The sequence below is a fragment of the Yinghuangia seranimata genome (genome assembly GCF_029953285.1).
In the GTDB taxonomy this organism is placed as follows: Bacteria; Actinomycetota; Actinomycetes; order Streptomycetales; family Streptomycetaceae; genus Yinghuangia; species Yinghuangia seranimata.
Genome location: NZ_JASAOI010000090.1, coordinates 1 through 46,734 on the forward strand (window position 1 = coordinate 1; position 46,734 = coordinate 46,734).

Genomic DNA, 46,734 nt, shown 5'->3' on the forward strand with positions numbered 1-46,734 from the left:
AGGGCCAGCAGATCGCGATCGCCGAGAAGGTGCTCGCCAGCCAGGGCCCCGGCGCCTGGCCGGTGTGCTCCATCAAGGCGGGCCTGACCAAGGGCGGCGCCGCGCCGCAGGTCGACACCGGCTCCGCGAAGGCCGCCGCGCCGAAGGCGGAGGCCAAGCCGGCCGCGCCGCAGGCCAAGGTCGTCGAGGCCCCCAAGGCCGAGGTGAAGACCTGGGCGCCGCGGACCGAGGCGCCGAAGACCGAGGCGCCCGCGCCGAAGGCCGAGGCCCCCAAGGTCGAGACCAAGGCGGCGTACACGGTCGTCGTCGGCGACACGCTGTTCAAGATCGCCAAGTCGCACGGGATCTCCGGCGGCTGGGAGAAGCTGTACGACCTGAACCGCTCGGTCGTCGGCGGCAACCCGAACCTGATCTTCCCGGGTCAGAAGCTCGCGCTCGGCACCACGGTCGTGGCCCCGGCCCAGACCCCCGCCAAGCCGGCTGCGGCCCCCAAGGCCGAGACCCCGGCCCCGTCCGCCAAGGCCGAGCAGTCCTCGGTCAAGGTGAGCGAGGACAAGGGCTCCGCGAAGGGTTCGAGCACCGCCAAGGGCTCGTCCACCGCGAAGTCGTCGGACTCCAGCGCCAGCTCGTCCACCGCGTCGTCGTCCGGCTGGGTCCGCCCGGTCCCGGGTGCCGCGCACGGCTCGTACGGCAACTCCGGCTCGCTGTGGTCGCACGGCCACACCGGTGAGGACTTCACCGCCGCGTCCGGCACCTCGGTCAAGGCCGTCTCCTCCGGCGTCATCGTCGAGGCCGGCTGGGGCGGCGCGTACGGCAACAACGTCGTGATCAAGCACGCGGACGGCCACTACACCCAGTACGGCCACCTGTCCTCGATCTCCGTGTCGGTCGGCCAGAAGGTCTCCACCGGCCAGCAGATAGGCCTGTCGGGCTCGACCGGCAACTCGACCGGCCCGCACCTGCACTTCGAGGTCCGCACCGGCCCGAACTACGGCTCGGACATCGACCCGATCGCGTTCCTGCGCGCGCACGGTGTGAACGTCTGATCCACGCACACTCCGCTGTGCTGGTGGGAGCAGTGACGCGGTAGCGCCCCCCCAGCGCACCGTGACAGCGGAAGGCCCCGGACCTTATTGGTCCGGGGCCTTCCGCGTTGTCGGGCGGTCGTCAGCGCGACGGCGAAGGGGACGGCAAAGACGTCGGGGGCGACGAAGTCGGGGGCGACGAAGTCGGGGACGACGACGGCGTGGACCGCCTCGCCGACGGCGAGGGCGACGGCGACGGCGACGGCGAGGCCGAGACCTCGGTGAACGCCGACTGCGGAGCCCCCGCGCCCGACCCCGTCACCCCGCCCGGCCCGCGCGTCGGCAGGGCCTGCGCGCCGTCCGGCGTCACGCGCGTCGCGCCGATGTAGTCCGGCTTGTCGACCTTCCCGAACCGGATCACCTCGCCGGTGTACGGCGCGTGGATCATCGCGCCACCTCCGACATAGATGCCGACGTGGTGGATGCTGCGCGGATCCTTCAGGTCGTTCGCGAAGAACACCAGGTCCCCGGGCAGGAGTTCGGAGCGCACCGGGTGCCGCCCCGCGTTCCACTGGTCGTTGGCGACGCGCGGCAGTTTGATGCCGACCTTGTCGTACGCCGCCTGGGTGAGCCCAGAGCAGTCGAACCGCCCGCCGTCGGCCGCCGTGCCCTCACCGCCCCATAGATAAGGCGTGCCCAGCTTGGACTGCGCGAACTCGATCGCGCCGACCGCGAGCGCCGACGGCGGCAGCGGCGCCTTGACCGCACCGAAGCTCTGCGCCAGCGAGCGGATGTTCTTCACATAGTTGCGGGTCTCCTTGTACGGCGGCACACCCGCGTACTGCGTCACCCGGAAGGCGCCGGCGTTGTAGGCGGCGAGCATGTTGTCCGTGCGGTCGCCCGGCACCGCGGCGATCGACCGGGCCAGCGCGCAGTCGTACTTCGCCGCCGAGGGGATCGCGTCGTCCGGGTCGAACGGGTCGCGCCGCCCGTCGCCGTCGCCGTCCGTCGACCACTCCGGCCACGTGCCGGGCATGAACTGCGCGATGCCCTGCGCACCGACCGGACTGACCACCTTCGGGTCGAACCCGCTCTCCTGGTACAGCTGCGCCGCGAGCAGGGTCGGCGAGAGCTCGGGGCACAGCCGCCCCCACCGCTCGATCGCGGGCTGGTAGGCGACCGGAACCGTGCCGGGCGCCAGGACGGCGGGGGCGCTCGCGACGGACGGCGCGCTGCCGCCGGACATCGCGCCGAGGGTGATCGCAAGCAGTCCGACCAGGCCGAACGGAAGCGCGGCGGCGGCGCCCACGGCGAGCCAGGCAGTACGCATGCGCGCATTCTGCGCGCCATGATTGCTCTGCGCAATCACCCGTGATACACACAGTGAGCGAGCCGTCTCGCCGGGGTGGTGGCCCGAACGGTGCCGTCAGGCCAGAATAATCGAGAGGCACGAGGCCCCCGTTCCACCCGGCGGGGGTAATTGGAGAAGCCCGAGTCGGGGGCGGTGAACGGCATGTACCTCAGTGCAGGCAACGGCGACATCAACACGATCATCGGTGGAATCGCGCCGGACTGGGGGCCCTTCGGGTCGCTCGGCCAGGAGGCCCGCACCATGGTCCAGGTAGTGATGGCGATCGCCATCCTGCTCTGCCTCGCGATCGCCATCTGGGGCGCCGCGAAGCAGCGGATAGGGGCAACCGCCTTGCGCGACACGTTCAGTGCCGAGCAGGGCAAGGGCCTGATCATCGCCGGACTCACCGGCGTGTTCATCATCGGCTCGCTCGGCACCCTCTTCACGATCATCTACGGGATGGCGATCTAGTACCGCGATCGTGCCCGATTCGCCGACCCGAGGTGGCTCACGTGGCGTACGCCTGCCCCCGCAACTCCCCAGGTGCGACGTATGCCCGAAAAACGCCCGGCAATTCCCCCGGCAATTCGGGTGAGGTCGGCTTTTTCGGCATTTCCGGTATTTCCGGCGAATTACCGGTGATCTCCTGCCGTCCGGCGGCCACGCCCGGGGCCTCGGATGGGTGACGGCCAACCCCGCACCCGGTTCGCGTCGTGGGCCGGGGCGCTCGCCCTGGTCGCGACCGTGCTGCTGGTGCTCGGCTATGCGGGCACCCGCGAGGCGAAGCACTCCCCCGCCGGCGCCGCGGCGGTACCGCGCGGCTCCGTTCCGGTAGCGGCGGCGCAGGGCCGACCGCCCGGCGCGCCGGTGACCGGCGTCGCGGTCGGCTACCCCCGCACGCGCGCGGGCGCACAGTCGGCCGCCGCGAACTACACGACCGCGTACGGCTCGTCCGCGATGTTCCGGACCGCGTCGCGGCGGGAGTTGATCGCGGCGATCGGCGATCCGGCGGGCAGGGCCGCGCTGTCGGCCCGCGCGGACGCCGCCTTCGGCGCGCAGACCGCGGCGTTCGGCCTCGACCCGGAGGGCAACGCGCCCAACGGGCTGGCGTTCGTGTGCCGGGTCCTGCCGGTGGGCACGCGGGTCGCCGCCTATTCGCCGGACGCGGCGACCGTGGAGGTGTGGGGCGCGGGCCTGGTGGGCCTCGCCGGGGCGGGTTCGAGCAAGCCGGTCAGCGAGGCGTGGACGACCACGACCATGCGGCTCACGTGGGCCGCGGACGACTGGAAGCTCGTCGACTTCAGCCAGAAGGAGGGGCCGACCCCGGTCAGCGGGCTGCAGTCCGCCTCGGGGGCGGAGGAAATCGCCCAGGCCGTCCGGGACTTCGAGGAACTCAGCTATGCCCGCTAGCCCGCCCGCACCGATCCTCCCCTCTCTGACGCCGTCGGCGGTGCCGTCCGCGATGCCGTCCGCGGTGTCCGCGACCCCAGTGCCGTCGGGTACCGCCGGGTCCCTCGCCACCGCCGTGCCCACGCCGTCGGGCGGGGGCGGTGCCGTGCAGGCGTACTGCGACATGCTGACCGGCCCGGCCAAGACGTACTGCCAGAACGGCGACGCGGGAACGCTGCCGGGGGTGCCGGGCAACGCGGTGCAGACGGCGGGCTTCGTCGCCGATCCACTCGGCTCGATCGCCAAGGGCTGCGCGGACGCCGCGACGTGGATCATCGAGAAGCTGTCGGCCACCGTCAACGGCAGCACGTCGGTCGACTTCACCAACCCGGGCTTCCTGCGCCAGTACGCCGTCGTGTTCGCCGCGTCGACGTTCCTCACCCTGCTGCTGTGGATGCTCGCGGTGGCGAAGCGCGCGGTGCGCGGCGCGTCGATCACGACCGCGATCACCGAGGCGGTCGGCTATCTCTGGCTGGCCGTGCTGGCTTCGGCGTTCACGCCGCTCACCCTCTACCTGGCCGTGTCGCTGACGGACGGCGTCACGTCGGCGATCGCGTCCGGCACGCAGCAGGACACCGACCGGTTCCTCGGCGGCTTCGCCAAAGCGCTCGGCCCGAACAGCGGGCTGGGCGGCGGCCCCGTGATGCTCATCTTCGTCTCGCTGCTCTCGATGGCCGCCGCCGCCGTGCTGTGGTGCGAACTCCTGGTCCGCGCCGCCATGCTGTACGTCGGTGCGATGCTCGGTACGGCCGTCTATTCCGGACTGGTCGACAAGGCGATGTGGCACCATGTCCGGCGCTGGGCAGGGATCATGGTGGCGGTGCTGCTCGCGAAACCGGTGGTGGTGATCGTTTTGGGGTTGGCGACCGCGGTCTCCGCGACCGACGGTCAGCAGGACGCGTTCGGGTCCGTGCTGTCCGGCCTGGCCATCATGGTGCTGTCCATCTTCGCGACGGCGCTCATCTACCGGTTCGTGCCCAACCTCGGTGACGACATGGCGTCGTTGCACGGCAGCCGCAGGGCGATGGCCGCCGGGGGCGCGGCGATGGTGAGCGGCCCGGCGAACTTCATGAAGCAGGGCATCCGGGCGCACGCGGGCCGAGGCGGAGGGGGCGGGGGCGGCGAACAGCCGGGCCCGGCCGCCGCGGGCGCGGTGGCGTCGGGCATTTCGGCGCACGGTACGCGCGGCACCGCCGCCCGGCCCGCGGCCCCCGCTCCCGCCCCCTCCCCCACCCCGCCGCCAAGTGCCGGCAACCCGAGCAACACGCCGCACGCCAGGACCCGGAACGAGGCCTGACCCATGACCACACAGCCGATCCACCGCCGCCGGACCTTCCTCATCGGCAAGGCCAAGCCGACCGCCGTCATCGGCAAGAACCGCGAGCCGGGCGAGATCTTCCTGATCATCGCCGGCGGCGCCATCGGGCTGTTGTGGGGTCTCCTGATTCCCATACTGCTGGTGCGCCTGGTCGGTCTGGTGGGCTTCCCGCTGATCGCGTTCGCGGCGGTGTACATGCCGTACAAGCAGCGCACGTTCTACAAGTGGTTCGAGATCAACCGCAGTTACAAGCGCACGCTGAAACGCGGCTCGCGCTACCGCTCGGCGGTGATGGAGGCGGGCACGCGGCTGAACGGCGGCGCGGTGGCCGTCGGCACGCCGCCCGGTGTGGGCCGGCTGTCGTGGATGAGCGTGCCGTTCGGTCCCGACGAACTCGCGGTGCTCATGCACCTGGAGCGCCGGACGGTCACCGCGGCGATCGAGATCGAGGGCCCGGGCGTGGGGCTGCGCGACTCGGAGGACCAGGAGGCGCTGGTCGAGCGGTTCGGCACGCTGCTCAAGCATGTCGCCAACGGCGACGGGTTCGTGACGCGGCTGCAGATCCTTGCGCGGACGATGCCGGCCGACCCGGACGCGCACGCGAAGGACGTGGCCCGGCGCGGATCCGCGAACTCGCCGCGCTGGGTGCAGGACTCGTACGACCAGCTGCAGTCGATGGTGTCGACGTCGAGCGAGCAGCACCGCGCGTACCTGATCGCGTGCATGCACTACAACCGCGACCTGGCCGCCGAGTCGTCCGTGATGGGCAAGGGCGACCAGGGCCTGGGCGTGGTCATGGCGCGTGAGCTGACGGACGTGTGCGCGCGGCTCGCCGAGGCGGACATCCGGGTGCGGCAGCCGATGAACGAGGCGCGGCTGGCGTCGCTGATCCACTCGATGTACGACCCTGAGCACCAGATCGACCAGTTCGACGGCATGCAGGCGCGGTACGCGTGGCCGGCCGAGCTGGACGCCACCCACCAGAACTACATGCAGGCCAAGACCCGCGAGTCGGAGACCACGCGCCCGTGGTGCCACGCGACCGCGTGGGTCAAGGAGTGGCCGCTGACGCCGGTGGGCGTCAACTTCCTCGCCCCGCTGCTGGTGCACACCCCGGACGTGATCCGGACGGTCGCGGTCACGATGGACCTGGAGCCGACCGACATCGCGATCGAGCGGATGCTGACGGAGAAGACCAACGACGACGCCGACGCGGCGCGCGCCGCGAAGATGAACCGCGTCGTGGACCCCCGCGACCTCGCCCACACCGGGCGCGTGGACCAGCGCGGCGAGGACCTGGCCGGCGGTGCGGCGGGCGTCAACCTGGTCGGCTACATCACGGTGTCGTCCCGCGATCCGGAGCAACTGGCGCGCGACAAGCGGACGATCCGCGCGTCGGCCGGCAAGTGCTTCCTCAAACTGGAGTGGTGCGACCGCGAGCAGCACCGCGCGTTCGTGAACACCCTGCCGTTCGCCACCGGCATCAGGAGGTGACGCCGTGACCGGCATCTTTTCGCTACTGACCGAGGGTTTCTCCAGCTTCCTGTTCGGCAAGCCGGAGACGCAGCGGCTTCCGGTGCGCACCTCCACCGGGCAGGCGCAGGCGGTGTACCTGCCGACGGCGGCGCCCGGACTCGGCGACTCGGGGGTGATCATCGGCCGCGAGGTCTACTCGGGCAAGGGCTACGTGTACGACCCGTTCCAGCTGTACGGCCAGCAACTGCCCGCGCCGCACTGGCTGGTGCTGGGCGAGTCCGGCAACGGCAAGTCCGCGCTGGAGAAGACGTACGTGCTGCGCCAGCTCCGTTTCCGGGACCGCCAGGTGGTGGTCCTGGACGCGCAGGGCGAGGACGGCGTCGGCGAGTGGAGCCTCATCGCGCAGGCGCTGGGCATCAAGCCGGTGCGCCTGGACCCGACGGACCTGACCGGCGAGGCGATCCGGCTCAATCCGCTGGACCCGTCGATCACGTCGACGGGGCAGCTGGCGCTGCTGCGCACCATCATCGAGGTGGCGATGGGCCGCCCGCTGGAGGAGCGCGCGGGCTACGCGCTGAAGGCCGCGCACGCCTTCGTGGTGCGGATGGTGAAGGACCGTCAGCCGATACTCCCGGACATCGTCGACGCGCTGCGCCATCCGACGAAGGAGTCGGCGGACCTGCTCAGCCTGGACCTGAACGACGTGCGGATCTGGGGTCTGGACGTCGCGCTGGTCCTGGACCGGCTGGTCGACGGCGACCTGAAGAACATGTTCGAGGGCCCGACGACGACCGGGATCGACCTGGACGCGCCGCTGATCATCTTCGACCTGTCGCACATCGACCGGAACTCGATCGCGATGCCGATCCTGATGGCGATCGTGGGCGTGTGGCTGGAGCACACGTGGATCCGCCCGGACCGGGTCAAGCGGATCTTCCTGGTGGAAGAGGCCTGGCACATCATCAACAGCCCGTTCGTGGCGCAGCTGTTCCAGCGGCTGCTGAAGTTCGGGCGGCGGCTCGGCCTGTCGTTCGTCGCGGTGGTGCACCACCTGTCGGACGTCGTGGACGGCGCGGCGGCGAAGGAGGCCGCGGCGATCCTGAAGATGGCGTCGACCCGCACGATCTACATGCAGAAGGCGGAAGAGGCGCGCGCGACCGGCAAGGTGCTGGGGCTGCCGCGCTGGGCGGTGGAGATCATCCCGACGCTGACGCCGGGCATCGCGGTGTGGGACGTCAACGGCAACGTGCAGGTGGTCAAGCACCTGATCACCGAGACAGAGCGGCCGCTGGTGTACACGGACCGCGCGATGACGGAGGACGCGGTCGAGGAGCGGGTGCGCGCGGACGCGGCGCTGGCGGGCGATCCGGCGGCCTGACCGCGACCGGGGCGTATTCAGGGGATCGGGGAGGTCGGCCTTGGCGGAGCGGCCGCCGCAACGCGGCATACCTGACGGTGCGCTGATCGGGGTGCTGGTGCTGCTCGTCGGCGGTACGGCGGCGACGTGGCTGTCGACCGGACTGGCCGGGCTCGCGCAGCACCAGGCGTGGCCGGACGGCGTGCGGTTCGGCCGCTCCGGGCGGGCGATCCGCGAGCTCCTCGCCGATCCGGGCGATATGGCGCGGGCGTGGCCAGGGTCGCCGCCGGAGGCGCTGCCGTCGCCGACGTGGTTCTGGACGGTCTTCGGTGTGATGGTGGTGATCGCGGTCGCGCTGGCGGTGTGCGCGTTGATGCTCTGGGTGCGGCTGACGGAACGTCAGGGCCCGCCGTCGCGCGCGAAGTCCACGGTGGAGACGGAGAAGGGCGCGGAACCGGGCGGCGAGCGGCCGGGTCCGGCGGCCTGACGGGGCGCGCGGCGGGCACGCTCGGTGCCTGATCCACACCTTCGGGTGAACCCCGCCGGAAGCGGAATCGCCTGGTCCGGGGCGGGGAATGCTCTGGCTACCGTGGCCGAGTCGGCCGCCGCGTGGCCGACAGGTCACCCGCCGGTCGACTCGACCCACCAGCCTCCCGCGGGCGCGTGTCAGCCTTCGGTGCGCCCGGCGGCGTCCGGCTGGGTCTCCTCGACGCGCTCGAGCATGCGCCGCAGCCCGTCGGCGAGCGCGGCGCGCTCGCCGGACCCGAGGTCCTGCAGCAGTCCCGCCTCGAAGCGGGCGGCTTCCCGGACGACCAGGTCCCACATCTCGCGGCCGGCGTCGGTCAGCTCGATGATGACGCGCACCCGGTTGTTCTCGTCGCGGGAGCGCGTGACCAGCCCGTCGGTGACCATGCGGTCGACCCGGTGCGTGACCGCGGCCGCGGTGAGCCCGAGGCTGCGGGCCAGCTCGCCGGGGCCGAGCCGGTAGGGGCGGCCGGCGACCACGAGGGTGCGGAGCACCTCCCACTCGGCGTTGCTGATGCCGAGCGCGGTGAGCTGCCGCCCGTAGGCGACGTCCATGCGCCGGTGCAGCCGGAACAACGCCGCGACGATCGCCTCGACCTGCGGATCGATCTCGGGGAACTCGCGCTGAAAGGCCGCGAGGTGGGTCTCGAGCTCGGAGACCGGGTCGGTCGCGGGGTCCTGCTCCATGCCCGAAGCATACCCGCAGCCCTTAAGTCATTAGACAGAAAGACTTCACGTGCGTATAGTTTAGTACTGAAGTCTTCAGCCTTGAGCTTCCCTCCGAACCACCCCTCGAACCGTCGCACCGGCCACCGGCCCGGGCGGCGGTTTCGTCGGGTTGCGCGCGGGACGCCCGGTCTGACGACGGCCCGCGGGACCGGATTCGGCCGGCCCCGCCCCATGACGGTCGGGAGGTGTGTGGTGGCGACCAACAACAGCGCGCTCCGGAGGATCCAGCTCGGCAACGCCCTCAGTGCGTTCGGCAGCGGGTTCACGGTTCCGTTCCTCTTCGTGTACGTGACCCGGGTACGTGACATGTCCGCCGGTCAGGCCGGTCTCATGTTCAGCGTCCTGGCGGTCGCCGCCCTGCTGGCGCTGCCGCTGGTCGGCCCCGGCATCGACCGGCGCGGGCCGCGCCCCGTCGCGGTCGTAGGCGCCGTCACTGCGGGCGCCGGTTCGCTGACCCTCGGCCTCGCGACCACGCCCGCGACGGTGCTGGTCGGCGCGGCGCTGCTCGGCGCCGGTGTGGCCGGCATCCAGCCGGCGCTGGCCACGATGATCGTGCGCTGCACGACGGCGCCGACCCGGGCCCGCGCGTTCGCGCTGCAGTTCACGTTCAACAACCTGGGCCTGGGCATCGGCGGCCTGATCGGCGGGCTCATCGTCGACCCGGCGCACCCGGCGTCGTTCACGGTTCTGTTCGCGGTGGAGACCGTGATGTTCGTGGTCCTCGCCGCGGTCGTCGGCACCGCGCGGGTCCCGGACGCCGCCCCGGCCGCGGCCGGCGTCGCGGCGGGCACCCGGGCGGGCTGGCGGCACCTGGCGCGCAACAAGGCGATGGTGCGGCTGTCCGTGGTCAGCGCGCTGATCTTCTTCACCTGCTACGGCCAGTTCGAGTCGGGCCTCGCGGCGTTCGCGACCGAGGTCAGCCGGATCTCGCCGAGCATGCTGGGCGTCGCGCTGGCCGCGAACACCGCGGTCATCGTGCTCTGCCAGCTCGCGGTACTGAAGGTCGTCGCGCGGCGGCGGCGCAGCTCGGTGATCGCCGCGACCGGCGTGGTGTGGCTGCTGGCGTGGATCGTCACGGCGGTGTCGGGGCTGCTGCACGGCAACGGCGCGGCGGCCGCGGTCACGATCATCACGACGTACGCGCTGATGGGCGTCGGCGAGAGCCTGCTCGCGCCGACCCTCGGCCCGATGGTCGCGGACCTCGCGCCCGGCCACCTGCTGGGGCAGTACAACGCGGCGCAGTCGCTGGTGAAGCAGCTCGCCATGGCGGCCGGCCCGGCGTTCGCCGGCGTGCTGGTCGGCGCGGGCGCGTACGGCCCGTACCTGGCCGCCCTGATGGGCTGCTCGGTCCTGATCACGGTGCTCGGCGTCCGACTCGGGCGCGGGCTCAGCCCGGTGCAGAACGGCGTGCTCGTGGCCGTCTCGGTCCCCGTCGCGACGGCCACGACGGAGTCCGTCCAGGAGCCCGTCGACGCGGCCCCGGAGGAGCCCGTCGCAGCGCCCGACGAGGCGCCCGCGAGGCAGCCCGCCGACCGGCCCCGTCAGGACGCCCCGCAGGAGCGGGTCCCGGCGCTGGCCGGCTGATCCGGCACGGTCGCCGCCGGGGGCGCGCCCAGTGAGGCGTTGCCCCCGGCAGGCGCCGCCCGCCGAACGGCCCGTCCCGCCTCACAGGAGGAACTCGCACCACACCGTCTTGCCGGTGTTGGTCAGCCGCGAGCCCCACGCGCTCGCGATGGTCGCGACGATCGCCACGCCGCGGCCGTTCTCGTCGTCGGCGGCCGCGCGGCGGCGCCGGGGCACGTGGTCGTCGGCGTCCGACACCTCGACGATCAGCCGCCGGTCGGTGCGCCGCAGGCGCAGCCGCATCGGTGCCGCGCCGTGCGTCAGCGCGTTGGCGACGAACTCGCTGACCGCGAGCACCCCGGACTCCCGCAGTTCCTCCCCGACCTGCCAGCTGGCCAGCACCCCCGAGGTGAACGCCCGCGCGCGGGCCGCGACTTCGTGGCCGCCGAGGAGGTCGAGGGAGGCGGTGCGGAACTGCGTCGCGGCGCGGCCCTCGTGCCGCGGCAGCTGGACGACCAACAGCGCGACGTCGTCGTCGTGTTCGACCGGCAGCCGCATGTGCTCGATCAGCCGGTCGCGCACGGCCTCGGGCGGCCCGACCGCCTCGTCCAACGCCCCGGCGAGGTCGTCGATCCCCCGGTCGATGTCCTCACCGCGTCGCTCGACGAGACCGTCGGTGTAGAAGGCCACGGTCGACCCCGGCTCCAGCGGCACGCTGCCGGACACGTGCGGCCAGCTGCCGCCGGTGCCCAGCGGCGGCCCGAGCGCGTCGTCGAGCCGGTGCACCTGGCCCGCCGGGTCGCGCACGAGCGGCGGCAGGTGGCCGGCGGTCGAGTAGGTCAGCACGCCCTCGCTCGGGTCGTGGACCGCGTACACGCAGGTGGCGATCTGCGTGGCGTCGATCTCCATCGCGAGCCCGTCGAGCAGTTGCAGCACCTCGTGGGGCGGCAGGTCGAGGCGGGCGTACGCACGTACCGCGGTGCGCAGTTGGCCCATCACGGCGGCGGCCCGCACGCCGCGCCCCATCACGTCGCCGATGACCAGCGCGGTGCGGCCGGCGCCGAGCGTGATGACGTCGTACCAGTCGCCGCCGACCGCGGCGTCCGCGCCGCCGGGCAGGTAGCGGGCCGACACCCGCAGGTCGTCCGGGTGTTCGAGGCGCTGCGGCAGCAGGCTGCGCTGGAGCGTGACGGCCGCCTGCCGGTGCCGCCGCTCGCTCTCCCGCAGCCGGTCGGTGGCCTGCACCTGGTCGGTGACGTCGACGGCGAACACCAGGACGCCGCGCACCGCGCGGCCTCCCTCGCCGCCGTCTCCGCGCACCGGGGTGCACACGAACGTGTAGTAGCCGTGCCGTCGTTCGCTCTCCGGCATACCGGGATACGCGGCGCCCTGGTGGTCCACGCGGCGGGCGCGCACGGTGCGTCCGCGCCCGGTCCGGTAGACCTGGTCCATCAGCGTCAGCAGCCCGTGGTCCGCGAGTTCGGGCATGATGTCGCGGGCCGGGAGACCGATCCGACGCGTTCCGAAGACCTCGCGGTAGGCCTCGTTGACGTAGGCGAGCTCGTGTGCCGGGCCGCGGGTGACCGCGATGAGCGCGGGTGCGTGGGCCAGCACTTCCCGCAACGAGAAGGTGTCGATGCGGTCCTGCATCCGCGCCGCGGGCACGGATCGCCGTCGGTCACCGGACAGCCTGGCGCCCCACCGAGTGATGTTCAACCGCCTGCTTCCTGATGAGTTCTTCACACTATGTGCCGTGAGGTTTACCTCTAGTGACATCACCAGTGTGGGCGAAAGTCGGCCACAGGGGAATCGCGACCGCGCGGCGGACCCCCCGTTCGGGGGACGGATCGGTACGCGCCCGCAATGTCCGCGACATGTTCGTGACGCCGGTCACACGATGATGACGCGGCGCGGCCTCATGCCCACGCACCGTGGGCACCGGACCGGCTGACGGGCCACCACGCTGACACAGCGTCAGCACGACACGTTTCCTCCACAACCGTTGCGTCGGATTCCGGTTCTGCGGTAGAGGCACCTCGGGTACGCTCGGCGAACTGGCAATGACTGAGCGGTCCGAGCAGGACACGAACACGAACATTTGCCTTCGGGGGAAGTACATGGGCGTTTCGCGTACGTATTCGAACGAACTGACCCGGGATCGGGAGAGCGCGGGAAGGCCGGCCGGCGGGTCGCATCCCGCGGGCATACCCGGTGCGCGCCGGCCGCAGCGCGGCCGCGCGCCGCTCGGCCTGCCGCCGAGTCCCGCCGACCCGGAATCCACCACACAGCTGCGCACCGACGCGCGCCGCAACCTCGAGCAGGTGCTGCGCGCGGCCCGCGAGGTGTTCGGCGAACTGGGCTACGACGCGCCGATGGAGGAGATAGCCCGGCGCGCGGGCGTCGGCGTCGGCACGATCTACCGGCGGTTCTCCGGCAAGGAGTCGCTGGTCCAGCGGATCATGACCACCGAGACCGGGCGGCTCACCAACGAGGCGGTCGCCGCACTGGCCGAGGAACCCGACGCGTGGTCCGCCCTCAACCGCTACCTGCGGCGCGCGGTGGCCTCCGGCGCCGGCCGGCTGTTCCCGGCGCTGAGCGGCCGGGTCCCGGTGACCGAGGAGATGCGCGCCGGGCGCGCCGCGCTCAACGACGCGGTGTGCCACCTGGTGGACCGCGCCAAGGCGGAGGGCTCGCTGCGCGAGGACGTGTCCGACGCGGACATCTCGCTGCTGCTGTCGTGCCTGCTGCCGCCGCCCGGACTGCCCAAGGCGCAGCGCCTCACCGTCGCCGCCCGCTACCTGGAGGTGGTGCTGGACGGCCTCCGGGCCGACCGGCCCTCGCCGCTGCCCGGCAAGCCGTTCACCCAGGACGAGCTGGACACCCTGTTCCTGCGCGGCGGCACCCGCTAGGCGGTCGCCGCACCCGGAAAGGGTGCCCTGCGGGCCCGCGCCGACGGGCGGTCGGCGCGGGCCCGAATTAGGATCCGGACATGGAGTTCGAACGCGGGCGGCCCGGGCGGGACGGTCGGTCCGCATGAACTTCACCCTGGTCCAACTGCGCTATTTCGTCGCCGCCGCCCAGCACCGCAGCATGACCGGCGCGTCGCGCGAGCTGATGGTGTCGCAGTCTGCGATCTCGGCCGCGATCGCGCACCTGGAACGGGAGTTCGGCGTCCAGCTGCTGGTGCGGCACCACGCCAAGGGCCTGTCCCTGACCGCGTCCGGTGAGCGCTTCCTCAACGAGGCGCGCGGGCTGCTCGGCCACGCCGACGAGATGGCGGCGGCCGCGAAGGCGTTCGGCGGGTCGCTGCGCGGCCATCTGACGCTGGGTTGCGCGCACACCGTCGCGCCGTACTATCTGCCGCCGCTGCTGGCCGAGTTCGCGGTGCGCTGCCCGGACGTCGAGGTCCGGGTCAGCGAGGCCGACGACGGGGACACCCTGCGCGAGCACCTGCTGGACGGCGGCTGCGAGCTCGCGCTGATGTACGACCAGGGCGAGCACGAGGCGCTCGACGGCGAGCTCCTGGCGCGGGTGCCGCCGCACGTCATCGTGTCCTCGGCGCACCCGCTGGCCGAGGAGAAGGCGATATCCCTGCACGCGCTGGCCGACGAGCCGATGGTGCTGCTCGACCTGCCGCACAGCCGCGACTACTTCGTCTCGCTGACCCGGCGCGTGGGTTTCCATGCCCGGGTGCGGTTCCGCACCCGCAGCACCGAGCTGGTGCGCGCGCTGGTCGCGGCCGGCCAGGGCTTCGCGATCCTCAACCAGCGCCCCGCGACGGACACCACGTACGACGGGGGGCGGGTGGTCGCGCTGGAGCTGACCGACGACCTGCCGGCGCTGCGCCTGGTGCTGGCACAAGCCCGCGGCGTCCGGCAGACGCGGCGGGCGGCGGCGTTCGCCGCGGTGTGCCGCGACTGGTTCCTGAGGCCGCCGCTGCGGACCCATTAGGCCGTTCGGGTGTGATACGGATCACACCAGCTCGCGGCGGATGTCGCGTCACGATTCGACACGTGCCCACTCTCCCTGGGTATGACCACGAACCCTCAGCACGCCCGCGCCCCCTACAGGCCCGCCGACCTGCCCGTTTCGCCGGCCGACCGGCACCTGGCCTGGCTGCTCGCGGAGTGGCGGCGGCGCAGCATCGCGGCCGGCTGGCCACAACCCGCCGCATGGCTGACCCCCGGGGCGAAGGCCGCCGTCGGGGCGTTCTTCCGGCCCGGGCGGATCCGCGGCGCGTGCGCGCAGCTCGCCGCCGACCGGGCGGACGCCGACATCCCGCTGCTCGCCGCGCTGTCGGACCTCGACCTGCTGTTCCTGACCGCGGTGGGGCGCGGCGCGTCCGACTCGGTGGTGTCCGCGTACATCGCGGCGCGGCACGCCCGGCTGCCGGTCGTCGACGGCTACGACCAGGTCTGCGAGCTGCCCGGCGAGGCGCTGCTGCGCCGCCACCTGATGCGCCGCGCGGCGGACGACCCGGCGGACCGGCCGCTGGTCGTCGCGGTGGAGCCGCAGATCGGCGCGTACCCCGCGCACGAGCGGCTGCGCCTGGCGCTGCTGGTCGCGCAGCATGTCATGGAGGTCTTCGGGACGCCCGCGCACCTGCTCGACGACGGCCGCCTCGCGGTGGTCGCGGAGCGGCAGGACGCGCTGCCGGCGCTCGTGCGGCTGGCCGGGCTCGCCCCGTACGACCCGATCCTGGCGGCGACCGGCCACGCGGCGGTCCCGACGGTGCGCGCGTCCGTCGTCACCGTGCTGCGCGACCTCTCCGACGCCGGCGCGGACGACGGCGCGGGCGGCAGGGACGGCCTGTGCGTGGCCTAGGACCCCGCCGGGGCCGGGCGCTACTCGCGGACGACGAGCACCGGGCAGGCGGCGTGGTGCACCACCGCGGTGCTGACCGAGCCGAGCAGCAGCCGGGAGAAACCGCCGATGCCGCGGGAGCCGACCACGACCATGACGTGCCGCTCGGACATGCCGAGCAGCACCTCGGTGGCGGTGCCGGAGAAGACCTGGACGTGCAGTTCTCCGTCATACGCCGCCTCGCGGGTGCGGTTGACGTCGGCGACCAGCGCCTCGGTCTCGGTGCGCACGCTTTCCAGGGCGGCGTTCATGTCCTCGGCGTACACGGCGCCGGGGGCCATCGCGGCGTAGGTGCCGGCGGGCGGCGCGGAGCTGACCACGTACAGCGGCAGGCCGCGCAGCTGGGCCTCCGTCATCGCCCAGTCGAGCGCGCGGCGCGACGGGTCGGATCCGTCGACGCCGACCACGACCCCGCGCGGTTCGTCCTGTGCCATCGGTCGCCCTCCTCGTCGCGCGGTCGGCGGCTCCGAGGCGCTGGGAAGGCTTGTACCGCGATTGCGACAAAACATTGCATTTGCGGACACGATCGGGCGGCAGATCACCCGGCTGGACGCGGCGACAGACGTGCCGGGCGGAGCGGTCCGGCGGGCACCCGGTGGGCAGGGGCAAGCGGCTGAGAAGCCACGGAAAGGCGCCCCCCGGCGGACCTTTCCGTGGCCGTCTCAGCTCCCGGCCGGGCTGCGCCGTCGTCCGCTCGCGCCGCCCGCCGGATGCCTCACGCTAGCGGCCGGGTGTGAGGAACAGATGACGCCGACATGACGGGTATGCGGCGCACCGCACCGCCCTGGGACCTTCGCGTTGGCGTCCCGCTAGCCGACGCCGCCCGTGAGCGTCACGCCGCCGTCGATCACCAGCGTCTCGCCGGTGATCCACGACGCGTCGTCCGACAGCAGGTACGCCGCGGCCTTGGCGACGTCCTCCGGCACACCGAGCCGCTTCATCGGGTACGCGGCGGCGGCCTCCTCCTCGCGCCCCTCGTACAGCGCCTCCGCGAACCGCGTCTTGACGACCGCCGGCGCGACCGCGTTGACGCGTACGCCGGGGCCGAGTTCGCCGCCGAGCTGCCGGGTCATGTGGATGAGCGCGGCCTTGCTCACGTTGTACGCGCCGATGAACGGTCCGGCGACGACGCCGCCGACCGACGCGACGTTGAGCACCGCCCCGCCGTGCTCCTTCATCCACGCGCCGTACGCCTCCTGCGTCCAGCCCAGCGCGGCCACCAGGTTGACCTCGAGGATCTTGCGGAACGCCCCGAGGTCCGCGTCGATCAGCGCGCCGAAGTGCGGGTTGATGCCCGCGTTGTTGACCAGCAGGTCCAGCGAGCCGAACCGGTCGATCACCGCCGCGACCGCCGCCGCCCGGTGCTCGGCGTCGTCCGCCTTGCCGGGCACCGCCATCGCGTGCGCGGCACCGCCCAACTCCTCGACGGCCGCGTCCAGTTCCTCCTTCTTGCGGGCCGTGAGGCACACCGTGGCGCCGCACGCGACCAGTTCGGCCGCGATACCGAGCCCGATGCCGCGGCTCGCGCCGGTGACCAGCGCGGTCCTGCCGGTGAAGTCGACCGTCATGCCACGAACTTCCCTTCCTCGAGGACGGTCCGCGCCTTGGCCGCGAGACCGGCGAGCCCTTCCCTGGTGAACCGCGACGCTCCGCCGTCGCCGGCCTGGTCGCCCATCGCACCGGCCGTGTACCGGTCCAGCACACCGGCGAGGATGCACGCCAGCCGCCAGTAGGCGAACGCGGCGTACCACGCGATGCCCGACAGGTCGCGCCCGGTCGCGGCGGCGTACCGCGCGCAGAACGCCGCGCGGTTGACGAACCCCTCGGCCGCGGTGCCGTCCGACGGCAACAGGCCGCCGTCCTCGCCGCGTTCGACCCAGTACACGAGCGTGGTGCCGACGTCCGCGAGCGGGTCGCCGAGTGTGCACAGCTCCCAGTCGAGCACCGCGCGCACCGAACCGTCGGGGCCCACGATGCAGTTGTCGAGCCGGAAGTCGCCGTGCACGATCGTGGCGCCCTGCTGCTCGGGCACCGACGCGCTCAGCGCCGCGTGCACCTCGTCGATCCCCTCGACGCCCGGCACCCGGGTGGCCTCCCACTGCCGGTGCCAGCGCCGCAGCTGCCGTCCGATGTAGTCCTCGCGGCGGCCCAGGTCGCCCAGGCCGACCGCGTCGACGTCCACCGCGTGGATCGCGGCGAGGACGTCGGCGAGCTGCTCGCCCGCGCGCCGCCGGCCGTGGATGTCCAGCTCACGGGTGGCGTCGGCGGCGTTGCGCAGTACCGCGCCGTCCACGAACTCCATGACGTAGAAGGGCGCTCCGTTGACGGAGTCGTCCGCGCTCAGCCCGACCACCGGCGGCACCGGCACCGGCGTGCGCCCCGAACCGAGCGCCGCCAGGATGCGGTGCTCGCGCCCCATGTCGTGCGCCGTCGCGAGGACGTGGCCGAGCGGCGGGCGGCGCAGCACCCACCGGGTGCCCGCGCCGTCGGCGACCACATAGGTCAGGTTGGAGTGCCCGCCCACGACCGGGGTGAAGGACAGCGGCGGAACGAGCGACGGGACCCGTGCGGCCAGCCACTCGGTGACCTCGCCGGGCGCGACGCCCGCGGGCACAACGGTTCGACCGGATTCGCTCATGCTTCGCCGTCCGCGGCCAGCAGCGACGCGAACTTCTTGCGCGCGGCCTCGCGGCGCGTCGGCACGTGCTCGCTCGGCACCTCCACCGCACGGTAGTCCTTGAGCACCTGGCGCGCGACGGTGACGCGGTGCACCTCGTCCGGCCCGTCGTAGATGCGGGCGGCGCGCGCGTACCGGTACATCTGCTCGAGCGGCAGGTCGGTGGAGAACCCCAGCGAGCCGTGGATCTGGATCGCGCGGTCGATCACGTCGTACAGCACCTGCGCGCCGTAGAACTTGATCGCCGAGATCTCCGTGCGCGCGGCGGGCGCCCCGTCGCGGTCCATGCGCCACGCGGCGTGCAGCGTCATCAGGCGGGCGGCCTGGATGCCGGCGTACGAGTCGGCGATCCAGTTCTGCACGGTCTGCTTCTCGGCGAGCAGCGAGCCGTGCGCGTACCGGGACACGGCGCGCTCGCACAGCATGTCGAGGGCGCGCTGCGCCTGGCCGAGCCAGCGCATGCAGTGGTGGATGCGACCCGGGCCGAGGCGGAGCTGGGCCAGCTTGAAGCCGTCGCCCTCGTTGCCGACGAGGTTCTCGTACGGCACGCGCACCGCGTGGTAGCGGATCTCGGCGTGTCCGCCGAGTCCGCGGTGCAGCCGCTCGGTGCGGCCGGGGTCCTCCAGCGTGGCGACGTCGCGGACGATCTCGACGCCTGGGGTGTCGGCCGGGACGACGATCATCGACGCGCGCGCGTGCGGGTTGGCGTCGGGGTCGGTGACGACCATCGCGATGAGGATGTCGGCGACGGAGCCGTTCGACGTGAACCACTTGTGGCCGTCGATGACCCACTCGTCGCCATGCCGGACCGCGCGGGTCGCCAGCAGCGTGGGGTCGGACCCCGCGGTGTCCGGCTCGGTCATCGAGAACGCGCTGCGGATACGGCCGTCGAGCAGCGGCTCCAGCCAGCGTTCCCGCTGCCACTCGCGGCCCGAGGCGGCGATGCCGTGCGCGAGCAGCTCGGCGTTGCCGGAGTCGGGCGCGTTGTTGCCGAAGACGACCGGCGCGTACGCCGTGCGGCCGAGGATCTCGTGCATGAGGCCGAGGCGCACCTGGCCGAAGCCCTGTCCGCCGAGCTCGGGCGGCAGGTGCGCGGCCCACAGGCCGCGTTCCTTGACCCGTTCCTTCAGCGGCGCCAGCGCGGCGCGCAGCGTCGGGTCGTCGAGTTCGAGGGTCTCCAGGGGGCAGATCTCGTCGCGGACGAAGCCGCGCATCCACTCCAGTTGTTCCTCGAACTCCGGCTCGGTCGAGAAGTCCCAGGCCATCGTGCCCATCCCCTCGGGTGGTCGGTCGGATCGGTCGGATCGGCTGATCGGTGCGCGGGCGGGCCGGCGGTCAGCCCAGCGCGGCGGGGTCGCGGCGGGCCCGCCCGGAGAACGCCAGCGAGCGGCCCGCTTCCAGGGCCGCGAACTGCATGAGGTGCGGCAGCAGCCGGTGCAGCGGGCCGACGGTCACTGCGGGGCCCGGCGTACGGCCGCGGCCCGAGACGCCCAGCAGGACGCCCAGGCGTAAGGCCGCGCGGCCGACTTCGGCGTGCGTCATCGGCCGGGCGGGCCCGTGGGTCGCGGGCGTGGCGCCGCGGTCGAACAGCGCCACCGCGGAGGTCGCCACGCGCTCCGCGTACGGCCGCACCGCGCGCCGGTCGACCGGCTCGGCCCACGAGGTCAGCACCCGCAGGCCGCCCTCGCGCAGCACGAACATCTCCTGCGGCGGATCGGCCGCTCCACCGGTCGCGCGCGCGACCGTCATCGCGTCGTCCGGACCCTCGACGAACACCATGCGGGGAGCGGTGCCCCGCAGCGCGCGGTGGCACGCCGCGACGCCCTGCCCGGGCGGCATCGGCACGGTCGCCGCGCCCGCCGCCAGGACGGCCAGGTCGAGCACCGTCCAGTCGACGCACGGCCGCACCATGACCCCGATCCGGTCGCCGGGCAGCACCCCGCCGGCCATCAGGCCGGCCGCGACCGCGACCACGCGGTCCTCCAACTCCCGCCAGGTCAAGGACCGTTGGGCGGCACCGGAGGGATCGCGCCAGTGCGCGGCCATGCGCTCCGGCCAGTGGTCCGCCGCGCGCCACAGCGCGGCGAGCAGGTTGCGGTTCGCCGCAGTGCCCGGCACGGCGCGTGCGTGCTCCACGACGGTCCCCCTCACCGACGGAACCAACCAGGCTCTTGTCTAGCAGGCGAGGGGGCCGCGTCGTAGGCGGGCGGGCGCGGAGGGTGCCGTCAGACGCCAAGGGACCGCCCGATGATCTCCTTCATGATCTCGTTCGTCCCGCCGTAGATCGCCTGGACGCGGCTGTCGATGAACGCCTTGGCGACCGGGTACTCCATCATGTAGCCGTAGCCGCCGTGCAGTTGCAGGCAGCGGTCGACGACGCGCTTCTGCAGGTCGGTCGTCCACCACTTGGCCTTGGACGCGGCGACGGCGTCGAGATCGCCGTCGAGGTGCCGCAGCACGCAGTCGTCGATGTACGTGCGGGCGATGTCCAGTTCGGTGGCCATCTCGGCCAGTTCGAAGCGGGTGTTCTGGAACGACCCGATCGGCTGCCCGAACGCCGTACGGCTCTTGCAGTACTCGAGCGTCTGCTCGAACACCACCTCGGCGCCGGCCACCGCCGCGGTCGCGATGCCGAGCCGCTCCTGCGGCAGGTTGTGCATCAGGTGGTAGAAGCCCTGGTTGAGCTGCCCGAGCAGGTTGTTGCCAGGGACCCTGACGTCGGTGAAGAACAGCTCGGCGGTGTCCTGCGCCTTCATCCCGACCTTGTCGAGGTTGCGGCCGCGATCGAAGCCCGGCATGCCGCGTTCCACGACGAGCAGGCTGATGCCCTTGCTGGCCTTGGCCTCCGGGTCGGTCTTCACCACCACGACGACGAGGTCGGCGTTGATGCCGTTGGTGATGAAGGTCTTGGCGCCGTTCAGGATCCAGTCGTCTCCGTCGCGTACCGCCGTCGTGCGGACGCCCTGCAGGTCGCTGCCCGCGCCCGGCTCGGTCATCGCGATCGCGGTGATGATCTCGCCCGAGCAGAAGCCCGGCAGCCAGCGGGCCTTCTGCTCGTCGGTCGCCAGGTCGTTGAGGTACGGCGCCACGACCTCGTTGTGCAGGCCGAAGCCGACGCCGGACGCGCCGGCCCGGACGATCTCCTCCGACAGCGTCATCGGGTACCGGAAGTCCTTGACCCCGCCGCCTCCGTACCGCTCGTCGACGTCGATGCCGAGCAGGCCCTGCTTGCCGGCCTTGCGCCACACCTCGCGGTCGACGATCCCGGCCTTCTCCCACTCGCCGTGGAACGGCGTGACCTCGCGGCGCACGAACTCGCGCGCCGTCTCGCGGAAGGCGAGGTGCTCGGGTTCGAGATGGCGGTCCCTCATGGCTGATCCCCCTGCTTCGACTCGGGTGACTGGGTGGCACGCAGGACGTCGACCTCGCGCTGCAGGTCGGCGGCGAGTTCCGCGATCAGCGCGGCGCGGTCGACGGCGCCGTCCGCGGTGCGCGCGTCGTCGGGGTTCCGGCGGAGCAGCCCGCCGAGGGTGAACCGGGCGAGCATGGCGGCGAGTTCGGGCGGCTGGTAGGAGCCGTCGGGGCGGTACCACTTGTACATCCAGTTGCACATGCCGATCGCGGCGAACGCGGCGATCTTGGCGTCGACGGGCTGGAACTCCCCGCTCTCCACGCCGTCCTGGACGACGGCGCGCACCGCACCGTCCACCTCGCGCTTGAACTTGTCGAAGACGGCCCGCGCCTCGGCCGGCAGCTGGTCCTCGTCGCGGAACCCGAGCCGGTACAGGTCGAGGTGCCGGGTCAGCCCGAGCACGTGCAGCTCGATCAGCCGCCGCAGCCGCGCCGACGCGGGCTCGTCGAGCACCACGACCGCGCCGATGCGGTCGGCGCCCTCCCGCGCCCAGTCCTCGAAGATCGCGGTGACCAGCGCGTCCTTGTTCGGGAAGTAGTGGTACAGCGCGGCCTTGGACATGCCGAGCTCGTCGGCGATCTCCTGGAGCGTGACGGCGCCGAGCCCGCGCACCCCGAACAGCCGCGTCGCGGCGGCCCGGATCTCGTCGCGCATGAGGCGGTTGCGTGGCGGCATCGTCAACCTAGCGGTAGGAATTCCGACTCGATGGTCGGATGCTAGGCGCGGGGTGTTCAGGGATCAAGAGGACGGCACGGATCGCCGACGGGGACGCCATGTGACGCACGAGTGATCCGCGGCCGCGCGGGCAGGCACCGGCCCGAGCCGGCGGGGGCGGAACGACTCCCCACCGGCTCGTCGAAGACGCAATGAGGCCCTGTCAGGCGACCGCGGCGATGACCGACCCGGCCGTGGCGGTCGCCCCCCACCGGAGCGCCCGCCCCGCGGCCACGCCCCGGAGCCACAGCTCCGCGGCGACGACGTCGGCGAAGCCCCCGAGCAGCTCGCTCGGGTCGCCGCCCATGCCGCCCTTGCCGAGGACCGGGCGGGTCGCCCGGTCGAGCGCCACGCGAACGGCCTCCGTGTCGACCACTCCGAGCTCGCCGAGCAGCGGGGCCGCGAACAGGTCCCGCAGGTCGTTGGCGTTCCGGCGCAGCCCCCGCATCTCGGACTGGGTGTAGTCGCCCTTGCCCGTCCTCGACAGCGCGGACCGGGGCACGAGCCCTTCCACCGCCGTGTGCAACAGCGTGCGCGGCCCGTCGCCGCGCCCGCGTGCCCACGCGGGCAGCGCGAGGCCGGCGCGGACGACGCTGTTGTCGAGGTACGGCGCGCGGACCCGCACGCCGCTGCCCTCGGCGAGCTGCGCCATGACGCGGTGCCGGTCCGCCGCGCGGCGGACCGCGACCCACGACGCGCGGTCGCCGGGCCGGCGGTGCGCGGACGGGTCGCCCGGCTGTCCGGCGTTGTCGTCGAGGTCGCCGGCGACGCGGCGCAGCGCGGCCGCGACCCGGTGCCGGGCGTCCGCGGTGGCCCAAGCGAGCGCGGGCGCGGGGCGGCACCACGCGATGAGGCTGTCGAGCCCGTCCCCGGGCATGCCGCCGGGGCCGCGTTCGACGACGCCGGCCAGTTCGACGAGCGCCTGGTCGAAGCCGGTGCGGCCGATCCGCCGCGCCGCCGCCGCCAGGTCGCCGGGCTTGTATCCGGCCACGCGGGCCCACGAACGGGCGTGCCGTGCCGCGGCGATGGGGTGCCGGTCCATGGCGAGGTCGGCGAGGTAGGCGAGCGGGGTGCCGAGCACGGCGTCGCCGCCGTAACCGGTCAGGTGCACGTCGATACCGGCGTCGCGGGCCGCCGAGAGGTGCCGCAGCGTGCGCGCGGCGGTGACCAGCGGCAGCGCCGGCTCGTCGGTGACCGGCGGGGCGTCGAAGGCGTCGACCAGCCGGGTGTACGGCAGGCAGTCGGCGTCGGCGGGCACCAGCAGGTGCCGCAGCCGGGCGGACGCGGTGGCGACCTTGGAGGCGTACTCGACGTCGTCCTGCGCGTACGGGTCGGACCAGGTGACCGCGACGACCTCGTGCTGCGTGGCGCGGGCCGCGAGGAGCGACAGGACGGTCGAGTCGCGGCCTCCGGACAGGTCGGTGCCGGTCTTGGTCGCGGCGTCGACGCGGCGTCCGACAGCGCTGGTCAGCGCGTCCCGCAGCGCGGCCGCGGCGGCCGGGAAGTCGAGTGGCGCGGAGCCCTGTTCGTGCTTGCGCAGGCGCCGCTTGGGTCCGGCGATCTCCAGCGTGCGGCCGGGTTCGAGCCGGTCGATGCCGGTGAACAGCGACCGCCCGGACGCCAGTTCGGGCACCTCGGGGCAGACAACGCGGGCCGCGAGCAGGTCGTGGTCGAGCCGGGCGCCGGTCAGGTCGGCGAGCGGGAGCGCGTGCGAGGCGTACACGAACCCCTCGTCGTACGGCGCGTGGTAGACCTGGCGCAGTCCCGCGAGGTCGCCGAGCACCAGGGTGCGGCGGCCGAGCCGGAGCACCACGTGGTAGCTGCCGGGCCAGCAGGTGAGCGGCCGCAGGCCGCCGCCGCGCGCGACGGCGAGGCCGACGTCGAGCTCCGTGTCGGTGGCGCGGCAGTCGCCGAGCACCGCCATCTGCACCGATCCGCGGTTGAGGGTGCGGACTTCGTCGGCGGGCCACTCCCCCACCAGCCACAACGGGTCGGGTCCGTCCCACAGGACGGTGGAGTGTTCGGGTCGCGGAGCCGTGCGGCTTCCGCTCATACCAGCGAACCAGCGCATGTCAGTTCCCCCTGTACCGCGGTCCTCCCCAACGCCCCGCGTGAATCGCCGGACGCTGACCCATCCAGTCAAGCAAGGTTAGGCAACCCTGCCCAGAGCGCATGCGTGGCGCACAGGCACACGGTACCGGCGCACGCCCCACCGAAGTGCCCGACTACCTCGCGTTTGTTCGGATTGCCCCCGAACGGTCGTATGTTGACGGCCAATCAGCTATGTGATGCGTACCGTCTTGACGCCCTCCGTACACCCGTTGGGCCGTCCGCGTCCAGATGTGTCAATCCTCTTATGCATGCCTTCCCCTCCGGTTACCCTGAGGTGGACGGAGGTCGCCTTTGGGGGCAAGCCATGCGGAGTACTCCTAAGAGCGACGGGTCGGGGCAAGCCGCCCTGCGACCCGCGATGCCCGCTTCCCGGCTTCCCCGTCCCCTTCCGCGTCCGCGCGGCCCGCACGAGTCCCCGTCGGCGGAGCCGCCCGCCGCCGAGCCGACTCCCGGCACCGCGGCCGCCAAGCCGACCGCCGGCGAGAACTCCCGTGACACCTCCCGTGATTCCCCTCCGCGCGGCCCCAACGGCCGGCTCGGCGACCTGTTGGTGAAGGCCGGCGTCAGCAACGCCGGCCTGGCGCGCCGGGTCAACGACCTCGGCGCGGCCAGCGGCCTGACCCTGCGCTACGACAAGACCTCCGTCGCCCGCTGGGTCGGCAAGGGCATGACCCCGCAAGGACCCGTCCCCCACCTCATCGCGGCCGTCCTCGCCGAACGCCTCGGCAGGCCGGTGCCGTTGGAGGAGATCGGCCTGGAGGAGAGCGGCCCCACGGATCCCGATCTCGGCCTCTCCTTCCCGCGCGACCTTGCCGAAGCCGTCGTCAAGGCCACCGACCTGTGGAGGCACGACCACGTGAACCGCCGCGAATTCCTGACCGGGACATTCGCCGTCACCGCCTTCGCGACCCCTCTCGCGCGTTGGCTCATCACCCCGGCGGACGCACTGGCCGAACACCGCGGCACGGACCGCAGGGTCGGCCAGACGGATGTGGCCAAGCTCCGGGAGGCGGCGGCAGAGGCACGACGCTGGGACAGCAAGTACGGAGGCGGCGACTGGCGGGCCGGCATGGTCCCCGAGTGCCTGCGCGTCGAGGCCGCGCCGCTGCTGCGCGGCAGCTACCAGGACCCGGTGGGGCGGCAGTTGTTCGGAGCGTCCGCCGAACTGTCGCGGCTGGCCGGGTGGATGGCCTTCGACACCGGCCAGCACGAGATAGCCCAGCGCTACTACATCCAGGCGCTCCGGCTCGCCCGCGCCGCGGCCGATGTCCCGCTCGGCGGCTACGTGTTGGCGACGATGAGCCTGCAGGCGACGTACCGCGGCCACCCGCAGGCGGCGGTCGACCTCGCGCAGGCGGCCGTGGAGCGCAACCGCGGCATCGCGACCACCAAGGTGACCGGGTTCCTGCACCTCGTGGAGGCGCGCGCCCACGCGCGCGCCGGGGACGCGCAGGCGTGCGCCCGCTCGCTCAACGCCGCCGAGACACACCTGGAGCGCGCCCGCGGGGGCGACGACGACCCGGAGTGGATCGACTTCTTCTCGTACGACCGGCTGTGCGCGGACGGCGCCGAGTGCTACCGCGACCTCGGGCTGCCGGAGCAGACCCGGCGGTTCACCGCCACCGCGCTGGCCGGCCGCAGCGAGGCGTTCGTGCGCTCGCACGGCCTGCGGCTCGCGGTCGGCGCGCAGGCCGACCTGGCCGCCGGCGACCTGGACGCGGCGTGCGGCGGAGGCATGCGCGCGCTCGCGGTCGCGCAGCGCGTCCAGTCCGCGCGCACCACCGCCTACGTCCGCGACCTGGTCGGCGACCTGCAGACCGCGCACCCGCGCGAGCAGACGGTCCGCGACCTCGCCGAGCACGTCCGCGCGACGATCGGCATCACCGCCTGACCGCGGCCCGGCGGGCGGCGTCGCACCGAGCGCCTCGTACGGGCGAACCTGAGCCGTCCGGGCCCGGCCCCCTACCGTGCTGCGCGATACTGGCACGTTGACACGTCCGGAACGTCCGGTACGGCGAAGGCGGGGAGCCCATGCTCAGGTACGACGTGATCGTGATCGGCGGCGGGATCGTCGGCCTGTCCACCGCGTTCGCGCTCACCGAGCGGTCCCCCGGCACCACGGTCGCGGTGCTGGAGAAGGAGACCTCCTGGGCCGCGCACCAGACCGGCCGCAACTCCGGCGTGATCCACTCCGGCCTCTACTACAAGCCTGGCAGCCTCAAGGCGCGCTTCGCCGTCGAGGGCGCGCGCCGCATGGTCGCGTTCTGCGCCGAGCACGACATCCCGCACGAGGTCACCGGCAAGCTCGTGGTCGCCACCGACCCGTCCGAACTCGGCCGCATGAAGACGCTGTTCCAGCGCGGCGAGGCCAACGGCGTCCCGGTCAAGGAGCTGTCCCCCGAGGAGATCCGCGAGTACGAGCCGAACGTGCGCGCGATCGCCGGGCTGCACGTGGGCACCACCGGCATCGTCGACTACGGCGCGGTCTGCGGCACCCTCGTCGACCTGCTGCACGCGCGCGGCGTCTCGCTCCGCACCGGCGCCGGTGTGACCGGCATGGCCGTGCACCCGGACGAGGTCGTCGTGCAGACCCGGCTCGGCGAAGTACGCGGCCGCGTCGTGGTCAACTGCGCGGGCCTCTACAGCGACCAGGTCGCCGCGATGGCGGCCAGGGCCGAGGGCGGCGCTCCGCCGCCGGTGCGGATCGTGCCGTTCCGCGGCGAGTACCACGAGCTCGCTCCGCATCGGCGCGGCCTGGTGAAGGGGCTGGTCTACCCGGTCCCCGACCCCGCGTTCCCGTTCCTGGGCGTGCACCTCACCCGCGGCATCCACGGCGACGTGCACGTCGGACCCAACGCGGTGCTGGCGCTGCGCCGCGAGGGCTACTCGTGGGCCCATGCCCACCCGCGCGAGCTGGCTGGCACGCTCGCGTACCGCGGCATGTGGCACATCGCGCGGCGGCACTGGCGGTACGGCGCGGGCGAGATGCTGCGCTCGTTGTCCAAGCCGGCCTTCACCAAGGCCGTCCAGCGCATGCTGCCCGCGGTGACCGCGGCCGACCTGGTGCCCGCCCCCGCCGGGGTGCGGGCGCAGGCCGTGCGGCCCGACGGCGAGCTGGTGGACGACTTCCTGTTCACGGGCGGCGAGCGGATCGTCAATGTGCTGAACGCGCCCTCGCCCGCGGCGACGGCGTCGCTGCCGATCGGCGAGGAGATCGCCGGGCGGGTGCTCGAGCGCCTGGTGTGACCGCCGCGCGCGGACCGTCCGGGCGGGCGCGGCGGGTCCCGTAGCATCGAAGGGTCCCGCGCGCGTCCAGGCCGAAGGCGGCCCGGCCGCGCCGCTTCCCCTCACGACCCGACGGCGCCCTTCTTCATGTCGACCACGCCCGCAGCCGCCCCTTCCGCGACGGTGTCGCCCGCGCAGACCGGCCGGCCCGGCTCCCCGCCGCCCGGCACCGCCTCGACGCTGGTGCCCGACCCGTTCGGCGGCCCCCCGGTGGGCGCCGTGCGCACGTTCCACCCGCGCCGCGGGCGGCTCAGCCCGCAGCAGCAGGACGCGATCGACCGGCTGTGGCCGGCGTACGGCGGCCGGGTCGACGGCACGCCGCTGGACCTCGCGGCCCGGTTCGGGAACGACAACCCGGTCGTGCTGGAGATCGGCTTCGGCATGGGCGAGGCGACCGCGGCCAAGGCCGCGGCCGACCCGGGCACCAACAACCAGGCGACCGACAACCACACCCCGGGCCTGGGCAACCTGCTGCACCACGTGGCGCGCGAGGGCCTCACCAACGTGCGGATCGTCGAGGGCGACGCGGTCGCGCTGCTCACCGAGATGATCCCCGCGGACGCGCTCGCCGGGATACGGGTGTACTTCCCCGACCCGTGGCCGAAGTCGCGGCACCACAAGCGGCGGCTGATCCGCCCCGGCTTCGTCGCGATGGCCGCGTCGCGCCTCGCGCCGGGCGGCACGCTGCACTGCGCGACGGACTGGGCGCCGTACGCCGCGTGGATGCTGGAGGTCCTCGAGGCCGAGCCCGCGCTCAGCAACACCGCGGGCCCCGGCGGAGGGTTCGCGCCGCGCCCGGAATGGCGGCCGATGACCCGCTTCGAGCGCCAGGGCCTCGCGAAGGGGCACCCGGTGGCGGACCTGATCTTCCGCCGCGCCTGACATTTTCGGTCAAGCAAACGAAGTGGTCGGTCCGCCCGGCTATCGTCACACCATATGAACGCACCTGATCACGCGCTGCCCGCCGCCCCACGCGGCGGCGGCGGCGCCGTGCGGGCGTTCCTGGCCCGGCCCCGCAACCGCCTCGTCACGCTCGCCCTGCTGTTCACCGTGTGCTGGATCGCGGCGGCAGCCAAGATGCTCGACGCCACCGGCGGCACAGGCCTCGCGGTCGGCGTGCCGCTGGCCGCCGCACCCGTGCCGCTCGTCGTCGGCGCGTTCCTCATGCTCGCCCGCGCCCGCCCGCAGCCGTGGCCGCACCTGGCGTTCGCGCTGTCGTGGGGCGCCGGCGCGGGGGCGCTGGCCGCGCTGTACGCCAACTCGTGGTCGATCAACGCGATCGTCGACCGCTCCGGCCTGTACCGCGGCGAGCAGCTCGGCCTGACCGTCGTCGCGCCGTTCGTCGAGGAGGCCGCGAAGGGCGCCGCGGTACTCCTCCTGCTGCTGTTCCGGCGGCACTGGTTCCGCGGCCCGCTGGACGGGATGGTGCTGGCCGCCACCACCGCGGCCGGCTTCGCGTTCACCGAGAACGTCCTGTACTTCGGCCGCGCGTTCGGCGAGGGCAGCGCCAACGACGACGCGGCGGCGCAGACCGCGGCGGTCTTCTTCGCGCGCGCGGTCCTCACGCCGTTCGCGCATCCCCTGTTCACCTCCGCGACCGGTATCGCGCTCGGCCTCGCGGTGCTCGCCCGCAACCGGGTCGCCGCCGTGCTGACCGGCGTCGGCGGCTACCTGACCGCCGTCGCGCTGCACGCGTCGTGGAACGGCGCCGCGTGGAAGACCACCGTGGACGACAACGGCGGCATCATGCTGCTCGTCTACTTCTTCGTGATGGCGCCGCTGCTGGCCGGGCTGTTCGTGTACGGCGGCGGCCTGCGCCGCCGCCAGCTCGGCGCGGTCAGGGCGCAGCTGCCCTGGTACGTCCCGGCGGGCTGGCTCACCTGGAACGAGCCCGAGGTGCTCGGGACGGTCGCCGACCGCGCCCGGCAGCGTCGCACCGCCCTCGCGCTGTACGGCAAGCCCGGCGAGCGCGCGCTGCGCCGCTACCAGTGGAACGCCACCGCCCTCGCCGAGCTGCGCGAACGCGCGGTGCGCGGCGACATGCGGCCCGACTTCGGCACCCGCGAGCGCGAGCTCCTGGACGCCCTGTGGGCGGACCGCGCCGGGCTGGAGCCGGTGCTGGTCAACACGCTGCCGACGCCGCGCTGGGGGTACGGATGGGCGGCCCCGCAGCCCGTGGCCTACCCGCAGCCGGGTGTGTACTGGCCGGGCGCCTACGCACAGCCCCAGCAGGCCTACGCTCCGTACGCTCCGTACGCGCCGGCCCCGCAGCAGGCCTGGGCCCCGGCCGCCCCGCCCGCCCAGATGCCCCTGCCCATGACAGGGCCCATGACGGGGCCCTTCCCCGGGCCGTGGACACTCCCCCGCCACCCCGACACGGTGTGGGCGCCCCCGCAGCCGGCGCCCGGCCCGTGGGGCGCCGCCGCGAACCCGCCCGGCTGGGGTCCGCCGGCCGCCGCCCCGTACCAGGCCCCGCACCACCACTGAGCCGGCCGCAGGGCGGGCCGGCGCCCCGGGCGCTCCCCGGGTCCGGTCCGCCGCACGGCGCTCGACGTGGCACGATGGTCCCCGCCCGGCGCGCCAGCCGTCCCGCGCGGGCCCGACTGGAGACCACGTGCACATCACCGCGAGCTACATTCCGACCGAGCGCGACGTCGCCGACGGTGTCGTCGCGTTCCGCAAGGGGCTGTTCCGCGGCCTGCTCGGCGCCGGTGTGTTCCTGGTGGGTGCGGGCCTGGTGGTCCTGGTGATCGAGGCGCTGGGCACGGGCCTCGAGTTCTGGCCGTTCGTGTTCCTCGGGTTCGGCGCGGCCATGCTGGCGCTGCGCTTCTGGGCGCCGCTGCAGGCCGCCCGGCAGAACCGGCACATGCACAGCGACGTGTGCGAGGTGACGCTCACGGACAACGCCTACCGGTCGGCGATAGGCGCGCACCGGGCGGAGATCCCGTGGAGCAACTTCCGTAAGCTGCGCTCGGTCGACGACCAGTGGATCTTCGAGTTCAGCCAGGCACAGGCGATCATGGTGCCGCACCGCGTCTTCAGCTCCGCGGAGAACGCCGAGATCGGCGACTTCCTGCGCGAGCGCGGCCTGTCCCGCCGCTGACCCCGGGCCGGGCCTAGTCTCCCGGTCTCGCCTCGTACGCGCCCCGCGCGCGGGCCGCGCGTTCGCGGTCCATCTGCCGCGCGATGACGATCTCCAGCGCGCTCCATCCGCAGCCGAGCAGGAACAGCGCCGCGAACAGCAGCGCGACGACCCACAGCCACGAATGCGCGACGACCGCGAGCACCGCGACCATCGACGCCACGATCGTCAGCGCGAAGAACACGCCGGTCCACGCCGCGGCGTCGCCCGCGCGCTCCGAGAGTCGGTTCCGCCCCACCGGACCCCTCCCCGTGCCGTTCCCCCGCCACCCCACTGAGTAGATGCCCCCGTGCGGCGCGGGCACACGCGCGGGCGCGAACAAGGGCGGGCGAAGCGGATGTTCCGGCGGAACGGGGCGAGGAGCGCGAACGGCGGCGGCCGGGCGGGGCCTCGGGACCGGTCCTAAGGCTCGAGCACCACACCGGAGTTGACGTGCGTCACCGTGCCGGTGATGCCGCGGGCCCGCGGTGAGACGAGGAACAGCACCGCCTCGGCGATGTCGGCGGGCTCGGTGATGCGGCGCAGCGCCGCGCTCGCCGCGAACTCCTCGCGGACCGCCTCCGGGGTGCTGCCCCGGCGCCGCGCGACGTCCTCCAGGTAGGCGGTGAGCTTGGCGTTGTCGGTGTAGCCGGCCACCACCACGTTGACGCGTATGCCGTCCCGCCCGACCTCGCGGGCGAGCGTGGCGGAGGCGATCTCCATGGCCATCTTGGTCGACGCGTACGCCGCCATGTGCGGCAGCTTCATGCGCGGCGCCTCGGAGCTGATCTGCACGATCGCCCCGCCGCCGACCGCGCGCATGTGCGGCAGCGCCGCCCTGCTGACCTCCAGGACGCCGAGCACGTTGACGTCGAACGCGCGGCGGAACTCCTCCCGGTCCAGGTCCTCGACCCGCCCCGACGGGTTGTAGGTCGCGACGTTCACGACGGCGTCGACGCGCCCGAGCCGGTCGGCGGCCGCCGCGACGAGCGCGTGGCACGCGTCCGGGTCGGCGATGTCGGTCGGCACCGCGTGCACGGTGCGCCCGGTCTCGCGGGCGACCCGCTCGGCGAGCGCGCGCAACGGCTCGGCGCGCCGGGCGCCCAGGACGAGGTCGGCGCCGTCGCCCGCCAGCGCCAGGGCGCTGGCCAGCCCGATGCCTTCGCCCGCGCCGGCCACCACCGCGACGCGGCCTTCGAGTGTGCCCATGTGATCGCCCTTTCCCGGGGGTCTTCCTTCGCCTTCTTTTCGCCTTCTTCCGGTATCAAGGAAGCCGCACACCATCAAGATCGACCGCGGGATCCGGGCGAGGATCACAGGACACCCGCGGCCCGGCGGACCCGGAGGACGGCATGACGGACGAGAACGGGTTCGCGGAGGTACGGAAGCTGTTGGCGTACGAGGAGATCCGGCAGCTCGCCGCCCGCTACGCGCTCGCCGTCGACAGCCGCGACCTGGACGCGCTGTGCGAGCTGTTCGTCGAGGACGTGCGCGTCACCCGCGAGACGTCCGGACGGGCCGCGCTGCGCGCGTCGTTCGCGGAGCAGCTGCGCCCGCTCGGCGTGACGATCCTGAACGTCGGCACGCACGTCATCGACCTGCTGGACGACGACCACGCGACCGGCCACGTGTACTGCAAGGGCGAGATCCAGGAGGGTCCGCGCTGGATCCACCAGGCGATCCTGTACCGCGACGTGTACGAGCGCCGGGACGGCCGCTGGCTGTTCGTCCGGCGCCGCCACGACCTCTGGTACGGCGCGAACGTCGGCGCCAACCCGGCCGGGCTGCCGCCCGCGAACTGGCCGGAGCGGTCGTACGGCAGCGGCACCGTGCCGGCCCTGTGGAAGACCTGGCAGGACTTCACGGCCGATGGGGACACATCCGGGCAGCCCTGATCAATCCGAACAAATCACGGTTTCCGCACGCCCCTCGGCGGAACGCCGCTTGGCTGATATACGTATGAGACTCACTGAGACTCACACGGCCGGTCGTCTCACCGGCGGCGTGCGACGACAGCAGGCGACGCGGAGGGGCAGCACGTGATCCGGTACCGACTCCGGGTGGACTTCTACCAGGACGTCCAGGCGGACCGGCCCCCGGTGGGCTACGTCGGCTCGCTGCTGTCCGGCGACTTCGCCGGACCGGCGCTGCCGCGCGGCGGCGACGCGGTGTCCGCGATACCGCTCGGCGGCGCGCACGTCGGCCCGTGGTCGGGCGGCCCGTACATGTCCGTGCACCGCGTCGAGCACCACCCGGTCCCGGTCGACCTGGAAGGCCGCATCGTCGAGTGGTGGGAGCAGTACCCGCACCCGTCGGTGCACGTCGTCGTCCTGGCCGAGTGGCCCGAGGACGAGAAGGCCGAGCACGAGCTCATGGACGTCTACGAGGCGCAGGGCTGGAGCTCGTTCCCGGCCGGCCCGGAGAACCCGTTCCACGCGGGCGAGGACGTCGCGGTCTTCTGACGGGGCTCCCCGGACCGGCTCACCGGGGCCCCGCTACTTGGGCTGCTTGTAGCCCTTCTTGTCGATCGTCGCGATGATCGTGTTCACGGTCGCGTCATAGGACTTGGGCAGCGCGCCGGTGCTGAACGAGATCTTGGACTGCGGCAGCCACCACACCTGCGGCTGGAGCTGCGTGCCGCCGCAGGTGACCTGGTACTGCGCGTACTCGTACTTGAGATCGCCGAGCTTCACGAACGTGCGCCCCGACGTGCGCGACTCGGGGGCGGGCGATCCCGGCGCCGCGCCGGGGCACACCGCCGGCGCGCCGAGGGTCCAGCCCGCGGGGTCGTCGAGCGCGACCTGGCGCTGCGGCGTCGCGCCGACCCACACGCGCAGGCCGTTGCGCAGGCAGTCGGCCGGCTGCGTCGCCGGCGGGTTGAGCGGGGCGATGCACACCGACGTCGCGTCGATCGGCCGCGCGTCCCAGTCGGCCGGCACGGGCAGCTTGAGGCCCGCCAGTTCGAACACGTTGGGCCCCGTCACCGTGCCCGGCGGCGGCGGTGCGAACGTCTGCGCGGCGGGCTGCACCTTCTTGTCCTTCTTGCCGCCGCCGTCACCCGACATCGCCGCGATGACACCCGCGATCGCGGCCACCGCGACCACGCCGGCCACGGCGGCGAGCACGACGCGCCGGCGCCCGTTGTCGCTGTCGTCCGCGGCCCCGCGGCGCCTGCCCTTGGCGGGCGGCGCCTGGGCGAGCCCGTCGAGCGTGTGCCCGACGAAGGTGTCGCCGTGCTGGGGCGCGCCGTACTGCTGCTGCGGCGGCTGGTGCGCGGTGTAGGTCGGCTGGCCGTGCACCGGGGGCGGCGGCGCGGCCGGTGTGTAGCCGGAGCCGTTGGCCGCCGGGTAGCCCGCCGAGTGCGCTCCCGAATGCCCCGCCGTGTAGCCCGTGTAGCCGCCCGTCGAGGGGGGTGCGGGCGGTGCGCCGTTCCCGCCGCCGTACAGCACGTCCGCCTGGTTCGCCGAGGCGTGCCCCCAAGCGCCGTCCGCGGAGGGCGCCTTCCAGTGCATGTCGATGAGGGACGTCGCGTCGGAGACCGGGTCGTGCGCCGGCGCCGAGCCCGCGCCGAGCACGTTGCGCCAGCTCGTCGTGACCCCGCTGAGCAGCGCGTGCGCGGTGGGCCTGCGCAGCGGGTCCTTGTCCGCGCCCCAGTCGACCAGCGGACGCAGCGGCTGCGGCACACCGGAGGTGTCGGCGTGCTCCTGGAGCACGCGCAGCGCGACGACTTCGGGCGCGCCGGTGCCGAACGGGATGGTGCCGGTCGCGGCGTACGCGACCATCATCGCCCACGCGTACACGTCGGCGGCCGGCGTGCTGTTCTGCCCGCGGAACCGCTCGGGGCTCATCCACGCCGGAGAACCGATCATCATGCCGGTGCGGGTGAGGCCGCTGTCCTCCATCGACCGTGCGATGCCGAGGTCGAGGACGCGCGGACCCGCGGGCGAGCACACGACGTTCTGCGGCTTGAGGTCGCGGTGCACGATGCCGACGTCGTGCAGCGCGACGAGCGCCTCGGCGAGGCCGGTGGCCAGCGCGTACAGCTCGTCGCCCGCCATCGGGCCCTGGTGGTCGACGCGTTCGGCCAGCGTGGGGCCCGGCACGTACTCGCACGCGAACCACGGCTGCGCGGCGTCGACGTCGGCGTCCAGCACGGGCGTCGTGCAGGTGCCCTGGACACGGCGCAGCAGCGCCACCTCGCGGGTGAACCGGGCGCGGAACTCCCGGTCGTCGGCGAACTGGGCGTGCACGATCTTGATCGCGACGCGGCGGTCGGCGTGGTCGAGCCCGGCGTACACCGAGCCCATGCCGCCGGAGCCGAGCCGGCCGATCAACCGGTACGGCCCGACGCTGCGCGGATCCGCGTCCCCGAGCGGACGTATGCCCGTTCCGGCCTCGGCTGCCATCTCGCCTCCGCGCACGTTCCTGTCGGGGGCGGGCCCCGAGCGCCCGCCTCCACTGCGGGGCATCCTCTCACCACGCCCGCCGTCCGGTGACACGTCGGCGGGCCGCGCGCGGTTCCCCGTGGTCCCGCGTGATCCTTGTGGCGGTACACACACGGGCCGCCCCGGAACCGTATCCCGGGGCGGCCGTTGAGGAGAACCACCGGTTATTCGCGGGCGCCCAACGCGGCGACGGGGTCGCGGCGCAGCACGGCCCGTGCGGCGAGCAACGCGGCGGCGTACGTGGTCACGACGGCCGAACCGGCCACCACCAGGTAGGTGCCGAGCGGCATGACGGGCGAGAAGGAACCGGCGATGCCGTTGGCGAAAGCGCCGAGCGTCAGGTAGGCGATCAGCGTGCCGAGGCCGAGCCCGAGGCCCACCACGACGGCGAGTTCGCCGCGCAGCATGGCGAACAACTGGCGCCGCGTCGTCCCGGAGAGGCGCAGCACCGCGAACTCGCGGGCCCGCGCGCCGATCGCCATCACGGTGGTGTTGACGACGCCGAGCGCCGTGAACAGCCCGATGGCGCCCAGGATCAGGACGTTCGCCCACGCCTGTTCGTCGGCCTTGGCGGACACCTCGTCGAGGTACGCGGCGCGGTCGAGGACGCGGCCCTCATGGGCCAACGCGGCGGTGAGCGCCGCCCGGTCGACGCCGGGCGCGGGAGCCACGTACACCTTGTCGTACGCCGCGACGCGGCTGTGGGCGAGCGCGACGTCGCGCGGCAGCAGGTAGTCGCCGAAGCCGTACGCGTTGGCGTACACCGCCACCACCTGTGCCTCGTACGGCGTTCCGTCGCCGAGCCAGAACCGGACGCGGTCGCCGGCGTGCTTGCCGAGCGCGTCGGCGCGGCGTTCGCCGAGCGCGACCGTGCCGGGGCCGGTCAGCCGCGCCACGTCGCCCTCGGTCACGCCGAGGTCGAGCACCTTGCCGACGCCGGGGTCGACGCCGCGCGCCTGCTGCTCCTCGGCGTCGCCCGCGGAGCCGTCGAGGACGGTGGTCTCCACGGTGCCGGAGACCGCCGCCACGCCGGGCAGGGCCGCGACGCGGTCGGCCGTGCCGGCGGGCAGCCCCGCGCCGTCGCGGCCGTCGACGACGAGCGTCCCCGCGGTGGTGCGGGCGCGGCTCTGCGCGACCGTCTCGTGCGCCTCGGTGCTGCCGAAGAACAGGATGGTGCAGGTGAATGCGATGGTGAGCGCGATCGGCGTGGCGACCGCGGAGACGCGTCCCGGGTCGGCGGCCCCGTTTGCGCGGGCTATCAGCGCCGGCGCGCGGCCGAACAGCGCGAGCGGGCGCCCGATGAGCGCGACGCCGAGCCGGGCGAGCGGGAGCCCGAGCAGCGCGACCGCCAGCATGAACGTGAACACGATGGCCACCGAGGTCGACGCGCCGTCGTCGCCGCCGAGGTGCATCGAGACGATCAGCAGGGTGACACCGCCGGCGACCGCGACGAGGCCGAGGGTGTAGCGCAGCAGCGGAACGAGGATGCGGCGCTTGCCGGTTGTCCCGAAGACCTCGGTGGGCCGGACCTTGGCCGCCCGGCCCGCGGCGACCAGCGCGGCGAGTTGCGTGGTCAGCACGGCGGTCCCGGCGCCCACGACGCCAGGGATCCATCCGTCGCGCACGACGAAGCCGTCCGGGAGCGCGTTCGCCTGGTCGAAGAGCGTGTGCAGGACCTCGGCGAACAGGTAGCCCAGCGGCACGCCGACGGCCGACGCGGCCAGCGCGACCAGCAGGGCCTCGCTCGCGATCATCCGGCGCACCTGGCCCGGCGTCGCGCCGACCGCCCGCAACAGGCCGATCTCACGCAGCCGTTGCCGGATCGAGAAGCCGAACGTGCCGGCCACGACGAAGACCGCCGCGAACGCCGCGGTGCCGCCGAACACGCTGACCAGCGGAACCGTCGCCTCCTGCGCCTCGGTCACCGCGGGCGCCTCCAGGCGGGCGAGCCCGCCGCCGGAGACCACCTGCAGGCGCGGCTGCGGGCGCGTGGGGTCGCCGAACTGCGGGCCGGCCGCCTTGAGCAGCTTGTCGACGGCGGTCCTGACCGCGCCGCGGTCCGCGCCGGGGTTCAGCTGGACGCCGAGGAAGTCCGCGCGGTCGGGCGTAGCGCTGAGCGAACGCGCCTGCGCCGGGGTGAGGAACACCGCGGCGGGGCCCCGGCCTTCGGCGATGCCGGTGACGGTCACGGTGTGTGTGCCCGTCGGCGTCGCGAGATCGAGGCGGGCGCCCGGCGCGATACCGAGCGCGGCGGCGGTCCGCGCGTCGACGACGGCCTGCCCGTCGCTCTGCGGCGCGGTGCCCGCGGTCAGCGCGTACGGGGTCAGCTGCGCGCTGTCCCACCCGTGCGCCTCGGCGCCGCCTCCGCCGGGCAGGCCCACCGGCACGGTGCGGTCCGGCACCACAGCGCGCACGCCCGGCAGCGCGGCGATGCGCGGCACGAACTCCTCGGGCACGCGCGCCGTCTGGCGCAGCGCGTCGGGGTCCATCTCGGAGTCCGCGGGGGGCTTGCCCATCGCCGGCGTGCGCGCCAGGTGCGCCGATCCGGCGACGGCGAGGTCGGTGCCCGACAGGCGCTCGACCTTTCCGTGGGTGCGCAGCGCGGACTCCAGCATCACGCCCGCCGCGGTGACGAGCACCGCGGCCAGGGCGACGGCCAGGAACGCGCCGACGAATCCGCCGACGCGCGTGCGCAGGGTTCCGATCGCGAGGCGCAGCACGGTGGGTCAACTCCTTGGGTACCGCCGGGAGAACAGGGGACGAGGGGGTGCCTGCGGGTCAGCGCTCCATGTGGATCATGCGGTCGGCCACCGCGTCCGCGGTGGGTGCCTCCAGCCGGTCGACGAGCCTGCCGTCGGCGAGGAACAGCACGCGGTCCGCGTACGACGCGGCGACCGGGTCGTGCGTGACCATCACGACGGTGTGCTGGTACGCGTCCACCACCTCGCGCAGCAGCGCGAGCACCTCGCGGCCGGTCTTGGTGTCCAGCGCGCCGGTCGGCTCGTCGGCGAACAGCACGTCGGGGCGGGTGACCAGGGCACGGGCGATGGCGACGCGCTGCTGCTGGCCGCCGGACAGCTGGCCGGGGCGGTGCCGGGCGCGTTCGCCCAGGCCGACGCGGGTCAGCACCTCGCGCACCCAGCGCTTGTCGGGGCGCTGCCCGGCGAGGCGCAGCGGCAGCGTCACGTTCTGCTCGGCGGTCAGCGAGCCGACCAGGTTGAACGCCTGGAACACGAACCCCACGCGGGTGCGCCGCAGTTCCGTCAGCTTGGTCTCGGACAGCCCGGCGATGTCGGTGCCGCGCAGCGCGACCCGTCCGCCGGACGGCCGGTCGAGGCCGGCGGCGCAGTGCAGGAACGTGCTCTTGCCGGAGCCCGACGGGCCCATCACCGCGGTGAACGAACCGGGGTGGATGTCGACGCTCACGCCGCGCAGGGCGTGCACCGCCTCCGAGCCGCGCCCGTACACCTTGGTGACGTCGGTGAGGGACACGGCGGTGGTGTCGGTGGTCGGGGCGTCGATGACGGCGGCGCGCTTGCCCATGGCCGGGTCCTCCGGAAGCTCGGTCCGGCGGTCCCGGACGGTGCTTCCAGCCTGGCTTTCCGGCGCCGCGGATCCGATCCGGCGACCGCCCGGATCCGGGGTGGGGTTTTCCCCAGGAGGCCCGGTGGTGGGATCCCCCAGCGGGCGGCTCCGCGGCGGTCGGGTGGCGGTCGCGCGCCGACGAAGTCTGGCCTTACCGGCGGCGGTGCGTGATAGGTGTGCGGGGCCGAACCACCGCGAGGACCGGAGGTCCCATGAAGATCAACGTCGACTTCGACAAGTGCAAGAGCAACGCGCTGTGCATGGCCGAGGCGCCCGAGGTGTTCGAGGTCCGCGACGACAACTTCCTCTACATACTCCAGGAGAACCCGTCGGAGGAGCTGCGCGCGCAGGTCGAGGAGGCCGTCCGCGTGTGCCCGACCCGGGCCATCACGCTCGTCGAGGACTGACCGGACGCATCGGGACGGCCGCCGGGCGGCGCGCTCAGCCGCGCGGCCGGCGCAGCCGTTCGCGTACGTCGCGCGCCTGACGCCCTGCCGCGTCGCCGAGCCGCGCGGCCTGCCCCGGGACGGCCGAGGACTGGTAGGCCTGGCGCACCGCCTGCCCGGCGTCGCGGCCCAGTCCGCGAGCCCGGGCGAGCGGCTTGACGTTGACGACCGCGGTCCCGGCGATCCGGTCGTGCCAGGTGCGGCGGCGCGGGCCGAGGACCGCGAGCGGGTCGACGAAGCCGATGAGGCTGACCGCGCCGCACAGGCCGGCGAGCGACCAGTTCCGCAGGATGATCTCGTACCACATGAGCGTCAGCGCGGCCCACGGCACGAACACCGCGACCAGCGTGCGCCGTCCGGCGCGGGCCAGCCCGAGCCGGTGCGAACCGCCGTCCACAGGGGTCGCCTTGACGCCGACCATGGCCTTGCCGAGCGTGCGTCCCCAACGGGCGTGCGCGAGCCAGTCGTAGAGCACCGGCACGAGCAGGTGGGCGAGCACCAGCAGGAGGAGCAGCAGCTTGGTCTTCGCCCACAGTCCGTCCACGGCCTCGAGCGGGGCCCGTTTGGCGGCGTCGGCGTTTCCGGCCAGCAGATCCCAGAACACCTTGTGGAACGTGGTGTTCTGCAGGTCGGCGGCCTTGCCCTGCAGGTAGTGGTACGCGGCGAACCACAGCGGCACCACGAGCGCGGTGGCGAGGAGGTAGTCGACGGTCCGCGCGAGCAGCCGCAACAGCCGCGAGGCGGGCGGCAGTTCCCGCTCCTCGACGATGGCCTCCGCAGGGGGCGCCTGCGGAACCGGCGGCGGGTTCCACCCGGGCACCGGACCCGGCACGAAGCCCGGCGCCTGCTGCGGCGGCGCGCCCGGCAGCCCGGCCTGCGGCCCGCCGCCGAACGCGGGCCCCGAGGCCCACTGCGGCGTGCCGGACGGTTCGGGTTGCTGAGGGAACGTCATGCTCCGGACGCTTTCGCGCCGTTGACGGCGCCGTCAAGCGGTGGATCCCTCAGGTGGCCCCGGCGTACGACACCGGGGCCGACGCCGTCCCGCCGGCTCAGGACAACTGACCGAGCGTCACCTCGACCGTCGCATCGCTGCCGTCCTCGTGCTGCAGCTGCACCTTGGCCGTGTCGCCCGGCTTCAGACCGGCCAGGACCTCCGCCAGCGCGGCCTGGGTAGGGGTGTCCGTGCCGTTCACACTGGTGATGACGTCGCCGGGCTTGATGCCCGCGTTGGCGGCCCCGCTGCCCGGGGTGACCGAGACGACGCCGACGCCCGCGGGGCGGCCGCCCGCGCCCACGACGGTGGTGGCGGTGATACCGAGGGCCGCGCGGTTGGAGTCGGTGACCTTGCCGTCCTTGATGATCTGGTCGGCGAGGTTCGTCGCGGTGTTGGACGGGATCGCGAACCCGATGCCCGGCGCCAGCCCGCCGCCCCCGGCACCCGTGCCGTTGGTCGCGGCGAGCGTCGGGATGCCGACCACCTTGCTGTCGAGGTCGGCCAGCGCGCCGCCGCTGTTACCGGGGTTGATCGCCGCGGTGGTCTGGATCAGGTTGGGGATGGTCGCGCCGGGCGAGGTGTTGTCGGAGCCCTCGTTCTGGGTCCGGTTGAGCGCGGACACGATGCCCTGGCTGACGCTGCCGGCCAGCCCGAGCGGGTTGCCCATCGCCAGCACGATGTCGCCGACGTCGAGCTTGGACGAGTCGCCCCACTGCGCCGGCTTCAGGTTGTCCGGCGGGCTGTCGAGCCGGATCACCGCGATGTCGTTCGGCGGGTACGACGACACCAGCTTCGCGCTCAGCGGCGCGCTCTGGGTCGGGAGCGTGACCTGGAACGTGGTGGCGCTGCCGACGACGTGGGCGTTCGTGACGATGTTGCCCTTGGTGTCGTAGACGACGCCCGAGCCGAGCCCGGAGTCGGTGGTGATCTGCGCGACCGAGGGCAGCACGTCGGTGACCGTCTTGCGGTAGGTGTTCTGCAGGTCGCTCGCGCCGCCGCCGGACCCGGTCGGAGCGGTTCCCGACGGGCCGGTCGTGTTCGTGGCCGGCCCGGTCGGGGACGGGCTCTTCGTCGCGGCGCTCTTGGTGTCGGAGCCGTCGGAGCAGCCGGCCACGCCGACCAGCAGGACGGCCGCCGCCACGAGGGCGGCCGCCCGTCCGGGCGCGCCGAGCCGTCCCGTCGTCCGCCGTTCGCGGTCCCGCCTCGTTCGCACCATGGTCACCGTGCCTCCTCGCCCGGTCGCCACCACGTCGGGTCCGCTCAGAGGTGCCCGATTTGCCGGTTTCAAAAACGCGCGGGTCTTGCTTCCTGGCCCGAAGCGGGATGACATAGCGCACGCGGCAGGCTGACCGCCCGTCCGCTGACCGACCAGCACGAGACCAGCACGAGACACGTTCGCTCGGGAGGCAACACATGCTGTCGCTGCAAGAGATCTCGGACCGCCTTGAGATCCAGGATCTGATGGTCCGTTACTCACACGCGGTCGACACCCGCCAGTGGGACCTCCTCGACGACGTCTTCACCGCCGACGCGCACATCGACTACAGCGCGATGGGCGGCGCGAAGGGCGACCTGGCCGCGACGAAGAAGTTCCTGGCGGACGTCATGCCGATGTTCCCGGCCTTCCAGCACCTGATATCGAACTCGTCGATCCAGGTCGACGGCGACACCGCCACCGGCCGCACGATGTGCCACAACCCGATGATCATGCCCGGCGAGGACGGCCAGCAGAGCCTCATGCTGTGCGGCCTCTGGTACCTCGACACCTTCGAGCGCGTCGACGGACAGTGGCGCATCAAGGAGCGCGTCGAGGAGAAGGGCTACATGTACATCGCCCCGCCGACGCCCGGCATGGACGGCTGACGCCCCGAGCACCGCATCGGCCGCCCGCGCCCGCGGGCGGCCCCGCGGATCACCGGGGCGGCGCGGCCAGCCCCGTGCACGGGCGCAGCGAGTCGCGCCGGTCGGCGATCCGCTTCGCCTCGGCGCCGGTCTGCGGCACCGGGACGCCGCGGGAGTCGACCGACGCGGGGGCGAACGCCTCCTTGACCACCTTGCCGTCGGTGATCGTCAGCGTCGTGACGCCGGTGTCGTTGGAGTCCGGGTACGGCGAGGTCCCGTACCAGAGGAAGTTCCCGAAGCCGTAGCCCACATAGGTGCCGCCCAGCATGCCGGCGCCCTGCATGACGTGCGCGTGCGTGCCCACGACCGCCGTCGCGCCCGCGTCGGCGAGCTTCTTGGCGAGGCCCTTCTGGTCGGCCGAGGGGCACTTGTCGCCCTCGATGCCCCAGTGCAGGTAGACCACCACGACGGGGGCCTGGGCCTTCGCGTCCTTGACCGCCTTGACCAGCCGGTCGGCCTGGAGCGCGGAAGCGATGCCGGGCTTGGCGGGGCCGGCCGCGTACCGCTGGTTCGTGATGTCCTGGACCTGGCTCGCGGCCAGCACGGCCACCTTGGTGCCGCGCACGTCGGTGATCCACGGCCGGTACGCCGACGTGGCGTCGGGCCCGATGCCGACCACCGGGATCGGCGGGTTCTTCACCGCCGCGAGCGAGTCCTGCAGCCCGACGGGGCCGTAGTCGACGGCGTGGTTGTTGGCCATCGTGACGACGTCGATGCCGGACTTCTGCAGCTCCTTCAGCGCGGTCGCGGGCGCCCGGAAGTGGTAGGTCTTGTCCTCCGGCGTGCCGCGCTCGGTGATGGCCGACTCGAAGTTGACCATCGCGATGTCCGCCTGGCCCAGCGTCTTGCTGATCGGGCCGAGCGCGGTCTCGGCGCCCGCGTTCAGCCGCGGCACGGTGCGCTCGTTGAAGTGCACGTCGCCGGCGAAGGCCAGCGTCACCATGCCGGGCTTGCCGGCCGGCGCGGCGGCCTCCGACGGGTCGCCCGGAGCGGACGGCGAGCCGGGTGCCGTGCCGGGTGCCCCTGGGGCGCCCGGAGCACCGGCCGACGCGACGGGATCCGCCTTGTCGCCCGATCCGCCGCCGTCGGAACCGCCGACCAGGGAGCAGCCGCTGAGCGCGAGGACGAGGCCGGCCGCGGCGGCGAGGACCCGGGACCGCCGGGTGGGGGCTATGTGCACCGGGACACGCTAACCGAACACGCGCGCGAGGGTGGGCGGGCCCACCCTTCGGGTTGGCCCGCCCGCCACTCGTCCCGGGAGGCGCTGTGCGCCCGCCCGTCGCCTACAGCTGCGCCTCCAGCTCGATCCGCTGGTGGTCCGTCAGGTACTGCTTGAAGTCGGCGGTCAGCTCCGCGACGGGCGCCTGGCCGCTGTTGCGGATCTGCAGCTTCACCGGCTGGGGCCGCCCGCCGGGGCCGTTCAGGTAGCTCGCGGTGATCTTGTAGCGGCCGACCGGGATGTCCCGGACGCCGAACCCGTCACCCGTGCTCTCGGCCTTGCGCGTGACGGTCTTGCCGGTGCTGCCGTCGGCCAGCGTCCCGACCGGGGTCAGGGTGAACTGCACGTTGGTCGAGTCGGCGTAGCCGCCGTCGGCCGGGTTGGTCGGGTTGAGGTAGAAGAGGACCGAGCCGCCGTAGAACGCGTCGGGCAGGTCCTCCTGCGGCCCGGACAGCTTCCACGTGAAGTCCCGTACCGCGCCCTCGTTCCCGGCGAACGGGTCGGGGTTCTGCGCCGCGAGCCGGAACGTGTACTTGGTGCCGTTGTACGTCTTGTCGAACGACGCCGTCACCGCGTACGTCGCGGCCATGGGCGGCATTTCGGCCCGGTAGTCGCCGCGGTCGTCGGTCACCAGCACCATGTTGCTGTCGTAGAGCAGCTGGTTGTCGACGACGACCTTGGCACCCTTGACCGGGTTGCCCAGCCCGTCGGACACGTGCCCCTTGACGACGCCCTTCTCGACCTTGCCGGACGGCGCCTTCGGCGTCTCGCCGCCGGACGAACCGGCCTTGCCGTCCGTGCCGTTCGAGGCACTCGCGCTGCTCGCGCCGCTCGGCGCGGCGCCCTTGCCGGCGTCCTTGTCGTCGTCGAACGGCTTGCACGCGCCGAGCGCTCCCCCGAGCACGAGCGCCGCGGTCGCCGCGACGACGGCACGCCGAACAGACCCACCATGCGTGAACATCAGACATCCCCCCGGATGCGCTTCGCCCGGTGCCGGCTGGTCTCCCCCCATCCGGCGGCCGGAGCCACTGTTTTCCGCACCACCTTATGCCTAGGCTCCGTCCGATCAGGCTTGAGGAGGCAACAGGAATGTCCCGATCCGATGACAACAAGCGGCTTGTCGAACGGTTTTGGCAGGACTTGTACGAACGCGACTTCGACAAGGTCGGCGCCTATTTCGCCGAGGACGGCCACTACACCGACGTGCCGGCCCCGGGCGCGGGCGCGTACGGCCCGGCGCAGATCGCCGCACGCCTGCGGCTCGGCCTGGACATGCTGTCGGGCTACGAGCACCACCTCAAGCACATCGTCGCGGACGACACCGTCGTCGTCACCGAGCACGCCGAGAAGTGGTTCTGGGAGAGCGGCGAGAGCGTGCTGCTGCCGTTCGTCTCGGTCCACGAGGTCGGCCCGGACGGCAAACTCGTGCGCTGGCACGACTATTGGGACTTCAACACCCTCATGAACGCCGCCCCCGCCTGGTGGCTGGAGCACATCGCCAAGGGCTTCACGGCCTGACCCGCGCCGCGCCGCACCGGCGGAAAACGTCGAGCCCCGGCCGGTGCGGCCGGGGCTCGACGGAGGTCTGGTCCTTCGGGCTCAGTCATGACTAGTCTGTACAGCACTTACGCTTGAGCACGCCGAAGGCATTAGCACCTTAGCACACACGATCGCGCGCCTGCCGCCGAGGCGGCCCCGCCCCCGCTCACGAGGCGCGGTTGACCGCCTCGTAGACGCGGTCGGCGAGCTCGGGGTGCATGTCCAGGAAACCCTCGTCGTCCACCTCGAAGGCACCCGTGCGGTAGCTCTCGACGAAGGTCCGGAGCATGCGCTCCATGTCCGGGTAGTCGGTCTGGTCGGACGCCCCGTCGACGTAGCTCCACACCTGGACGACGCCCTCGTCGGCGGTCCACGCGACGGCGTAGAAGTCGCCGGCGGGCGAGACCAGCAGCGGCAGCCACTCCTCGTCGCCGTCCGACTCGACCTCGACCTCGTCCCGGAACTCCACCGCCTCGTCGAGGCTGATCAGCACATATCCGGGGATGAACGACGCCTCGTCGACCGTCTGGTCCTCCTCGGCGCGGGTGCCGTCCGCCCAGGCGAACCACTCGACCACCTCGTCGGGCGCGTCCTGGAGCCGGGCCCGCACCGCCGCCGGGTCGAGCCCGGGCTCGAACAGGTGCACGACACCGCGGTCCAGCCTGTCCAGCTCGCGCCGGACCCCGTCGAGTCCCTCCGTGACCGTGGCCATACGTCTGTCTCCTCCTGTACGCGTGCGCGCGGTGCGCACGCCAGCACGCCTCCAGGATGTCGTACGGCACCCTCCCCGCCACGCCCCCGCACGGACGATCGGCGCACGATTCCCACCCGTCGGGCGCATCGCGCCCCGGCCGGGGCGCGGCGGCGGAACGCCGCAGGGCCCGGCCTGAGCGGCCGGGCCCTGCGCGTAGGACTCACTGCACCGGGCCGGAGGGCCCGTGGATCACTTCTTGCCGTCGACGCCGATGATCGCGTTGGCGGGCAGCACGGTGTGCACCAGGTCCGGGTTCACCGGGCCGTTGAAGGGCGGGTACTTCGGGCCCTGGGCGCCGCGGCGGTACGCCGTGGTGGAGTGCTCCGGGTTCTTGTCGAACTCGGGGATGACCTTGTCGCCGAAGATCTCGATCATCTCGAGGTTCTCCTCGTGCGACATGCCGTCGTTGATGCCGAACACCAGCTGGTCGGTGCCGACCGACTGGTACGCCTCGATCTGCTCGCAGACCTCTTCCGGCGTGCCGCACAGCATGAGGCCGGCCTCGATCGCGAAGTCGAGGAACTCCTCGCCGCCCTGCGAGATGTCGAACGGCGGCTCCGGCCAGGTGATGGCGTCGGCCGACTTCGGCATCGTGTCGTGGTACAGGTTGACCATCGTGACCAGGTAGCCGCGGCCGACGCTGATCGCGATCTCACGGGCGCGCTTGCGGTCGTTCAGGCAGACGACGCCGTTCGTCATCATGACGTTGTTGTTCTGGTAGTCGCCCAGGATCTCGACCGGGTTCTCGGCGGCTTCCTTGTAGGCCTCGATGCGGCCCTTCAGGTTGTAGATCGGCTCGAAGTTGAACGCGATCGCGCCGATGCCGAGCGAGCCGGCCTTGGCGAACGAGCCGGGGTTGCCGCACGCCATCCA

The 46,734-nt window shown here is 73.2% G+C and carries 42 protein-coding genes and 1 pseudogene; 21 read left to right on the forward strand and 22 right to left on the reverse strand.

Translation table 11 applies throughout. The features are described 5' to 3' along the window. On the forward strand, positions 1-1,046 hold a 1,046-nt coding region (locus QI554_RS41555; RefSeq protein WP_281478190.1), incomplete at its 5' end, for a peptidoglycan DD-metalloendopeptidase family protein. Between the two features lie 316 nt (positions 1,047-1,362). On the opposite strand, the pseudogene QI554_RS41560 reads toward QI554_RS41555, so the two are convergent. Continuing rightward, a pseudogene (locus QI554_RS41560) lies at positions 1,363-2,355 on the reverse strand (C40 family peptidase); the annotation flags it as partial. Between the two features lie 183 nt (positions 2,356-2,538). Between QI554_RS41560 and QI554_RS41565 the strand changes: the two are divergent. From QI554_RS41565 to QI554_RS41590, 6 genes are all read left to right on the forward strand, one after another. Further along, on the forward strand, positions 2,539-2,847 hold the full coding sequence (locus QI554_RS41565; protein ID WP_281478195.1) for a hypothetical protein: 309 nt from the start codon (positions 2,539-2,541) through the stop codon (positions 2,845-2,847). A 207-nt stretch (positions 2,848-3,054) separates the two neighbouring features. Beyond that, on the forward strand, positions 3,055-3,786 hold the full coding sequence (locus tag QI554_RS41570; RefSeq protein ID WP_281478196.1) for a hypothetical protein: 732 nt from the start codon (positions 3,055-3,057) through the stop codon (positions 3,784-3,786). Then, entirely contained in the window at positions 3,776-5,122 is a 1,347-nt protein-coding gene (locus QI554_RS41575) for a hypothetical protein (protein WP_281478197.1), read from the forward strand. Before QI554_RS41570 ends, QI554_RS41575 begins: the two co-directional genes overlap by 11 nt. Positions 5,123-5,125: 3 nt before the next feature. Further along, the gene (locus QI554_RS41580; protein ID WP_281478200.1) at positions 5,126-6,637 is read left to right on the forward strand and encodes an SCO6880 family protein; all 1,512 of its coding nucleotides are present in this window, start codon (positions 5,126-5,128) and stop codon (positions 6,635-6,637) included. Between the two features lie 4 nt (positions 6,638-6,641). Continuing rightward, on the forward strand, positions 6,642-7,997 hold the full coding sequence (locus tag QI554_RS41585; protein ID WP_281478202.1) for an ATP-binding protein: 1,356 nt from the start codon (positions 6,642-6,644) through the stop codon (positions 7,995-7,997). 40 nt (positions 7,998-8,037) lie between these two features. Continuing rightward, a complete protein-coding gene (locus QI554_RS41590; RefSeq protein ID WP_281478204.1) occupies positions 8,038-8,463 on the forward strand; it encodes a hypothetical protein in 426 nt (141 codons plus the stop codon). A 179-nt stretch (positions 8,464-8,642) separates the two neighbouring features. On the opposite strand, the gene QI554_RS41595 is transcribed toward QI554_RS41590, so the two are convergent. Further along, the gene (locus QI554_RS41595) at positions 8,643-9,188 is read right to left on the reverse strand and encodes a MarR family winged helix-turn-helix transcriptional regulator (RefSeq protein WP_281478206.1); all 546 of its coding nucleotides are present in this window, start codon (positions 9,186-9,188) and stop codon (positions 8,643-8,645) included. A 231-nt stretch (positions 9,189-9,419) separates the two neighbouring features. Between QI554_RS41595 and QI554_RS41600 the strand changes: the two genes are divergently transcribed. Continuing rightward, entirely contained in the window at positions 9,420-10,814 is a 1,395-nt protein-coding gene (locus tag QI554_RS41600) for an MFS transporter (protein ID WP_425528139.1), read from the forward strand. Between the two features lie 81 nt (positions 10,815-10,895). Here QI554_RS41600 and QI554_RS41605 read toward each other — a convergent pair whose 3' ends face one another. Then, positions 10,896-12,509 carry a SpoIIE family protein phosphatase gene (locus tag QI554_RS41605; protein ID WP_281478210.1) on the reverse strand — a complete coding sequence of 538 codons (1,614 nt, stop codon included), beginning with the start codon at positions 12,507-12,509 and terminating at the stop codon, positions 10,896-10,898. A gap of 401 nt (positions 12,510-12,910) precedes the next feature. On the opposite strand from QI554_RS41605, the gene QI554_RS41610 reads away from it, so the two are divergent. The 3 genes from QI554_RS41610 (at position 12,911) to QI554_RS41620 (ending at position 15,617) form a co-directional block, all read left to right on the forward strand. Continuing rightward, entirely contained in the window at positions 12,911-13,702 is a 792-nt protein-coding gene (locus QI554_RS41610; RefSeq protein WP_281478212.1) for a TetR/AcrR family transcriptional regulator, read from the forward strand. A 124-nt stretch (positions 13,703-13,826) separates the two neighbouring features. After that, entirely contained in the window at positions 13,827-14,744 is a 918-nt protein-coding gene (locus tag QI554_RS41615; protein WP_281478214.1) for a LysR family transcriptional regulator, read from the forward strand. An 81-nt stretch (positions 14,745-14,825) separates the two neighbouring features. Further along, entirely contained in the window at positions 14,826-15,617 is a 792-nt protein-coding gene (locus QI554_RS41620) for a hypothetical protein (protein ID WP_281478216.1), read from the forward strand. Between the two features lie 20 nt (positions 15,618-15,637). Here QI554_RS41620 and QI554_RS41625 read toward each other — a convergent pair whose 3' ends face one another. The 8 genes from QI554_RS41625 to QI554_RS41660 all read right to left on the reverse strand — a co-directional run bounded on the left by QI554_RS41625 (position 15,638) and on the right by QI554_RS41660 (position 24,530). Continuing rightward, on the reverse strand, positions 15,638-16,090 hold the full coding sequence (locus QI554_RS41625) for a universal stress protein (protein WP_281478218.1): 453 nt from the start codon (positions 16,088-16,090) through the stop codon (positions 15,638-15,640). A 375-nt stretch (positions 16,091-16,465) separates the two neighbouring features. Next, positions 16,466-17,224 (reverse strand): SDR family oxidoreductase, encoded by a 759-nt coding sequence (locus QI554_RS41630; RefSeq protein WP_281478220.1) that lies wholly within the window; start codon positions 17,222-17,224, stop codon positions 16,466-16,468. Further along, a complete protein-coding gene (locus tag QI554_RS41635; protein WP_281478222.1) occupies positions 17,221-18,294 on the reverse strand; it encodes a phosphotransferase family protein in 1,074 nt (357 codons plus the stop codon). Before QI554_RS41635 ends, QI554_RS41630 begins: the two co-directional genes overlap by 4 nt. Then, entirely contained in the window at positions 18,291-19,607 is a 1,317-nt protein-coding gene (locus tag QI554_RS41640; protein ID WP_343230863.1) for an acyl-CoA dehydrogenase family protein, read from the reverse strand. Before QI554_RS41640 ends, QI554_RS41635 begins: the two co-directional genes overlap by 4 nt. Positions 19,608-19,668: 61 nt before the next feature. Then, complete coding sequence (locus tag QI554_RS41645; RefSeq protein ID WP_281478225.1) at positions 19,669-20,469, reverse strand: AMP-binding protein; 801 nt, start codon at positions 20,467-20,469, stop codon at positions 19,669-19,671. An 89-nt stretch (positions 20,470-20,558) separates the two neighbouring features. Continuing rightward, positions 20,559-21,704, reverse strand: coding sequence for an acyl-CoA dehydrogenase family protein (locus tag QI554_RS41650; RefSeq protein ID WP_281478228.1), 1,146 nt, complete (start codon positions 21,702-21,704; stop codon positions 20,559-20,561). Next, positions 21,701-22,420: a TetR/AcrR family transcriptional regulator gene (locus QI554_RS41655; RefSeq protein ID WP_281478230.1), complete on the reverse strand. Its 720-nt coding sequence runs from the start codon at positions 22,418-22,420 to the stop codon at positions 21,701-21,703. The genes QI554_RS41650 and QI554_RS41655 overlap by 4 nt, the downstream gene beginning before the upstream one ends. Positions 22,421-22,622: 202 nt before the next feature. Beyond that, positions 22,623-24,530, reverse strand: a complete 1,908-nt coding sequence (locus QI554_RS41660) for an albusnodin/ikarugamycin family macrolactam cyclase (protein ID WP_281478233.1) — start codon at positions 24,528-24,530, stop codon at positions 22,623-22,625. A 399-nt stretch (positions 24,531-24,929) separates the two neighbouring features. On the opposite strand from QI554_RS41660, the gene QI554_RS41665 reads away from it, so the two are divergent. From QI554_RS41665 to QI554_RS41685, 5 genes are all read left to right on the forward strand, one after another. After that, the gene (locus tag QI554_RS41665) at positions 24,930-26,462 is read left to right on the forward strand and encodes an NsdA family TPR-like regulatory protein (protein ID WP_281478236.1); all 1,533 of its coding nucleotides are present in this window, start codon (positions 24,930-24,932) and stop codon (positions 26,460-26,462) included. 140 nt (positions 26,463-26,602) lie between these two features. Further along, a complete protein-coding gene (gene lhgO / locus QI554_RS41670; protein WP_281478237.1) occupies positions 26,603-27,817 on the forward strand; it encodes an L-2-hydroxyglutarate oxidase in 1,215 nt (404 codons plus the stop codon). A gap of 126 nt (positions 27,818-27,943) precedes the next feature. Further along, entirely contained in the window at positions 27,944-28,738 is a 795-nt protein-coding gene (gene trmB, locus QI554_RS41675) for a tRNA (guanosine(46)-N7)-methyltransferase TrmB (protein ID WP_281478239.1), read from the forward strand. 54 nt (positions 28,739-28,792) lie between these two features. Continuing rightward, complete coding sequence (locus QI554_RS41680; RefSeq protein ID WP_281478242.1) at positions 28,793-30,343, forward strand: PrsW family intramembrane metalloprotease; 1,551 nt, start codon at positions 28,793-28,795, stop codon at positions 30,341-30,343. Positions 30,344-30,470: 127 nt separating this feature from the next. Next, positions 30,471-30,959 carry a YcxB family protein gene (locus tag QI554_RS41685; RefSeq protein ID WP_281478244.1) on the forward strand — a complete coding sequence of 163 codons (489 nt, stop codon included), beginning with the start codon at positions 30,471-30,473 and terminating at the stop codon, positions 30,957-30,959. Between the two features lie 13 nt (positions 30,960-30,972). Here the strand turns inward: QI554_RS41685 and QI554_RS41690 are convergent, their stop codons facing one another. Beyond that, the gene (locus QI554_RS41690) at positions 30,973-31,236 is read right to left on the reverse strand and encodes a hypothetical protein (protein WP_281478246.1); all 264 of its coding nucleotides are present in this window, start codon (positions 31,234-31,236) and stop codon (positions 30,973-30,975) included. Positions 31,237-31,400: 164 nt separating this feature from the next. Next, entirely contained in the window at positions 31,401-32,186 is a 786-nt protein-coding gene (locus QI554_RS41695; RefSeq protein ID WP_281478248.1) for an SDR family NAD(P)-dependent oxidoreductase, read from the reverse strand. A 143-nt stretch (positions 32,187-32,329) separates the two neighbouring features. Between QI554_RS41695 and QI554_RS41700 the strand changes: the two genes are divergently transcribed. After that, positions 32,330-32,872 carry a nuclear transport factor 2 family protein gene (locus QI554_RS41700; RefSeq protein WP_281478250.1) on the forward strand — a complete coding sequence of 181 codons (543 nt, stop codon included), beginning with the start codon at positions 32,330-32,332 and terminating at the stop codon, positions 32,870-32,872. Positions 32,873-33,016: 144 nt separating this feature from the next. Continuing rightward, the gene (locus QI554_RS41705) at positions 33,017-33,439 is read left to right on the forward strand and encodes a hypothetical protein (RefSeq protein ID WP_281478252.1); all 423 of its coding nucleotides are present in this window, start codon (positions 33,017-33,019) and stop codon (positions 33,437-33,439) included. Positions 33,440-33,472: 33 nt separating this feature from the next. On the opposite strand, the gene QI554_RS41710 is transcribed toward QI554_RS41705, so the two are convergent. The 3 genes from QI554_RS41710 to QI554_RS41720 form a co-directional block, all read right to left on the reverse strand. Next, entirely contained in the window at positions 33,473-35,383 is a 1,911-nt protein-coding gene (locus tag QI554_RS41710) for a serine/threonine-protein kinase (protein ID WP_281478253.1), read from the reverse strand. A 203-nt stretch (positions 35,384-35,586) separates the two neighbouring features. Next, entirely contained in the window at positions 35,587-38,142 is a 2,556-nt protein-coding gene (locus QI554_RS41715) for an FtsX-like permease family protein (RefSeq protein WP_281478256.1), read from the reverse strand. A gap of 58 nt (positions 38,143-38,200) precedes the next feature. Beyond that, positions 38,201-38,965, reverse strand: coding sequence for an ABC transporter ATP-binding protein (locus QI554_RS41720; RefSeq protein WP_281478258.1), 765 nt, complete (start codon positions 38,963-38,965; stop codon positions 38,201-38,203). A 254-nt stretch (positions 38,966-39,219) separates the two neighbouring features. Between QI554_RS41720 and QI554_RS41725 the strand changes: the two genes are divergently transcribed. Next, positions 39,220-39,414, forward strand: a complete 195-nt coding sequence (locus QI554_RS41725) for a ferredoxin (protein WP_281478260.1) — start codon at positions 39,220-39,222, stop codon at positions 39,412-39,414. Positions 39,415-39,448: 34 nt separating this feature from the next. Here QI554_RS41725 and QI554_RS41730 read toward each other — a convergent pair whose 3' ends face one another. Together QI554_RS41730 and QI554_RS41735 are read right to left on the reverse strand one after the other, a co-directional pair. Continuing rightward, positions 39,449-40,405 carry an RDD family protein gene (locus QI554_RS41730; RefSeq protein ID WP_281478261.1) on the reverse strand — a complete coding sequence of 319 codons (957 nt, stop codon included), beginning with the start codon at positions 40,403-40,405 and terminating at the stop codon, positions 39,449-39,451. A gap of 97 nt (positions 40,406-40,502) precedes the next feature. After that, positions 40,503-41,663 carry a S1C family serine protease gene (locus tag QI554_RS41735; RefSeq protein ID WP_343230865.1) on the reverse strand — a complete coding sequence of 387 codons (1,161 nt, stop codon included), beginning with the start codon at positions 41,661-41,663 and terminating at the stop codon, positions 40,503-40,505. A gap of 197 nt (positions 41,664-41,860) precedes the next feature. Between QI554_RS41735 and QI554_RS41740 the strand changes: the two genes are divergently transcribed. After that, on the forward strand, positions 41,861-42,310 hold the full coding sequence (locus QI554_RS41740; protein ID WP_281478264.1) for a nuclear transport factor 2 family protein: 450 nt from the start codon (positions 41,861-41,863) through the stop codon (positions 42,308-42,310). Positions 42,311-42,359: 49 nt separating this feature from the next. On the opposite strand, the gene QI554_RS41745 is transcribed toward QI554_RS41740, so the two are convergent. Both QI554_RS41745 and QI554_RS41750 read right to left on the reverse strand, forming a co-directional pair. Next, positions 42,360-43,529 carry a CapA family protein gene (locus tag QI554_RS41745; protein WP_281478266.1) on the reverse strand — a complete coding sequence of 390 codons (1,170 nt, stop codon included), beginning with the start codon at positions 43,527-43,529 and terminating at the stop codon, positions 42,360-42,362. Positions 43,530-43,632: 103 nt separating this feature from the next. Next, entirely contained in the window at positions 43,633-44,529 is an 897-nt protein-coding gene (locus QI554_RS41750; protein ID WP_281478268.1) for a carboxypeptidase-like regulatory domain-containing protein, read from the reverse strand. A 128-nt stretch (positions 44,530-44,657) separates the two neighbouring features. Between QI554_RS41750 and QI554_RS41755 the strand changes: the two genes are divergently transcribed. Further along, on the forward strand, positions 44,658-45,086 hold the full coding sequence (locus QI554_RS41755; protein WP_281478270.1) for a nuclear transport factor 2 family protein: 429 nt from the start codon (positions 44,658-44,660) through the stop codon (positions 45,084-45,086). Between the two features lie 187 nt (positions 45,087-45,273). On the opposite strand, the gene QI554_RS41760 is transcribed toward QI554_RS41755, so the two are convergent. Both QI554_RS41760 and QI554_RS41765 read right to left on the reverse strand, forming a co-directional pair. Then, a complete protein-coding gene (locus QI554_RS41760; RefSeq protein WP_281478272.1) occupies positions 45,274-45,819 on the reverse strand; it encodes an SMI1/KNR4 family protein in 546 nt (181 codons plus the stop codon). 231 nt (positions 45,820-46,050) lie between these two features. Then, positions 46,051-46,734 (reverse strand): LLM class flavin-dependent oxidoreductase (locus QI554_RS41765; RefSeq protein ID WP_343230864.1); only part of this gene is annotated, 684 nt, incomplete at its 5' end.

Bases quoted from the DNA above. Each gene is read 5' to 3' on its own strand.
- QI554_RS41655 (WP_281478230.1), bottom strand. From the start codon at position 22,420: ATGCCGCCACGCAACCGCCTCATGCGCGACGAGATCCGGGCCGCCGCG.
- QI554_RS41610 (WP_281478212.1), top strand. From the start codon at position 12,911: ATGGGCGTTTCGCGTACGTATTCGAACGAACTGACCCGGGATCGGGAG.
- QI554_RS41720 (WP_281478258.1), bottom strand. From the start codon at position 38,965: ATGGGCAAGCGCGCCGCCGTCATCGACGCCCCGACCACCGACACCACC.
- QI554_RS41740 (WP_281478264.1), top strand. From the start codon at position 41,861: ATGCTGTCGCTGCAAGAGATCTCGGACCGCCTTGAGATCCAGGATCTG.
- QI554_RS41750 (WP_281478268.1), bottom strand. From the start codon at position 44,529: ATGTTCACGCATGGTGGGTCTGTTCGGCGTGCCGTCGTCGCGGCGACC.
- QI554_RS41695 (WP_281478248.1), bottom strand. From the start codon at position 32,186: ATGGGCACACTCGAAGGCCGCGTCGCGGTGGTGGCCGGCGCGGGCGAA.
- QI554_RS41725 (WP_281478260.1), top strand. From the start codon at position 39,220: ATGAAGATCAACGTCGACTTCGACAAGTGCAAGAGCAACGCGCTGTGC.
- QI554_RS41710 (WP_281478253.1), bottom strand. From the start codon at position 35,383: ATGGCAGCCGAGGCCGGAACGGGCATACGTCCGCTCGGGGACGCGGAT.
- QI554_RS41735 (WP_343230865.1), bottom strand. From the start codon at position 41,663: ATGGTGCGAACGAGGCGGGACCGCGAACGGCGGACGACGGGACGGCTC.
- QI554_RS41635 (WP_281478222.1), bottom strand. From the start codon at position 18,294: ATGAGCGAATCCGGTCGAACCGTTGTGCCCGCGGGCGTCGCGCCCGGC.
- QI554_RS41575 (WP_281478197.1), top strand. From the start codon at position 3,776: ATGCCCGCTAGCCCGCCCGCACCGATCCTCCCCTCTCTGACGCCGTCG.
- QI554_RS41680 (WP_281478242.1), top strand. From the start codon at position 28,793: ATGAACGCACCTGATCACGCGCTGCCCGCCGCCCCACGCGGCGGCGGC.
- trmB (WP_281478239.1), top strand. From the start codon at position 27,944: ATGTCGACCACGCCCGCAGCCGCCCCTTCCGCGACGGTGTCGCCCGCG.
- QI554_RS41620 (WP_281478216.1), top strand. From the start codon at position 14,826: ATGACCACGAACCCTCAGCACGCCCGCGCCCCCTACAGGCCCGCCGAC.
- QI554_RS41595 (WP_281478206.1), bottom strand. From the start codon at position 9,188: ATGGAGCAGGACCCCGCGACCGACCCGGTCTCCGAGCTCGAGACCCAC.
- QI554_RS41630 (WP_281478220.1), bottom strand. From the start codon at position 17,224: ATGACGGTCGACTTCACCGGCAGGACCGCGCTGGTCACCGGCGCGAGC.
- lhgO (WP_281478237.1), top strand. From the start codon at position 26,603: ATGCTCAGGTACGACGTGATCGTGATCGGCGGCGGGATCGTCGGCCTG.
- QI554_RS41755 (WP_281478270.1), top strand. From the start codon at position 44,658: ATGTCCCGATCCGATGACAACAAGCGGCTTGTCGAACGGTTTTGGCAG.
- QI554_RS41760 (WP_281478272.1), bottom strand. From the start codon at position 45,819: ATGGCCACGGTCACGGAGGGACTCGACGGGGTCCGGCGCGAGCTGGAC.
- QI554_RS41650 (WP_281478228.1), bottom strand. From the start codon at position 21,704: ATGAGGGACCGCCATCTCGAACCCGAGCACCTCGCCTTCCGCGAGACG.
- QI554_RS41700 (WP_281478250.1), top strand. From the start codon at position 32,330: ATGACGGACGAGAACGGGTTCGCGGAGGTACGGAAGCTGTTGGCGTAC.
- QI554_RS41640 (WP_343230863.1), bottom strand. From the start codon at position 19,607: ATGGGCACGATGGCCTGGGACTTCTCGACCGAGCCGGAGTTCGAGGAA.
- QI554_RS41565 (WP_281478195.1), top strand. From the start codon at position 2,539: ATGTACCTCAGTGCAGGCAACGGCGACATCAACACGATCATCGGTGGA.
- QI554_RS41730 (WP_281478261.1), bottom strand. From the start codon at position 40,405: ATGACGTTCCCTCAGCAACCCGAACCGTCCGGCACGCCGCAGTGGGCC.
- QI554_RS41665 (WP_281478236.1), top strand. From the start codon at position 24,930: ATGCCCGCTTCCCGGCTTCCCCGTCCCCTTCCGCGTCCGCGCGGCCCG.
- QI554_RS41625 (WP_281478218.1), bottom strand. From the start codon at position 16,090: ATGGCACAGGACGAACCGCGCGGGGTCGTGGTCGGCGTCGACGGATCC.
- QI554_RS41570 (WP_281478196.1), top strand. From the start codon at position 3,055: ATGGGTGACGGCCAACCCCGCACCCGGTTCGCGTCGTGGGCCGGGGCG.
- QI554_RS41615 (WP_281478214.1), top strand. From the start codon at position 13,827: ATGAACTTCACCCTGGTCCAACTGCGCTATTTCGTCGCCGCCGCCCAG.
- QI554_RS41660 (WP_281478233.1), bottom strand. From the start codon at position 24,530: ATGCGCTGGTTCGCTGGTATGAGCGGAAGCCGCACGGCTCCGCGACCC.
- QI554_RS41580 (WP_281478200.1), top strand. From the start codon at position 5,126: ATGACCACACAGCCGATCCACCGCCGCCGGACCTTCCTCATCGGCAAG.